The sequence below is a fragment of the Solirubrobacter ginsenosidimutans genome (assembly GCF_027587205.1).
The window spans coordinates 111,540-156,810 of sequence record NZ_JAPDOD010000021.1; the positions used below are offsets into that span (position 1 = coordinate 111,540).

Sequence of the window (45,271 nt, forward strand, 5' to 3'; positions counted from 1 at the left end):
GGACGCCCACGCGAAGACGGTCCGCTCGCTGCAGCTGTCGCCCACGGGCGAGGTGCTGGCGAGCGCCTCGCTGGACGGGCGCGTGCGCGCGTGGGACGCGGCGGCGCTGGCCCGCGCGACCGAGGCGGCGCCGGGGAACGGGCTGTTCTGCGCGATCGCGTCGGACGGGCGAACCGCGAGCGTGTGGAGCGGAACGCCGAACGGGTTCGACTACGCGTTCCGGCAGCGCGACTACGACCTCGTCACCGCGACGAAGGTGCGCGACGAGCCGCTGTACCTGGACGGCGAGGCGTCGCACATCGCGATGTTCCGGCTTGACCCGATGACGCTGCTGACCGGCGTGCGCATCTCGGCGGACGCCGCCGGGCCGCCGCACGCGACCGCGCCCGTGGCCGGTGCCGGCGACTATTGGCTGCTCGCATCGAGCGCGCGGATGTTCCCGTTCGACCTCTCGCTCGCCCCGGCGCTCCCGGAAGCGCTCCGCTCGCGCCAGAACGTCCGCTGGGCACGCGCGCGCGACGGGCGCTACGCGCTGCTCGAGCAGCCGGGCGCGCTGGTGGTCGGAGCGCACACCGTCTTGCTCCCGGGCGACGCGATGCCGCCGCATCTGCCGCAGGTCGCCTTCGACGGCGAGCGCGTGCTCTGCATCTCGGGCAACGCGCTCTGCGCGGTCTCCGGCGGCGTGTGCACGGTCCTGCACGAGGGCGCCGGGCCGCTCGCGGCGTTCTGCGCGAGCGGCGATCGCGTGGCGGTGGCGGGCGAGGACGGCGTGCACGTGCTCGGCGAGGGACGAATCCACGCCGCGCCGTCGCTCGACTGCGCCTTCGCCGATGACGTCGTCGTGTCACTCGGAACGGACGGGGTGCTGCGCGTCGGCGACGCGGTCTTCGTGGGGGCGACGGCGTTGACCGCGTTCGCGGTCGCAGGCCGCACGCTCGTCGCGACCGACACCGGCGGCACCGTCTACCTGCTGGCGCTCAGCACGCCGTAAGATCGCGCCATGCAGCTGGCCAGGGCGCAGGCGATCGTCGAGCACGTGGTCACGAACGCCTCCGGCCCCGTGTCGGTGTTCGTCGCCGACACCCACGGCGAGCTGGTCGCCGCGGCGACGATGGACGGCGCAGCGCCGGACACGCGGATCAACGCGCAGCGCAAGGCCTACACGGCCGCCCGCAGCGACGCGACCTCGACGCGCGAGCTTCGCGAGAAGGCGCTCGCCGACCCCGCCGAACGCGCGAGCTTCGACCCCTTCTTCAGCTTCTTCCTCGGTGGCATCGCCGTCTTCGAGGACGGCCGGCGGATCGGCGCGGTCGGCGTCAGCGGGTTGCCCGGCGAGGTCGACGAGCAGCTGGCGCTCGAGGCGATCGAGCGCACGGAGGGGTGAATACGGCAGTGCCGCCGTGGCAATACGGCAATCCTGCTGATGGCACGGCAACGCGGCATCCGTAGCGTCCTCGGGGTCCAACCTTCCTCCCCGAAAGGACTCCCGAAATGCCGACCTATCTGATCGAACGCGAGATCCCCGGCGCGTCGCAACTGACCGACGACGAGCTCCGCGGCATCACCGCCACGTCCAACGAGGTCGTGTCGTGCCTGGAGCGTCCGTACGAGTGGCGTCACAGCTACGTCGCGGGCGACAAGATCTACTGCGTGCACGACGCCGAGAACGCCGAGGACGTGCTCGAGCACGCCCGCCGCGGCGGCTTCCCGGCGAACCTGGTGGCCGAGGTCTCGGCCGTCTTCGACAGCACCGGGCCGCGCTCGCTCCCCGTCTGAGCAACCCGTAGACTCAGCTCGTGCTCATCGGCCGCGAGCGCGAGTTCGAGCGGCTCCGCGCGGTGCTCGCCGACGCGGCCGGCGGGCGTGGCGGCGTGCTGTTGCTCTCCGGCGAGGCCGGCGTCGGCAAGACGCGGCTGGCCGAGGAGGCACTCGGCGCCGGCGCGCCGCGTCTCGTACGCGGCGCGGCCACGCCCGCCGGGTCGCCGTACGGCCCGGTCGTGGGTGCGTTCCGCGAGTACCTGCGGGCCGTGCCGGGCGGGCTGGACGACTGCGGGCCCTTGCGCAGCCACCTCGCCGTGCTGCTCCCCGAGCTGGGCGAGGCGCGCGCGAGCGCCGATCGCGCCACGCTCGTAGAGGCGATCCGCTGCGGGCTCGCCCGGCTCGTCGCGGATCGCCCCGCGGCCGTCCTCCTCGATGACCTCCAGTGGTCCGACGAGGCGACGATCGAGCTGCTCGCGGCGCTCGCGACCGCGCTGCGCGAGCTGCCGCTGCTGGTCGTCGGGGCCTACCGGTCCGACGAGCTCACGCGGTCGCATCCGCTCCGCCGGCTGCGGCACGATCTGCGGCGCGACCGCGCGCTCGCGGAGGTCGAGCTGGAGCCGCTGAACGAAGCGCAGACCGGACAGCTGATCGCCCAGCTCGCGGGAACGCCGCCGAGCCCGCGCTTGACGCGGCTGCTGCACGACCGCACCGGCGGCACGCCGTTCTTCGTCGAAGAGCTCACCGCGGCGCTGCTGCACGCGGATCGCCTCACGGCGGGCGCCGGCGGGTTGGAGCTCTCGCTCGATGACGACGTCCCACTGCCCGCGACCGTGCGCGACGCCGTGCTCGTGCGCGTCGCGCCGCTCAGCGACGCCGCCCGCGCCGCCGCCGAGACCGCGGCGGTCGCGGGCGCCCGGCTCGATCTCGGGATCGTCGCCGGGCTCGCCGGCGAGGCGGGCGTGGGCGAGTTGCTGGCGTGCGGGTTGCTGGTCGAGCGCGACGGCGGCACCGCGGCGTTCCGTCACCCGCTCGTGCGCGACGCGATCTACGAGGACGTGCCGTGGCTGCGCCGCCGTGCGCTGCACCGCGCGATCGCGCAAGAGCTGCAGGCGACCGGCGGCGACTCCGGCGAGGTCGCCGGCCACTGGCTGGCCGCGCGCGATCCGGGGCGGGCGCTCGCCGCGCTGCGCCAGGCGATCGCCGACCGCGCGGCGGTCCACGCCTACCGCGATGCCACGCGGCTCGGTCGCCAGGCGTTCGAGATCTGGCCGGAGGGCGAGCAGGGGGCCGAGCGGCTCGCGGCCCTGGAGCAGCACGCCCACTGCGCCGAGCTGGCCGGCGATCTCACCGAGGCGGCGCGCGCCCAGCGCGAGGTCGTCGCCGCGCGCAGGGCGGCCGGCGCGGGCCGGGCGCTCGCCGACGCCGAGCGGCGGATGGCATCGATCTACGACCTGCAGGGCGACCGTGAGCGCGCGCTGGCCGCGCGCCGTGTCGCGGCGGAGGCGTTCGCGGCCAACGCGCTGCCCGGCGAGGCCGCGGCCGAGCGGCTCGTCGTCGCGGGCTACCTGCAATCGGCCGGACAGCACGACGAGGCGACCGCGACGGCGCGCGCCGCACGCGAGGAGGCGCTGCGCGCCGAGCGGCTGGACCTGCAGGCGCGGGCGATGGGCCTGGAGGGCGTCGCTCAAGCCAAGGGCGGCGCGTTCGCCGAGGGGATCGCGACGATCCAGGAGGGACTCTCGCTCGCGCTCGAGCGGCAGCTGACGCCGGTCGCCGCCGAGGTCTACCAGCGCCTGGGCACCGCGAAGGAGATCGCGGGCGACTACACCGGCGCCCGCGACGCGCTCGGCACCGCGCTCGGGCTGTGCGAGGTGTCCGGCGACGGCCTCCAGCACACCTGCCTGAGCTGCATGGCGTACGTCCTGCGCGAGCTCGGCGAGTGGGATCAGGCACAGGCGCTCTGCGAAGACCTGATCGCGCCAGGGGCGTTGCCCCAGCAGACGCTGGTCGCGGACGGCGTCCTCGGCGCGATCGAGGTGTGGCGCGGTCACAGCGCACGGGGCGCGGCGCTCCTCACCCGCTGTCTGGAGACGTCGGCGCGGCTGAACGTGGTCTCGATGCAATGCGACAGCGCGGCGGCGCTGGCCTGGCTGGCCGCCCGCGAGGGCGATCCGCGCCAGGCGGAGGAGCACTGCCGGACCGTGCTCGCGCGCTGGGAGCGCAGTCAGGATCACCACTACGCGGTCTGGGGCCTGCGCTGGTCGGCGGGCTGGCTCGCGGGCAACGGTCGCCTCGAGCTGGCCCGGGCCTGCACCGAGGCGCTGTCGTCGATCGTGGCGTCTTCCGCGTATCCGGACGCGATGGCGGCGCTCGCCTGCGCGATCGCCGAGACCGCGCTCGCCGAGGGCGACGCGGATGCCGCGGCCGGGCAGTTCGCCCGCGCCGCCGAGCTGCACGCGGGGCTGAACATCCCCTTCGAGCGCGCTCAGATCCTGGTCCGCTCGGCCGCGGCGCTCGCGGCGACCGGCGACCGCGACGCCGCGCTCGACCAGCTCGTCGAGGCCCACCGGACCGCGAGCGCGCTGGGCGCCCGGTCATTGGCGGCGGAGGCGGCCTCGGCGGTCGCCGCGCTCGGGGTGTCGGTGATCGACCACCTCGGCCGCCGCGCCGCCGCCGACCACGAGTCCGCGGGCCTGTCGCGGCGCGAGGTCGAGGTGGTGCGCCTGGTGGCCCAGGGTCTCACCAACCGCGAGATCGCCGCGCGACTCGTCCTGAGCACGCGCACCGTCGACATGCACGTCCGCAACATCCTCTCCAAGCTGCGCAGCCGCACCCGCACCGAGGCCGCCGCCCGAGCCGCCGACCTCGGCCTGCTCGACACTGTGTCATCATAAGCGGACGATTTCATCCGTTTATTCGCTGAGGAGGACCACTTGTCCCAACTCGCACCCGATGACGGACGCCGGGCGATGGCGTTCGCCGACCCCGACGATCCGTCACTCACGCACCTCGCGGTCGTCGGTGACACCTACACCATCCTGCTGTCCGGCGAGGACACGGACGGGCGCTACGCGCTGATCGACATGCTGATCCCCGCCGGCGGCGGCCCACCGCCGCACCGGCATGCGTTCGAGGAGATGTTCCACGTCCTCGAGGGCGCCGTCGAGGTCACCGTCCGCGATGTCACGAGCACCGCGCGGGCCGGGGAGACGGTGAACATCCCCGCCAATGCCCCGCACGCGTTCCGCAACCCGACCGAGCGGACGATCCGGATGCTGTGCATGGTCTCGCCCGCCGGCCTGGAGCGCTACTTCGCCGAGTTCGGGGACCGCGTGGCAACGCGGACTTCGGCGCCGCCTGAGCTGTCGGAGCGCGAACGCGCGGAGCGCATGCAGCGCGCGGTCGCGTCCGCGGAGCACTACGGCATGGAGATCCTGCTCTGAAGCGACGGCGCGACGCCGTGGCGAATCGCGAGCGCCTGCTCGACGTCGCGATGACCGCCGTGCTGCGCGACGGGGAGAAGATCCCGATGGCCACGATCGCCGCCGAGGCGGGTGTCGGCGTCGGCACGCTCTACCGGCACTTCCCGACGCGCGAGCTGCTGCTCGCCGCGCTCGTCGAGCGCTCCTTCGCGCTCGTGCTGGAGAACGCGCGCCACGCTGCCGCGCTCGACGGCACCGCCCTCGCCGCCGTCCGCGAGTTCATGCACCGCGCGCTCCGCGACCGCGACCGCTTCGTCCTGCCGCTGCACGGCGGCCCGCCCACGTTGAACGCCGAGATCGCGGCGTTGCGCGCCGAGGTCCGTGTCGTGCTGCAGACGATCCTCGATCGCGGCGTCGCCGCCGGCGAGGTGCGCGACGACGTCACCCCGATCGACATCATCGTCGCGGCCGCCTTGCTCTCACGGCCGCTGCCCAATGTCGAGCGATGGGATGACATCGCCGCGCGCCAGATCGAACTGTTCCTCGCGGGGATCAGCCGGCGGTGACGCGGACCGCGCGAGCCTTGACCGCCGCGATGGTCGCGGTTCCCGCGAACGCCGCCGTGATCGAGATCGAACCCTTCCGTGGTGCCGTCAGCGTCGTCTTGAACTGGCATGCCGAGTTGAGGCTCACGGTCTTGCGAGCGACGCGCTTGGCCTTGAGCTTGGCGTCGATCGTCACCTTGCCTCCGCAGCCTTCGGCCTTCGCGACCGTGCTCGGCAACTGCAGCGTGCCCGAGACCGTGAAGCGGTACGGCGCCTGCCTGTCGCGCTTGGGAGCGACCTTGATCGAGAGCGCGCGTGGCGCAGCCGGCCTCGTCGACGCCGGAGTGGTGGTGAGCGGGGTGACGGTCTCGTCGAGCGCCGCGTCGGAGGCGAGGAAGTCGTCGTCACCGGTGAAGTGCGCCGTGACGTGGTGAACACCCGCGGTCGCGAACGTCCGCGTGAAGCCGACCGTGCTCCCGTCGCCGTCCAGCGTGATCGCGCCTGGCACGGCTTGGCCGTCGACGGCGGAGGAGAGGACGCCGCTCGGCCACCAGTTGCTCGGGTCGAGCGAGTTCACGAACAGGCTGAACGCGACAGGCTGGCCGATCACGACGGGGTTGGGCGATGCCGTGAGCGCGATCACCGTACCCGCCTGGTTCACGGACACGCTCGCACTGCCGGAGCTGGTGGTGTAGTTGCCGTCGCCCGGGTACACGGCGACGAGCGTGAACGCGAACGCGGGGAGCTCGACGACGCGGCGCGAGACACCGTTGTCGAGGGCGGCGTCGCCGAGTCGCACGCCGTTGACGAAGTACGACACGGACCCTGTCGGGGGCCCGAGCGGATTCGCCGGCCCCACCGTGGTCTGGATCGCGATGTCCTGCCCTGCCACACCGGTCGTATCGGGCGTGACCCGCAGGAGTGTGGTCGTGGTGGCCTGGATGACCGTCAGCGACGTCGAGCCGTCGCTGCCGAGGAAGCCGGGCGCCGGGAGGTACTTGGCGAGGACGGGATGCGTCCCGGTGCGCAGCGCCCCGGTCTGGAGCTGCGCGGAGTGGCCGGACAGCGCGACCGGGCTGCCGATCGGCGCGCCGTCGAGCGAGAACTGGACCGAGCCGAGCGGCACGGCGGCCGGCGTCGTGGTGTCATCGACGGTGGCGGTCAGGGTGGCCGTCTGCCCGTGAGCCGGCTGCGTCGCCGGCGTGGTGACCGTCGTCGTGGTCTGGTCGTCGGCGGCCGCGACGGCGGGCGCGCCGAAGAGAGCGAGCGCGGCGACGATCCACGCGGCCGCGCCAACCTGCGAGAGGTGCATGGTTGACCTCACTACTCGTTGAGTTGACGCCCGCGACGCTATGCCCGGGCGCAGGACACGGCATCGGGCGAACACCCGAACTTCCCGCGCTCGGACGCCCTATATCACCGGGCTCATCCGGGAGGAGGAGCGGGGGCGCCGGAATCTCGGCCTTGCGGAGGAGGGCCGACGGTGCCCCGGTCCGACGACAGGCCCGGTGCGCGGCCGGAGACTCGTGGGCATGCCCCGAATTCGACTCACCGTGGCCGCGCTACTGCTCGGCGGCCTCGCGTTCAGCGCCGCCGCGCAGGCCGACACCGCGTGTCCGGATGGTGCCCGCTGCGCGCACCTCACCGTGCCGCTCGACCGCAGCGACCTCAGCCAGGGGACGATCGACGTCGCCTATGCGCTCCTGCCCCGCACCGATACGAGCCGCCCCGCGCTCGGGACGATCGTCCCGAATCCCGGCGGCCCGGGGCAATCCACGATCGCCAGTGCGGGGCTGTACACGGGGGCGCTGACGCCGCTGCGCAAGCGACGTGACCTGTTGCTGATCGATCCTCGCGGCACGGGGCAGTCGGGCGCGCTGCCGTGCCCGAGCCTCGCCGCGCGCGACCCGCTGTCACTCGACTACGCCGGGGTGCAGGCGGTGTGCGCGGCGGACACCGGTCCGCGTGCACGCTTCTATGGCTCGGCCGCCGTCGCCGATGACATCGACGCCGTGCGCGCGTCGCTCGGCGTCGACAAGCTCGACCTCTGGGGCGACTCCTACGGCACCTACCTGATGCCGGTCTACGCCGCACGCCATCCGCAGCACGTGCGCTCGATCGTCCTCGACGGGGCGTACCCGATCGCCTTCGACCCGTGGGGTCGCGACGTCCTGCGCGGCACGCGCCGGGTCATCGGGCTCGTGTGTGAGCGCACGCGGCGCTGCTCGGGGCCGCGCGTGCTCGAGCAGATCGAGCAGCTCGCGCGGCGCCTGCGCCGCCACCCGGTGCACTTCAGCGCCGAGAGCCCGATCGGGCGCGTGCCGCTGAGCATCGGCGAGCGCGAGCTCGCCAACGTCGTCTATGGCGGCGGCCACCCCGAGGTGTACGGCTTGCTGCCCGCCGCCGTCGCCGCCGCGCTCGACCACGACTACGCGCCGCTGCAGCGGATGGTGGCGGTCGACCGGATCGGCCAGGCCGGCTCGCTGCTGCTCGACCCCTCCGTGGTCAGCTTCGGCGGCCAGACGGCGACCACGTGCCATGACTACCCGCGTCCGTTCAGCCTCGCCGCCACCCCCGCCGAGCGGCGCGCCGCGTATGACACCGCTCTCGCCGCGCTCGACCCGGCGCAGTTCGCGCCGTTCTCACCGGACGCGTGGCTGAGCACCGGCATCGAGGGCGGCCCGAAGTGCCTGGACGCGATCGCCGACCCGACCGCCGGCTCGCCCGTGCAGGGCCTGGCGATGCCCGACGTGCCCGTGCTGGTCCAGTCCGGCGACCTCGACACCAACACGCCGATCGAGCAGGGACGGCTCGCGGCCGCCCAGTTCGCCCACCCGATCAGAGGCATCGTCGCCAACGCCGGGCACACGCCGGACCTGCAGCCCTGCGGCGTGGCCATGGCGATCGACTTCATCGAGCACCTGACGACCGACCCGGACCGCTGCCGGCACGCCGGCCGGCCGCCCGTGGTCGCCGGCCGCCCAGCGCGGCGGGCCGCGGAGCTCGCGTCCGGGCCGGTGCGGCGCGCGGTCGCCGTCGCGGTGGCGACGCTCGCCGACGCGCGGACGGCCGCCACGTACAGCGGCATGACGGGTTCGCTCGACGCCCTCCGCGGCGGGACCTACGTCGTGAGCGAGAAGCGGGTGCGCTTCGCCGGCGCCCGCGTGGTGAGCGACGCCAGGGCCGACGGCACGTTCGCGGTCGGCACCGGGATCGCGCGGCTGCGGTTGCGCGGTCCAGGCGTGCCACACGCCGTGCTCACGCTCACCGCCACGCGGGCCACCGGGACCGTGGCGGGCCGCCGCGTCGCGGTTCGCCTCCCGTAGTCGCGTCCGATTGGCGCGCCGGGCGGCTACGTTCGGCGCAACCCATGCAGCTGCGAACCTTCATCACCACCACATCCGCCGTCGCCGCGCTCGTCGCGCCGGCGGCGGCGCAGGCACAGGCCGGCGGCGACACGGGCGTCGGCGGCGACGTCCACAGCTTCATGGAGCTGTCGCTCACGCAGCCGGCCCAGGGGTTTGCCGCGTTCGCGCGGGCGAAGTCCTATGAGATGTCGATCGTCGCGCGGGCGACCGCGACCGACGCCCCGAGCTCGCTGTCGATCGCCGACGGTGACGTCGTCAGCGGGTCCAAGGCCGGGCACCTCACGATCGGCGCCAAGCGCCTCTCCGCGCCGCTCGAGGCCGCGGTCGGGAAGGGAGCCTTCATGCCGCTCGGCAGCTCCGTCGACCCGCTGCTGGTGCGGTGGTCGAGCATCACGGCCCGCGCCACGGCGACGGTCAAGCTGCGCCAGCGGGTCACGGCCAAGCGCACCGGCAGCTACCGCAAGCTCGTCCTGGTCACGCTGTCGAGCGAAACGCCCTAGACTCGGCCGCGTTGGGCGGCCCGAGCAGCGGGGGACGTGAAGCGTGACGACCGAGATCGCGCGGTTCATGCGCAGGCTCGAGACGCTGTGGGATGAGCACGTGGCGGCGCTCTTGGAACGCCGTGACGTCGACGCGGCGATGCGCGACATGACGGCGGCCCCATCCGTCCGGCACCTCCCCACGATGACCGGCGCCGACGGCCGATCGGCGGTCGATCGCTTCTACCGCGAAGCGCTGCTGCCGCATCTGCCCGGCGAGCTCGGGTTGACTCGGCGCTCACGGACCGTGGATCGCTTCCACCTCGTCGACGAGCTCACGGTCTCGTTCCTGCACGACTGCGAGCTGGCTTGGCTGCTCCCGGGAATCGGGCCCACCGGGCGCCGCGCGTCCGTGGCCGCGATCGTCATCGTCGACTTCGAACGCGGCGCCATCGCGTCCCAGCGGACGCTGTGGGACGGCGCCTCGCTGGCGACGCAACTGGGCGTGGGGATCAATGGCGATCCTGTTCGTGACCGGGGTTGAGGACCCCGCGACGTGGGTGCCGGCGTTGCGCGCCCGGCTGCCCGAGGCGCGCGTGTACACCGAGGCGGACGCGTTCGACCGGCGCGAGATCGAGATCGCCGTCGTGGCCGCGCCCCGGGCGGGCGCGCTGCGCGACCTGCCGGGCCTGCGCCTGGTGCAGTCGCTGTGGATGGGGGTCGACGGCCTGGTCGCGGATCCGACCGTGCCGCGCGGGGTGCCGATCGCGCGCATGGTGGACCCGGAGATGACGAGCCAGATGCCCGAGGCGGCGCTGGCGCACGTGCTGCACCTGCATCGCCTCCACGACGTCTACGCCCGCCAGCAGCGCGAGCGCGAGTGGCGGCAGTGGCCGCAGCCGCTCGCGGGCCGGCGCGGCGTCGGGGTGCTGGGCCTGGGGCAGCTCGGCGCGCGTACGGCCGCGGTGCTCGCCGCGGCCGGCTTCCGTGTGCACGGCTTCAGCCGCAGCCCCAAGCGCATCGACGGCGTCGAGACGCACACCGTGCTCGCCGCGAGCGAGATCCTCGTGAACCTGCTGCCGCTGACGGCCGGGACGCGCGGCCTCCTCGACGCGCCGCGCCTGGCTTGGCTCCCGCACGGCGCGTGCGTGGTGAACCTCGGCCGCGGCGAGCACATCGTCGACGCCGACCTGCTGGCGGCGCTCGACGCCGGCCGCCTCCGGCATGCCGTCCTCGACGTCTTCGACCAGGAGCCGCTCCCTCCGGACCATCCGTACTGGACGCATCCCGCGGTCACCGTGATGCCACACGTCGCGGCGCAGTCCACGCCGGAGAGCTGCCTTCCGGTCGTCGCGGAGAACGTCCGCCGCCTGGCCGCGGGCGAGGCGCTGCTGCACCTCGTCGACCGCGACTCGGGCTACTAGCGGTCGCCGTCCTGGCAAGATCGCGGCATGGAACGTGTGCTTGGAATCGGTGGGTACTTCATCCGGGCCGCCGACCCGGCGGCGCTGGGCGCGTGGTATCGCGACTGCCTCGGCCTGGACGCCGATGCGAACGGCCTCTGGCGTCAGGGCGAAGGCCCGACCGTGTTCGCGACCTTCGAGTCTGAGACCGACTACTTCGGGTCTCGCGGGCAGCAGACGATGCTCAATTTCCGGGTCGGGGACCTGGATGCGATGCTCGCGCAGTTGCGCGCCAAGGGAGCGGACGTGGCGGAGGCGACGCAGGACATGGAGGGCGTCGGCCGATTCGGTTGGGTCACCGACCCTGACGGCAATCGGGTCGAGCTGTGGGAGCCTGCCTGAGGGCGCGGTGGGTGGGAGTGACAGGGGCAGGCTGCGGGCCACGCCGGGGGATACCGTGACCGGCATGGACAGCGACAACCGCCTCGGTGAGTTCCTCCGCGCCCGGCGCGAGCGCGTCCTCCCGGACGCGGTGGGCCTGCCGGGCGATGACCGGCCGCGCCGGGTGCCCGGGTTGCGCCGCGAGGAGCTCGCGCAGCTCGCCGGCGTGAGCACGAACTACATCGTCCGGCTCGAGCAGGGACGCGATCGGCACCCGTCGCCGTCGGTGCTCGATGCGCTGGCCGGCGCGTTGCAGCTCGACGAGGCCGCGACCACCCACCTGCATCAGCTCGGCACGCCGACCGGCGAGCGTCCCCGCGCCTCCCGGCGTCGGGGAGCCGATGCCGTCTCGCCCGCGGTCGAGCGACTGCTCGAACGCCTCGACGGGCTCCCCGTCTCGGTGATGAACCGCTTCGGCGACGTGCTGGCCACCACGCCGCTCGCCGCCGCGCTGATGCCGGGCCTGTCCGCCGGCGTCAACGCCTACCGGGCGACGTTCCTCGATCCCGGCGTGCGCGAGTTGTTCGGCGACGGCTGGGACCGGATCGCGCGCAGCGTCGTGGCCGGGCTGCACGCGGTCAGCGCCGACGCCGCCGGCGATCCCCGCCTCGTCGATCTCGTCGGAGAGCTCTCGCTCGAGAGCGAGGTCTTCCGGCGGCTGTGGGCGCGCTACGACGTCCGGCCGCGCGTCGGCCGTGGCACCACCGTGCTGCATCACCCGCAGGTGGGGAGGGTGGAGCTGACCTGGGAGAAGCTGGAGATCAGCGGCTCTCCCGGCCAGACGCTCGTGATCCACCAGGCCGAGCCGGGCAGCGCGTCCGAGCAGGCCCTCGCGCTCCTCGCATCGCTGACGGTCGCGCCCGAAGCTCGCGCGCCCGCCCCCGCCTGACCCGCCTCATCCCTGAATCTCGCACTACCCGTCCCAAGGGAGAAACCCCCATGCCCGAAACCGTCCTGGTCACCGGAGGCTCCGGCTTCCTCGGCCTCCACACGATCGTCGCCCTGCTCGACCGCGGCTACCGCGTCCGCACCACCGTCCGCTCCCCCGCGCGCGAGGCGCAGGTGCGCGAGATCGCGGGCGACCGCGTCGAATTCTTCACCGCCGACCTCCTCGCCGACGAGGGCTGGGCGGCCGCCACCGCCGGCGCCGACTTCGTCCTGCACGTGGCGTCGCCCTTCCCCGGGGTTGCGCCCGACCACGAGGACGACCTGATCATCCCCGCCCGCGAGGGCACGCTGCGCGTCCTGCGCGCCGCTCGCGACGCCGGCGTCAGGCGCACCGTCGTGACGTCCTCGTTCGCCGCCGTCGGCTACGGCCGCGCCGAGTTCGGCGACCACGTCTTCACCGAGGCGGATTGGACCGACCCGACGGCTGACATCGGCGCCTACATCAAGTCCAAGGCGATCGCCGAGCGCGCCGCGTGGGACTTCGCGCGCGGCGACATGGAGCTCGCGGTCGTCAACCCGGTCGGCATCTTCGGCCCCGTGCTCGGCCCCGACCACTCCGCCTCGATCGGGCTGGTCTCCGCGCTGCTCGGCGGCGCGATGGCCGGCGGGATGCCGCGACTGGCGTTCTCGGTCGTCGACGTCCGCGACGCCGCTGACCTGCACCTGCGCGCGATGACCGACCCCGCCGCCGCGGGCGAGCGCTTCATCGCCGCGGCGGGCGACGGCGTCTGGCTCGCCGACATCGCCCGCATCCTGCGCGAGCACCTCGGCGAGGCCGCTGCCAACGTCCCGACGACCGAGTTGCCGGACGAGGTCGTCCGCGCCAACGCCCCCGCATCGGACCCGATGGCCCGCGAGGTCGGCAACTTCCGCCACCTCAGCGCCGAGAAGGCGCGACGGGTCCTCGGGTGGGAGCCGCGCTCGACCGAGGAGGCGATCCTCGCCACCGCCGAGAGCCTGCTCGGGCTCCCGGTCGCCTAAGCCGCGGCGACCAGGCCGACCGTCGACGCGACGAGCTCGACCGAGCGCAGCCGCGCGTCGATCGTGTCGGCCTGGTGGGCGACGATCAGCTCGTCGGCGTCCGCGTGGGCGCGGAAGTCCTCGAGGTAGGTCTTGACGGTGTCGGGGGTGCCGAGCGCGGTGTAGGTGAGCATCTGCTCCACGTGCTGGCCCTGCGGCGAGCGCAGGACGAACTCGAGCTCCTCGTCGGTCAGTCGCTGGCCCGGGCGGCTGAACAGGCTGCGCGCGAACATCCGCCGGCGCCGCTCCAGCTGTTCCAGCGCGACGGACTCGCTGTCGGCGGCGAGGACGTTGACGGCGGCGATCACGTGCGGGCGCTCGAGCTGCGCGGACGGCTGGAACTGCTCGCGGTACACGCGCACGGCGTCCTGCAGCGCGGCGGGGGAGAAGTGCGACGCGAAGGCGTACGGCAGGCCGAGCGCGGCGGCGAGCTGGGCGCCGAAGAGCGAGGAGCCGAGGATGTAGAGCGGGACGTTGGTGCCGCGGCCCGGGATCGCGTGCACGGTCGGGATCCGCGTCTCGCCCGACAGGTACCCCTGCAGCTCGAGGACGTCCTGGGGGAACGTGTCGGCCGCGCTCGCGTCGCGCCGCAGCGCCCGCATCGTCGCCTGGTTGGTGCCGGGCGCGCGGCCGAGGCCGAGGTCGATCCGGTCGGGGTGCAGCGAGGCCAGCGTCCCGAACTGCTCTGCGATCACCAGCGGCGCATGGTTCGGGAGCATGATCCCGCCGGCGCCGAGCCGGATCCGCTGCGTGTTGGCCGCGATGTGGGCGATCACGACCGACGTCGCCGAGGAGGCGATCGACTCGAAGTTGTGATGCTCGGCGTACCAGACCCGCGCGTAGCCGAGCTCCTCGGCGTGCTGTGCCAGCCGGACGCTGCCCTCCAGCGCCTCGCGCGCGGTCTGCCCCTCGGCGATCGGAGCGAGGTCGAGGATGGAGAGCGGCACGGGCGGCGTCATTCCTCGCAAGCTAGCAGATAGATAGTCGGCCCAAACTATCTACCTGCGGTACAGTCAGCGCCGCCGTGCCACGGACGACCACCGCACCCCCGGAGACGCTCGAGCGCCTCGAGCGCGCGCTCGTCTCGCTGCTCGCCTGGCTCAACGATCGCGAGACGCTCGGCGACCTGGCGCAGCGCTCCGGCCACGACCTCGCACCCGCCTCGTGGTCGCTGCTCGAGTACCTCGACGCCCGCGGGTCGATGCGGGTGTCGGACATCGCGGCCTGCCACGGCGTCCACACCTCCTCGATCACGCCGCGGCTCCAGCGCCTCGAGCAGGCGGGGCTGATTCAGCGCAGCACCGATCCGGCCGACGCGCGGGTGTCCATCATCGCGATCGCTCCCGCTGGGGTGGGCGCGCTGCAGAGCATCCACGCTGCCCGCCAGGAGGCGCTCGCGGCGGCGCTCACGGGTTGCGCGAGTGGGGAGTTGGACCGCGCCGCCGAGATATTGAGTGGTCTCGCCGAGGGCTTGCGCCTGCGGTGATCTAGGGACGAAAGTCAACTGCGCCGGGTGGGGGAGAGGGAGTGGCGAGCCACCCGTCCCGGTCTGCCGTGGGTCCGGCTCGCGGCGCGGCTCTGTTGGCCCGAGATGCCGTGCTGGGATACCGACAGTTACGGGCGTGGGCTGGTCAGTGTGTCCCGCACTCGCGGTATTCCTGGTCGCCGTGGTCGACCGTGCGCGTTTGCGGGGGCCGGCCCCGCGGGTTTCGATCAGGTTCGCACTCGTCGAGCTGGCGCGTTGGAGGGGGTGTTTCGACTTGGTTCACAGGGGGTGAACCAAAACGAACTACCCCCTCGCGCATGACCTCGTTGGTCGCCGAAACCGATCACCGGCAGGCCCGGCGCGGACGGGGGTGTCAATGCCACGCCCGTACCGGTCGGTGTCGCAGCACGGCAATTCAACCCAACAGAGCCGCGCGCCGAGCGGGTCCACGACAGTCAGACCCGAAGGGCGCGCCACTCCCTCCCCCCTCACCGGAGCAGTTGACTTTCAAGCCGACAGTGCGAAACGTGCCGACCGCGGCGGGCGCGGCCGGCACGGATCGCGTTGGGTACCCCTCTAGGGCGTCGTCGTCGACAACGTGAACGTCAGCGTCTTGCTGTACGCCCCCGTGCGCAGCGCGTCATTCGCGCCGATCGACTGCTTGAACTCGAGCGCGACCGCGTCGTTGGAGATCGGCGCGCTCCACGTCAGCAGGTTCAGCGGCGAGGCCGAAGAGCCGACGTTGTTGTAGGCGGTGCCGGTGTTGGCCGCATTGCGGGCGCGGGCCTGCAGCGGCTGCGGGAGCGAGAACGTCCCGTTGACCAGATGGCCGGTGGCGAAGCTGGACGGGTCGGCGACCGAGAGGAGCGCGTCACCCGCCGTCGATGTCACCGTGGCGGTGGTGGCCGCGAAGTAGTCCTTCGCGACACCCGGCGTGAACGCGCCGAACGCGGCCGGCACGCCCAGCGAGAGCGAGAGCGTCGCCGGCACCGTGCCGCCGACCGTCCCGCCCGGGCCGGACACCGAGGAGATCGGCGCGTCGAACGCCTGCACCTCGTCCTGGGTCGTCTGGAAGGCCACGAGCGCGGACCCGCCGCTCGCGATCTTCAGCGCGCCCGCCTCGGTCACCGGCAGCGTGATCACCTGATGACCCGCGGTGATCGTGCGCTTGGTGTCGGCCACGACGCGACCGCTCATGTCCGGTGACCAGGCCGGAATCGAGCCGTCCGTCAAAGCGCACGCCGAGAGCCCGTAGTCCGGCGCCGGGTTCGTGGCGGGCGCGCAACTGGTGTTGAACACCGGCGTGTAGCCCTTCTCGCCGTCGTAGAGGAACGCGTGCAGCGTGCCCGGGCCGGCGGCGTCGATGTCGATCGTCACCGAGCCGGTGCCGAGCACCGCGCTATTGACGGTGATCCCGCGCGAAGCGGGCGCCGGCACGCGGCCGGAGATCGGCACGCCGTTGCGCGCGGACTGGGCGATCGTCTGCGGCGAGTCGATCCCGTTCAGGTTCGGGTTCGACACGTTCGGGGCGGGCGGGGTCGTCGGGCGGCCCGCCGGCGGCGTGTAGCCGGGGAGGGTCGCGTGGCCCCAGTGGTACGGGTCGGACTGGACCGAGCCGAACGTCGACCACGCCATCCGCGTGCTCTGATCGATGTGACGGAGCGTCGTCGTGCCCGCGGCCGAGGTGTCGTCCTCGTCGTAGGGCGTGATGTTCAGGCCCATGTTGTTCGGGTCGACGGCGGCCGGAAGGTCCGCCATCGGGATCTTGACCTCGAGGTTGTAGCCGCCCTCCGCGCCGTAGGAGTGAGGGACGGTCGTCGAGTTCGAGCCCACCCACGTCGCCGTCGACTTGACGATCACGCCGGGGGCGTTCGGGGCGTCGGACACCGTCGCCGCGAGCGGCCCGGTCGAGAAGCCCTGATGGTTGTCGGCGTCACGCGACCAGCACGGGCCGTTGACGCCGTTGCCGTTCGTGTTGCCGGGGTCGTTGGTGAACGGGAAGATGCCGAGCTTGAACGTGTTCGCGGTGTCCTTCAACACCTGCGAAGCGTTGCCGCGCGGGTCGATGATGATCTCCACCGAGTCCGTCAGCCAGTGCGCGACGCACTCCTCGGGCTTGGCGGCGTAGGACTGGAAGTCGTCCTTGATGTGCATGAAGAAGTACAGGTCGTCGCCGTTGCGCGTGACCTTGGCGTACGTGCTGTTGGCGGTGCCGGTCGCGCTCGAGGAGCCGCAGTCGACGCCGACGGGGGCGCAGTCGCGGGTCGCTCCGCCGGGCTCCCACTTGCGGCCGATCTCCAGGGCCTCGCCGGTGTACTCGCCGGCGCTCTCGGTGCCGTCCATCGTCGGTGCGGTCGTGGCCGCGGGAATCGACGTCTTCGGGACGATGCCGAGCGTCAGGTCCTCGAACCCGGTCCCGGTGGCGCCGTAGGTCGTCGTGATGCGCACGTTGACGTTGCCCGTCTGCGAGTCCGCGGGCGTGGCCGTCGTCGGCAGCGTCGCGTTCGTGAACGAGTTCGAGACGGTGAAGTTGACCGTCGTGTCCGCGCCCGGCGCGAGGTTGGTGTACGGCTTCGACGTCGCGTCGGCCGTGACGTTGGTGGGCAGCGTCAGGCTGACCGTGCCGCTCTGGGCCGTGGCGCCCCAGTTGTGGACGACGACCGGAAGGGTGAAGGTCTCACCGACGCCGGTCGACTGGATCGCGGCCGAGCGGCCGAGGCGGCGCGCCGAGGGCGCGGTGTTCTCGAGCCAGCTGTCGAACTCGGCCCAGTTGCCCCAGCGCTGGAAGCGGCCCTCGACGGGCGAGACCACGCGCACCACCTGGTCCGTGTAGCCGCCGACCGCGCCGACGGTCCACGTGGCCGAGACCTTGAAGTTGGTGTTGACCGCGGCGGTGGCCGAGGGTGTGACATTGAAGGTCACGGTGGTGCCACTGGAGGTGACCGCCCCGACCGCCTTGGCGGCATCGACGGTCCAGCCGGCCGGGACGTTGAGCGTCGCGGTGCCGGCCGGGATCGTGGTGCCCGCGGGCGCCTTGACGTTCAGCGTCGCCGTGAACGGGACGCCGGGTGCGTTGTAGAACCGGTCGAACGTCAGGTACTCCTGCGTGCCCAGCGGCAGTCCGCCCGGATCGGCCTTGACCGCGCCGTAGAGGATCGCGTCGTCTTTGCCGGCGTTGGCGTTGGCCGTGCCGTCCGGGTTGACGTTGGGCTGGAACGGCACGAAGTTGTTGGTCATGCCGAAGCGCGAGCAGGCCGCGGCGATCGTGCCCATCTGCATCACGCGGCTCTGCGTCGGGTACGCCGACTGGCCCTCGGACGCGACCTGCGCCCAGATCTTCGGCGTGCCCGCCGGGCGGCCCTGGATGTTGCCGGGCGGCCACAGGTACGGCGAGTCATAGCCCGTCCACACGCCTGCGACGTTGTCGACGCCGGTCGGGGTGAAGCCGGTGGTGCAGTCGGCGGCGGTCGTCGTGCCGCCGGTGCCGGCGGTCGCGCCGCCGCTGAAGGCCTTCTTGACCTGCCAGGTCGACAGCGCGTTCGGGCCCGTCAGCTGCTCCGGGAACATCGTCGGGTCGGCCGCGGCCTTGATCCCTTCCCAGATGTAGCGGCCGGCCTGCTGGTGGTTGCCGTGCCCGACCGCGAGCGTCGGCGAGAAGCCGATGTAGATGTCCGGCTGCGTCATGCGGATGATCCGCGTGACCCGGCGCAGCGTCTCGTCCTCGCCCCAGAACGTCTGCGTCAGCGGCGCGCTCTGGTTGTAGAAGAAGTCGACGCGGTCGAGGTTGAAGATGTCGACGGTGCCGGAGCGGAAGTGCGCGACCCGGTCCTCGTTCTCGCGCCGCAGGCCGAGCGACGGGCCGATCTCCGAGGCCACGGCGTTGCCGCCGCCCTCGCCGCGGGTGACCATGATGATCCCGCACTTGACGCCGTAGCGCTGGTGCCAGACCCCGCACGGACCGATGATGCTGGTGTCGTCGTCCGGATGGGCCCACTCGCCCATCACGTTGATCTTCACGGCCTTGTCGGCCGTGTATGGGGCCGCGCTCGCGCCGCGGGCCGCTCCCAGCAGCACCGCCAAGGCCGCCATCAGAACCACGCCGAATCGCTTCACGTCGCTCGCTCCCTCCACGCTCGCACCATTTCGCACGACTTCGAACACGCAACCTATTCCTGCTTTTCGGCGCCTGTCAAGTCGCTTGCTGGCTACAGTCGGAAACGTGCGTTACGCCGTGCTCATCTCCGCTGCCCTCTTCTTCCTCCTGCCGGCAGGGGCGCAGGCCGCTCCCAAGCTGAGCGTCTCACTCTCTCAGAACACGGTGCGCTACGGGGCGTCGCACACGGTCAACGGGACCTTGGTCGATGGAACCACTCCGCTTGCCGCCCAGGAAGTCGTGCTCGAAGGTCGCCGCTACCCGTACGAAGGTTCGTACCGGGTGATCGCGCGGGGGACGACCGACGCCGACGGCAAGTTCGCGATCAAGGCCGAGCTGGACCGCAACCACAAGCTGCGCGTCACCGCACCCGCTCAGGGCCTGACCTCCGGCGTCGTGCAGGCCTACACGCTGCCGTCGTTCGACCTCTCGTTCCGCGCGCTGCGGCCCGGCGTCGTCCGGCTCTACCAGCGCTACACGGTGCCCAAGACGGTCAAGCTCACCTCGCCGACGCTGTTCTATCTCGGCAAGCGCGGAGCCAAGAAGGCGTCGCTGCGCGAGAGCGGCGCGGTGTCGCGTTCGAAGGCCGGCCGCTACACGTCGCACGTCGACGTGACGCTGCCCACGGGCTGGCACGGCGCCTTCCGCTACGCCAGCTGCTTCCGGCCCTCCCCGAGCACCGGCATGGGCGATCCGGGCGCGAAATGCCCGAAGCTCAAGCTCACCTTTTAGGGGGAAGTTCGAACACAACGACGTTCGAAGCTGATAGAAGTCGGCTCGAATGTGTTCACTAATGTTGCGTCAGTGACCCTCCTACCCGCCCAGCGACGCCAGGAGATCCTGCGCGCGGTCCGCGGTGGGACGGCGCACGTGTCCGATCTGGCCGAGAGCTTCGGCGTGTCCGAGATGACGGTGCGGCGCGACCTCGGCGCGCTGGCGCGCGACGGCAAGCTCGAGCGGGTGCACGGCGGCGCGGTCGACTCCGCCGAGCCGGGCTTCTCGCAGATCGAGGTCGAGCGCTTCGACATCAAGGACCGCCTCGGCGCGGCCGCCGCCGCGATGGTGCAGGACGGCATGACGGTGATGGTCGACATCGGCACGTCGACGCTGCAGCTCGCCCGCCATCTGCACGGGCACAAGATCACCGTCGTCACGACGAACCTCGCGGTGGTCGAAGAGCTGCTGCCCGACCCGGACATCGAGCTCGTGCTCCCGGGCGGCGTGGTGCGCCGCAACTACCGCTCGATGGTCGGCGTGCTCGCCGAGGACTCGCTGCGCCAGATCAAGTCCGACATCCTGTTCCTGGGCACGAGCGGCGTCGACCTGGAGATGGGGGTGTGGGACACCACGATGATCGAGGTCCCGATCAAGCGGCTGATGATCGCCGGCGCCGGCGAGGTCGTCCTGATCGCCGACGCCGCCAAGTTCTCGATGACCGGCATGGTCCGCGTGTGCGGACCTGAGTCGATCACGCACATCGTGACCGACGCGCCGCTGCCGGCCGCGTGCCGCTCGGCCGTCGACGCCGCCGGAATCGAGGTCACGGTCGCATGAAACTGACGATTGTCGGCGGCGGGGGATTCAGGGTCCCGCTGGTCTACGGGGCGCTGCTGGAGAAGAAGGACCGGCTGGGGTTGGAAGAGGTCGTCCTGCACGACATCGACGCCTCCCGGCTGGAGCGCATCGGCGCCGTCCTGGACGGCCTGGCGGAGGAGCACGGCGAGCGCCTGCCGTTCCGGTTCACGACCGATCTCGTGGACGCCGTCCAGGACGCGGACTTCGTGTTCTGCGCGATCCGCGTCGGCCAGCTCGAAGGCCGCGTGGTCGACGAGGACGTGCCGCTCGGCCTCGGCGTGCTCGGGCAGGAGACGACCGGTCCGGGCGGCATCTGCTTCGCGCTGCGCACGATCCCGGTGATGGTGCGCCTGGCCGAGACGATGGCCAAGCACGCGCCCAACGCGTGGCTGATCAACTTCACGAACCCGGCCGGGATGGTCACCGAGGCGATCCAGCAGGTCCTCGGCGACCGGGCCGTGGGGATCTGCGACTCACCTTCTGGTCTGTGCCGGCGGGTGGCGGCGGCGGTCGGCCGCGACCCGGGCGACCTGTGGTTCGACTACTTCGGCCTCAACCACCTGGGGTGGCTGCGCGGCGTGCGCGACGGCTCGGGCAAGCAGCTGCTCGACGGCCTGCTCGAGGACGACGCCCGCCTGGAGACCTTCGAGGAGGGCCGGCTGTTCGGCGGCGAGTGGCTGCGCTCGCTCGCGATGATCCCGAACGAGTACCTCTACTACTTCTATTACGCGGCGGACACGGTCTCGGCGATCCGCTCGAGCTCCGCGCCGCGCGGGGCGTTCCTGCTCGAGCAGCAGCGGGCGTTCTACGCGCAGGACGGGCAGCCCGGGGGTGAGGCGCTGGCCTCCTGGCGGGCGACGCGCCACGATCGCGAGCGCACGTACATGGCCGAGGCGCGCAACGCCGCGGGCGACGAGTCCGAGCACGAGGGTGACGCCAACGGCGGCTACGAGCACGAGGCGATGGCGGTGCTGGAGGCGATCGCGCTCAACAGCCGCGCGGTGCTGATCCTCAACACCGCCAACCGGTCCGCGCTGCCGTTCCTCGACGAGCGCGCCGTCGTCGAGGTGCCGTGCGTCGTCGGCCGCGCCGGCCCCGTACCGATGGCGATGGGCCAAGTTCCTTCGCATGCGCGTGCGCTGGTCGAGATGATGAAGGACGTGGAGCGCACGACGATCGACGCGGCGCTGCTGGGCTCGCGCGAGCTGGCGGTCAAGGCGCTGTCGCTGCACCCGCTGGTGCCATCGGTCAACACCGCGCGGGCGATCTTCGACGGCTACCGCCGGCGCCTCCCCGCGCTGCAGGAGGCCTTCGCTTGAGCCCCGTCGACTTGGCCTGCGCCGAGCCCGCCTTCCTCGATCTCACCATGACCGGCCTGGACGCGATCCCCGGGCCCGGGGAGGAGCGGCTGGCGACCGATTTCCTGCGCTCGCCCGGCGGCGGCGCGATCACGGCCGTGGGTGCCGCGCGGCTGGGCCTCTCGAGCGCGCTCGTCTCCCCGCTCGGCGACGACGCGGTGGGCATCCTGCTGCGCTCGCTGCTCGCCGACGACGGCGTGCGCTGGACAGGACGGCTCGTGGACCGTTCGCCCGTGACGGTGATCATGCCCTCGCACGGGGACCGCGCGATGGCGACCTTTGACCCGGGGGAAGGAGTGACCGCGCAGGAGCTCGCCTCCGTGGAGCCGCGCGCGGTCGTCCTGTCGATCCCCCGACTGCCCCTCGCGCCGGCGGGCGCCCGCGTCTATGTGTCGATCGGCGACGTCGACGCGCGGGCGCTCGCCGGTGGTGAGCTTCCCCCCGAGCTGGGCACCGCCCGGGCGCTGCTGGTCAATGAGCGCGAGGCGCGGCTGCTGACCGGGTTGACCGACACCGAGGCCGCGGCCACCGCATTGGCGGCGATCTCGCCACTCGCGATCGTGACCCTGGGCGCCGACGGAGCGCTCGCGGCAGGTCCGGACGGGGTCGTCCGTGTCCCCGGGGTCGCCGTCGAGGCCGTGGACACCACCGGCGCCGGCGATCTCTTCGCCGCCGCCTACGTCTGGGCCGACCACTGGGGCGCCGGGTTGACCGAGCGCCTGCGGTGGGCGGTGCTGTACGCATCCCTCTCGGTGAGGGTCGCCACCGCGGTTGCGGGGGCGGTGACGTTGAGGGCGCTCTTGGAGGAGGGCGCTGAACACGGGCTGGCGTCGCCGGTGCGACAGCCGTCGGCAGCGATTAAGGAGGACCAGTGATGGCTCGGAGAGTGCTCGCCGCTTTGGCACTGACGATATTGGTGGCCGGCTGCGGCTCTGCTCCCGGCGCCAAGGACGACGCGGCCAAGAAGTCGGCCGCGACGCCCACGGCCACGGTGGCGGCCAAGCCGGACATCTCGAAGGTCGGCAACGTCACGTTGACCGTCTGGGATCAGAACGTCCGCGGCGGCCAGAACAAGGAGATCGAGGAGCTCAACAAGCAGTTCATGGCCAAGTACCCGAACGTCAAGATCGAGCGGACGGCGAAGTCGTTCGAGGACCTGCTCAAGACGGTCAAGCTGGCGGTCTCGGGGCCTGACGCGCCGGACGTCGTGCAGGCCAACCAGGGCCGCGGGATCATGGGCGAGATGGTCAAGGCGCAGCTGATCCGCCCGGTCACCGACTACGCGAAGGTCTACGGCTGGAACGACCGCTACTCGCCGACGCTGCTGGCGCTGAACTCGTTCTCCAGCGACGCCAAGGACTTCGGCTCCGGCGACCTGTACGGCCTCTCGCAGGCCGGCGAGATCGTGGGCGTCTTCTACAACAAGGACAAGGTCCCCACGCCGCCGACGACGCTCGACGAGTTCGAGGCCTCGCTGCAGAAGGCCAAGGACGCGGGCGAGACGCCGATCATGTTCGGCAACCTCGAGAAGTGGCCGGGGATCCACAACTTCGAGTCCGTGCTCGGGCAGACCGCCGACAAGCAGGCGATCCGCGACTTCGTGTTCGCGAAGGACGGCGCGTCGTTCGACAACCCGGAGTTCACCGCCGGCGCCACGAAGATCAAGGAGTGGGTCGACAAGGGCTACTTCAACAAGAACTTCAACGGCACCGACTATGACCCGGCGTGGAAGGAGTTCGCGAAGGGCAAGAGCCCGTACCTGATCGCGGGCACGTGGGTGACGGCCGACCTGGCCGAGCAGATGGGCGACAAGGTCGGCTTCATGCTGATGCCGGGCAAGGATCCGAACGCCCCGGTGTCGCTCGGCGGCGAGGACCTGCCGTGGTCGATCACCTCGTCGGCCAAGAACCCCGACGTCGCGGCGGCCTACATCGACTTCCTCACCGACGCCAACGCGGCCAAGGTGCTCGTCGACACCGACAACCTGCCCGCCATGAAGGGCGCGCCCGCGCCGGCGAGCGGCCTGTCGGTCGACGTGTCCAATGCCTGGCAGAAGCTCAACGAGGCCGACGGCGTGATCCCGTATCTGGACTACACGACGCCGACGTTCTACGACGACATCAGCTCCGCGATCCAGGAGTTGCTGGCCGGCAAGCAGGACCCGGCGGCGTTCACCAAGGGCGTGCAGGCCGACTTCGACAAGTGGGCGGGGTCTCGCTGAGGCTCTTGCGCGGTTCGCCGGACGATCGTCCGCCCGGCGAGCCGCGACTCGTCGGCTATCTGTACCTGCTGCCCGCGTTCGCGGTCTTCGCGACGTTCGTCCTGTACCCGCTCTACCGCGCGGTGTACATCTCGTTCTACGACTGGGACGGGGTGACGGTCGGCACCTGGACGGGCCTGAGCAACTACAAGGACGTCTTCACGGACCCCGACCTGCGCGGCGCGTTCGTGCACGCGCTCGTCCTGCTGATCTTCTACGCGGTGCTGCCGGTGATCATCGGCCTCGCGCTCGCAGGGCTGATGGCGCGGGCGCGCATCCGCGGCCTGGCGTTCTTCCGGACGATCCTCTTCCTGCCGCAGGTGATCGCGATGGTCGTCGTCGCGGTCATGTGGAAGATGATCTACGACCCCGACAACGGCGCGTTGAATCGCTTCCTCGGCGTGTTCGGCATCGAGGGCAAGTCGTGGCTGGGGGACTTCTCGCTCGCCCTGCCGTCGATCGGCCTCGTCGGCACGTGGGTGTATTACGGGCTGGCGATGGTGTTGCTGACTGCGGGCGTGCAGAAGATCCCGACGTCGCTCTATGACGCGGCGCGCGTCGACGGCGCCGGGGCGTTCCGGGAGTTCCTCGCCGTGACGCTGCCCGCGCTGCGGGGGGAGATCGCGGTCGCGCTGACGCTGACGACGATCTACGCCCTGCGCAACTTCGACCTCGTCTACATCACCACCCACGGCGGTCCAGGCAACGCGACCTCGGTGCCGGCCTTTCAGGTGTTCTCGCGCGCGTTCGAGTCGGGGCAGGTGGGCTCGGCCGCGGCGGTCGGCATCACGCTGACGGCGATCATCTTCGTGATCTCGCTCGGCATCAATCGGTTCAGCGAGCGGGCAGCATGACCTCGCGCACCGAACAGACGATGGCCTACGTCGTCCTGGGCGTGTTCTCGCTGATCGCGCTGCTGCCGATCGCCGGGATCGTCTTCACCGCGTTGCAGGACCCCAACGGCGGCGCGTCGTTCGGCTCCTTCGACGGGCTGCACTTCGGCAACTTCAAGGACGCGTGGGAGCAGGGGCACTTCGGCTCCTACCTGAAGTCCTCGGTGATCGTCGCCGTGGCCGTCGTGGCCGTCGCCGGCGTGTTCTCGATCATGTCGGGCTACGCGTTCGGGCTGATGCGCTTCCGCGGCCAGAACGCGCTCTTCTACGTCTTCCTGCTCGGGCTGATGGTGCCGATGGAGGCGATCATCGTGCCGCTCTACTACGACTTCCGCGACATCGGGCTGACCAACACCTACTGGGGGCTGATCCTGCCGCAGATCGCGACGTCGGTCGCGTTCGGGACGTTCTGGATGCGGGCGTTCTTCCGCGGCGTGCCGCGCTCGCTGGTCGAGGCCGCGCGGATCGACGGCGCCTCCTCGTGGTTCACGCTCTGGCGCGTGCTGCTGCCACTCGCGCGCCCGGCGGTGCTGACCATGACGGTGCTGCTGTTCATGTGGACCTGGAACGAGTTCCTGCTGGCATTGGTGATGGTGTCGGACGAGGGCCTGCGCACGGCGCCGCTGGGCCTCTCGTTCTTCCAGGGGCGCAACACGTCGGATCTGACGCTGCTGGCGGCCGGATCCGTGATCGTCGCGCTGCCCGTCGTGATCCTGTACGTGTTCCTCCAGCGCCACTTCATCCGGGGCATGCTCACGGGGGCGGTGAAGGGCTGATGGCGGGAGTCTGTTTCGAGGCGGTCGGCAAGACGTTCGGCGGGTCGGTGCATGCCGTGCGCGACCTGTCGCTGGACATCCCGGACGGCGAGTTCATGGTGCTGGTCGGGCCATCGGGCTCGGGCAAGACGACCGCACTGCGGATGCTCGCGGGGCTGGAGTCGGTCACGACCGGCTCGATCGCGATCGGCGAGCGCGTGGTCAACACGATGGCGCCGCGCGAGCGCGACATCGCGATGGTCTTCCAGGACTACGCGCTCTACCCGCAGTGGTCGGTCTTCGACAACCTCGCGTTCGGGCTGCGGCGGCGCAAGGTGCCGCGCGACGAGATCTCGCGGCGGGTGAACGAGGCGGCGCGGGTGCTGGACCTGGAGCCGTACCTGCAGCGGCGGCCGGGGCAGCTTTCCGGGGGTCAGGCGCAGCGGGTGGCCTTGGGGCGGGCGCTGGTGCGCGAGCCGCAGGTGTTCCTGATGGACGAGCCTTTGAGCAACCTGGACGCCAAGTTGCGCACGCAGACGCGCGGGGAGATCCGCCGGCTGCAGCAGGAGGTCCGCACGACCACGGTCTACGTCACCCACGACCAGGTCGAGGCGATGACGATGGGCGACCGGATCGCGGTCATGAACCACGGCCTGTTGGAGCAGGTGGGGACGCCCGAGCAGCTCTACGAGCAGCCGGCCAACCGCTTCGTCGCGGGCTTCATCGGCTCGCCCGCCATGTCGTTCATCGAGGCGCGCTCGGTGGCATCCGTGCTGGGTTCCGCCGACGTGCCCGAAGGCGCCGTCGTGGGCGTGCGGCCCGAGCACGCCCGCCCGTGGCGCGAGGGCCTGATCGGCCCGCTGCGCGGCACGGTCGCGTTCGTCGAGGCGCTCGGACGCGAGACGTTCGTGGGCGTCGACGTCGGCGACACGCGCCTCGTCGTCTTCGAAGAGGGCCGCGCGACCCGCGACGTGGGCGAGGAGATCGAATTCGGCCTCGTGCACTCGGGTCTGCGCTACTTCGACGCCGAGACGGGCGCCGCGCGCTAGCCCTGGTAGATCCCGACGGACTTCATGACGCCCTTGCTCGTGAACGTGACGCTGAGGATCTAGTCCAGTTCGTTGCGGCCCGCGTGCTCGTTCGGCTTGCCGAGCAGCGCATGCGCGCGTTCTGGAGAGCCGAACCAATCACGAGGCGGGTCAGGGTAGATCATTGCGCCATGGACGAGACCGATCTGCGACATCTGCGGCGCTGCGTCGAACTGGCGGCCGAGGCCGTCGAGGCGGGGGACGAGCCGTTCGGCTCCGTGCTGGTGGACGGCGGCGGGACCGTGCTCGCCGAGGATCGCAACCGCGAGCGCTCGACCGGGGACGCCACCCGCCACCCCGAGATCGAGCTCGCCCGCTGGGCGGCGGCCAACCTGGCGGCGGACGAGCGCGCGGCCGCGACGGTCTACACGTCCGGTGAGCACTGCGCGATGTGCGCCGCGGCGCACGGGTGGGTCGGTCTCGGACGAATCGTGTACGCGACGTCGGGCGCGCAGCTGCGGGCGTGGAGCGCCGAGCTCGGCGCGGGCGAGTCTCCGGTCGCCCCGCTCGCCATCAACGACGTCGTGCCGGGGGTGGCGGTCGAGGGACCTGTGCCCGAGCTCGCCGAGCAGGTCCACGCGCTGCTGCGCCTCGATCGCGGCGAATAGGGCGCGAGCCGCAACGAAGATCGGGCGATCGCCCGATGGCGGCGCGCGGGTGCGGGCTTAGCGTCGGCAGGTATGACGGGTCGAGGAGTTGCCATCGTGATCGCCGCCGCGCTGGCGGCGCCCAGCACCGCCGCCGCGTATCCGGACTGGCGCGATCCCACGAGCGTCGGCGCCCCGCAGGAGGGCGTGCTCCGGTTCCCGCAAGCGCTCGCCTACGACGCCTCGGGCACGCCGGACCCGGACCCGAACGCGCCGGCGGGGCCGTACGTGTACGTCGCCGACCAGCACACGTTCTTCGTGCAGAAGTTCACCGTCGGTGGCGCGTTCGTCCGCCGCTTCGGCGGCTACGGCTCCGAGCCGGGGCGCTTCGGCACGACGTCCTCCAGCGCGAGCCCGACGACCGGGACAGTGGGTGGCATCGGCGGCGTCGCCGTCGACGCCCGCGGGCGGGTGTACGTGCTCGACTCGTTCAATTCGCGGGTGGAGCGCTTCAGCCCGGGCGGCGAGTTCCAGAGCCAGTTCGGCACGTTCGGCGCCGCGCCGGGCCAGATCAACGCCGGCATCAACGGCGGGCTGGCGCTGCTCGGCGACGACCTCTACCTCGGTGACCAGGACAACGACCGGGTGCAGCGCTTCCATCTCGGCCCGGACGGGCGCCCTGACGCGCCGCCGGTCGTCTTCGGCTCCCAGGGGCGTGGGCCGGGACAGTTCGACATCGTCGCCGGGCTCGCGGTCGACCCGGCGCGCGACCACGCCGTGTTCGTCGCCGACGACCGCAACAACCGCATCCAGCGCTTCTCGGCCGGCGGCGCGTTCGAGGCGCTGACCGGCACGCTCGGCAGCGGACCGGGGCAGTTCTCCAACCCCTACGACGCGGGCGTCGACCTGGCCGGGCATCTGTTCGTGGCCGACAACCAGAACCATCGGGTCGTGCGGCTCGACGCCGGGAGCCTGGCCTTCGCGACGAGCTTCGGCGGCGCGGGGCTCGGGCCGGGCAAGCTCAACAACGTGCGCGGGATCGCGGTCGCGCCCGGTGCCGACGCCTCCGGCGGCGTGTTCGCCACCAACACGTCGCTGAACCAGATCTCGGAGTTCGGCGTCGACGGCGCCTATGTGCGCAGCTGGGGCGGCGACGGCCGCGGCCCGGGAGCGTTCATGCAACCGCGCGACGTCGCGGTGGAGGCCAACGGTGACATCGTCGTCGCCGACACCCGCGCCGATCGCGTGCAGGTCCTGCGCGCGAGCGGGGCGATGGAGACGTGGGCGCGGATCAGCACCGCGCTGGGCACGCCGACCAGCGGTGGCGGCAAGCGCGAGTTCCGTGATCCGACGGCGGTCGCCGTCGACCCGCGCAACGGCGACGTGTGGGTCGCCGAGGGCGGCGGCCATCGCGTGCAGAAGATCCCGCAGAGCGGCGACGTGGCCGGTGTGGTGACGTACGGCGGCCCGAACGCGTCGTCGGCGCTCGGCGGGTTCATGGAGCCGCTCGGGATCGCGGTCGCGGCGGACGGGACGGTGTGGGTGGCCGACACGCGCAACGACCGGCTGCAGCGGCGCGATCCGGTGACCGGCGCGTGGACGGCATTCGGGGGCTTCGTGCACCCGACGGCGGTCGCCGCGCTCGGCGACGGCAGCATCGCGGCCGTTGAGCTCGGGGCGGAGCCCGACGACGCCACCGGGAAGGGACGGCTGACGCTGCTCGCGCCCGACGGCACCCGCCGTGCGTCGTTCGACGGTCTCGACCGGCCCGAAGGCGTGGCGTCAGACGGGCGCGGCGGAGTCCTCGTCTCAGAGACGCAGCGTGACCGCGTCGTCACGTTCTCGCTGCTCGACGGGCAGCTGGTGCGCACCGGCGAGCTCGCCGCGCATTTCACGCGACCGATGGGCCTGGACGTTGACCCGGGCGGACGGCTGCTCGTCACCGACACGTACGCCAACCGCCTCGTGCGCTTCCAGGCGCCGGCGGTCTCCGAGCCCGGCGGCACCGGCGGGTCGGTGGCCCCGGCGCTGACGCTGACGCTCGGCGCCGGCGGGCAGTTCCCCGCGTTCACGCCCGGCGTCGCGCGGACGTACACGACGACGCTCGCCGCGGACGTGCTCTCGACCGCGGGCGACGCCGCGCTCACCGTCACCGATCCGAGCCCGGTCGCTCCCGACCGGCTCGTCAACGGCGCCTACGCGCTGGCGCAGCCGCTGTTGGCGGCCGGCGCGCCGCTGCCGGCGACGGTGAAGACGTGGGCCGCGCCGGTCGCCCACGACCCCGTCGCGATCGGGCTGTCGCAGTCGATCGGCGCGACCGAGCCGCTGCGCACCGGGACCTACGCCAAGACGCTGACGTTCACGCTCGCGACGACGCAGCCATGAGCACGGCCGGTCAGGCTCCCGACGTCGCGGGCTTTGACGGCCGGGCGAGCATGGATGATCCGCCGGATGGTTCGGTTGACAGTGTCGCTCGCGGTCCTGATCGTGCTCGCGTTCGCCGCTCCGGCGCACGCCGAGACGCGGACGCTGACCCTCCGCTACGGCCCGGTCCACATGGGCGGCTACAACGTCGAGTTCCCCAAGGCGGCGGTCGACGCGCCGAAGCTCAACGGCTACGTGACCTACATGACGGCGAGCCTCGTCGACCGGCGCGGGCGGCCGATCACGATCCGCGACGTGATGCTCCACCACCTCGTGTTCCATCACAGCGGTCCGCGGCCGGAGCTCGGGCCATGCACGAGCCGCAGCGGCGAGGCGATCTACGGCACGGGCGAGGAGAACCAGGACCTGCGCTTCCCGGGCGGTTACGGCTACCGGGTCCGCAAGGCCGACAAGTGGCGCATCACCGCGATGCTGATGAGCCACAGCGAGCGCTCGATCGACGCCTACATCCAGTACAAGGTCACGGTCGTGACGGGGCGGGCGATGAAGAACGTCGAGCCGTTCTGGGTACGCGCCAACGGGTGCGGCCCCCAGGTGTCCTACGCGGTGCTCGGCGGCGGCGCGCCCGGGTCCACCTACGAGCGCTCCTACGACTGGAAGGTGCCGTTCGACGGCCGGATCGTCGCCTCCGGCGGCCACCTCCACGGCGGGGCGAAGGACATGTGGATGTCCCAGCCTGCATGCGGCAACCGCCGCATCCTCGACAACACCCCGCACTTCGGCACTCCCGACCACATCTACTACAAGGCCCGCCCGATTCTGCATGAGCCAGGCCCGTTCGACACGCGCTACTTCATGTCACGCACCGGCATCCCGGTGCACAAGGGCGAGATCATCCGGCTGAACGCCGACTACGACAACAGCACGCCGCACCCGCGCGTGATGGCGATCTCGCACGTCTACCTCACGCCGGACAGCTCGATCCCGAAGGGCTGCGCGCCGCTGCCGGCCGACGCGGTCGAGGTGACCAAGCCCGGGCCCTTCCGCGCCGACCCGCCGGCGGTCACGGTCCCGCTCAATCGCGTCACCCCGGACGGCCGCACCGCGACGTTCTCGCCCGACCCGGCCAGCGCGAAGCCGGTGAAGTCGGGCTCGACCGTCGACCTGCGCGACCTCAAGTTCACCCCCGGGCACATCTCACTGCCGGTGGGCGGATCGGTGACCTGGCGCTTCGCGGACGCGATCCCGCACAACGTCCTCTTCGCCTCAGGCCCGCGACTCGTCGGCAGCCCGACGCTGAGCGACGGCAAGACCTACACCACGACCTTCACCACGCCGGGCCACTACGAGCTCTTCTGCTACCTGCACCCGATGACGATGCACGAGGTCGTCGAGGTCACCGGCTGAACTCAGCGCCGCCCTGATCGCTGTCCGGTGGCTTCCCGCAGCGCGGCGGCGGTCGCGCGAGTCTCGGCCACCAACGCCGCGAGGTCACTGTCTGCGGCCAGCGTCGCGTGCGCGGCGGCGGCCGACGCGGATTCGCGTTCCGCCGCCCGCGTCTGGGCCGCCACGAGCTGTTCCGCCGCTTGGGCGGTGTCCAGCGGGTCGAACGTCGTCTCCCCGACCGGCGACGCCGCGTAGCGAGGTCGTCCTGGAATCTCGGTCTCGTCCTCAGCGGGATGCTCGGAGATCGACAGCGGGCGAAAGCGCCACGTCACGAGATGGCCGTCGTCTTCCACGGTCACGGCGAATTCGTCATGGGCGAGTTCCAGATCCTCGGATCCGGCCTGCGGACGACAGGCCCGGACCTCGCCGAGCTCGCTCGACCGGTCCCAGGAGCGCGTCATCCGCCAGCTTGTGCGCGCGATCGCCGCCAGCCACAGCAGGATGGCGATCGAGCCGAGGAACGCGCCGAGGCCGGCACCGATGCCGAGTTCCTCTACGCCGAGCGCTACGCCGGTCGCACCGGCGAGCCACAGGAGACCCGCGAGCGTCGTCGCGAGGCGGAGGTCTCGCTGATGGCGCCAGGTCGTCCCGAGCACGTGGCGATAGGGCTGCTCATAGGGGACCATCAGCTCGCGACGTCTGTGTGGGCGCTCGCCGGTCATCGCGCGATCACAGTACTCAAGCATTCCCGAGACTCAACGCGATGCGCTCGCCCGAGCGAGAGCGCCGCCGTACGGACTATCTCGCCGACGCCGACGACTGGGAGGCCGTCGGCCGCGTTCACGGCGAGGTGTTCGCGACCGTGCGCCCGGCGGCGACGATGCTCGTCGTCGGCCTGCTCGATCCCCGGAAGCGGGTGGAGATCGAGGCGGTCGCGCACGTCGCATGATCGTGCGAGAGTGGGCCGCGTGCGGGGACTCTCACGCGGGCTGCGGCGCTACGGCACGGTGTTGAGCCTTCCTGGTGCGCGCGGGCCCGTCGCCGCGTCGGTGCTGGGGTCGCTGCCGATCGGCATGTTCGGCCTCGCGATCCTGCTGCTCGGCCGCGAGGCGACCGGCTCCTTCGCGCAGGCGGGGCGGATCGCGGGCGCGTTCGGGCTCGCCAACGCGTTCGGCGCGGTCATCCAGGGCCGGCTGATGGACCGGGTGGGGCAGACGCGCGTGCTGCGGCCCGCCGCCGCGGTGCATCTCGTGGCGGTCGCCGCGCTCGTCGCGGTGGCCGAGAACCGTTCCTCGACCCCGCTGATGGCACTCGCCGCGGCCGCCGGCGGCTTCTCGCTGCCGCAGGTACCGGCGGCGATGCGCTCGCTGTGGGGAGACCTGACGCAGACCGCGCCGCAGCGCCAGACCGCCTACGCGCTCGTGTCGATCGTCTTCGAGGTGTCGGTGATGACCGCGCCGGTGCTCGTCGCCGCGCTCACCGCGCTGGCGGGTCCGGGCGTCGCGGTGCTCGTCGCCGCGGCGCTGTGCAGCGCGGGCGGGTTCGCCTTCGCGGCGACCGCCGGCTCCAAACGCTGGCGCGGCGAGCGCCATGACGTGAGCTGGCTCGGGCCGCTCGCCGCCGTCGGCATGCGGGCGCTGGTGGCGGTCCTGCTCGTCTTCGGCCTGGCGGTCGGCGTGGTGCAGGTCGCCGTGCCGGCGTTCGCCGACGAGCACGGGTCGGCGGCGACCGGCGGCCTGCTGCTCGCCGCGCTCTCGGTCGGCAACCTCACCGGCGGCCTGATCTACGGCGCCCGCACCTGGCCGGGCACGCCGGCGCGCCGGCTCGCGCTCCTGCTCGCCCTGCTCGGCGCCGGCTTCGCCCTGCTGGCGACCGCCGACGCGTCGCTCGTGCTCGCGGCGCAGCTCGCGCTCGCGGGCCTCGTCCTCGCGCCCGCGACCGTCGTCGGCTCCACGCTGCTCGACACCGTCGCCCCACCCGGCACCGCGACGGAGTCCTTCGCGGTGCTGGTGATGGGCATCGTCGCCGGGTCGGCCGCCGGCAACGCGCTGGGCGGCGCCCTCGTCGACGAGACGTCCTACGAGCTGGCGACGCTGACCGCGGGCGCCCTTGCCGCCGCCGGCGCGGTCGTCGCCTACGCGCGGCGGCGGAGCCTCACGGTATCCGGAACCGGTCTGTAGTGCTCCGCGAGAGCCGAGTTGTGACGAACCCGGCCGGCACGTGCCGGAGCGCGTGCCGGCCGCCGGTCACCGAACGGTCAGTCGGCGGAGAGCAGGTTGACGCCGAGCGTCGCCCCGCAGTTGGCGTCCGCGCCGCCGTGGCCGGCGATCATCCGCAGCGTCGTGCCCGCGGCGAGATGGACGGTGTTCGAGCCCGCCATCGACGGGTTGCCCTCGAAGCCGATCGCGAGGTCGACCCGCCCGGCGGCCAGGTTGAACCCCTCGCGCACGAGCAGATGGGTGTTCGTCGCGCCGCCGTTGCAGTTGCCCGCGAGCGTGATCAGGTAGTTGCCGGTGGTCGGAACCCGCACGGAGGTGGAGCTCGTGACGGTCATCCCGTGGTTGGAGAGATCCGAGGAGTTCGCGCCGGAGATCGGCAGCGCGACGCCGCTGATCGCTGAGGTCGGCACGAACGCGACGCCGTGCGAGGTGAACGATGGCGGGCCTTGTGTCGCGGCGTAGGAGACGCCGGCGGTGGCGGCGAAGAGGGCCACGATCGCGACGAGCATGGCGGGGGTGGGGCGGCGTGCGAGACGCTTGAACATGGGGAAGTCCTGCTCCTGGTGGGTGGATGTTCGCCACCAGAGACGCCGCTCTCGCACCGGAATTCCGTACCGTTTAGGACTATGAGCGTGGCTCTCATAGAGCCGGGCTAAAGGATCTCCGCGACGTCGAAGCCCGCGGGGCGCTCGAGCTGCGCGAAGCCGCACGAGGCGGCGTCGCGGTCCGGGCGCCAGCGCAGGAACGTCGCGGGGTGGCGGAAGAAGCCGCCGTCCATGTGGTCGTAGCGGACCTCGATCACCCGCTCCGGCGACAGCGGGACGAACTGCTGCTCGCGCGCCGGGTTCCAGCGGTTGCCGTCGCGCTCGTTGCCCAGCCCGCGCCGCCAGGGATGGTCGGCGGGGTCGATCTCCAGAGGGCGCAGCTCGGTCAGCAGCTCGCGGCGCCGGGCCATCCGGAAGGAGGCGGTCGCGCCGATCGGGAGCAGACCACCGAACGACGCCGCCCATTTCGGGCCTTCGCCGTCGTCGTAGAGGCCGAGCAGGAGCGAGCCGATGGCGTCCGGCTCAGTCTTGTGGAGGCGGTAGCCGCAGACGATGCAGTCGACCGTGCGCTGGTGCTTGACCTTGAACATCGTGCGCACGTTCTGGCGGTAGGGGTGCTCGCCGTCCTTGGCGATGATGCCGTCCAGGCCGGCGCCCTCGAAGCGCTCGAACCACTCGCGCGCGAGCGTCTCGTCGCGGGTGATCGGGGTGAGGTGCAGCGGGTCGCGCGCACCGGCGAACGTCGTCTCCAGCGCCGCGCGACGCTCGCGAAACGGGGCGGGCAGCAGGTCCTCGTCGCCTCGCCGCAGCAGGTCGAAGGCGATGAAGCTCGCGGGCGTCTCGAGCGCGAGCCGGTCGACGCGGCTGGCCGCGGGATGCACCCGCTGCTGGAGGGCGAAGAAGTCCAGTCGCCGCGTCGCCGGGTCGATCACGACGATCTCGCCGTCGACGACGCAGCGCGGCGGGAGGAACGCCTTCAACGCCGCGGTCAGGTCCGGGAAGTAGCGCGCCATCGGCTTGCCGTTGCGGCTGTGGATCTCCAGCGCGTCGCCGTCGCGCTCGACGATCGCGCGAAAGCCGTCCCACTTGGGCTCGTAGAACAGCCCGGGCGGGATGTCGGCGACGAGCTTGGCGAGCATCGGGCGCATCGCCGCTGACCGTAGCGAGGCCGCCGCTCAACCCGCGCTCACCGTCGGTTCACCGTCAACCGGACCTTTACGAGAACGGCCGGCACGAGGGAGATAACTGCCGTTCCCCTACAAGGAGGCTCTCCTTGCGTCGCACGCTGTCCATGGCGCTGTTGTCAACGGCGCTGCTCGCCGTTCCGGCTTCGGCCGGCGCGGCATCGAACGCGAAACTCGAAGGCCGTGCGGTGCTGCCCGCCGCGACCTTCGCCGATGGGCCGATCTCGGGCACGTTGCTCGGCTCCGCCCCCGTCAATGGCGTCCCCGTGCCCTTCAATGGCCAGCCCGTCCAGGGCTTCTCCGGCGCCATCCCCGCCGGCGACGGCAGTTACTGGGTGATGGAGGACAACGGCTACGGCTCGATCGAGAACTCGGCCGATTTCAACCTCCGCGTCTACCTGCTCAAGCCGAACTTCGAGACCTCGCTGGGCGGGCCGGGAACGGTCAAGGTCCAGCGCTTCATCCAGCTGCACGACCCGGGCCACAAGGTCCCGTTCGCGATCGTCCACAACTGGACGAGCGACCGTGTCCTGACCGGCGCGGACTTCGACATCGAGTCGATCCAGCGCGCGCCCGACGGCACGCTCTGGTTCGGCGACGAGTTCGGCCCGTTCCTGATCCACACCGACGAGACGGGCAAGGTCCTGCATGCGCCGTACCCGCTGCCGGACGCCGAACACCCCGGCCAGGAGCTGCGCGCCGCGCAGAACCCGCTCAGCGAGGAGTCGAGCACGCTGCGGGTGATGAACGCGCTGCGCGGTGACGCGCAGGACCACGGCGACACGAAGGCGCCGATCGTCTCGCCCGACGCCAACCTGCTGGCCGACAACGACCCCGCGACCGTGGAGCCGACCCGCGCCACGCCGCCGCCCGGTCTGAACAAGGCCTCGAGCGAGATCATGAGCGTGAGCTCGCTGCACGCCGCCGGCTACAAGGTCGTCCCGTACACCGTCGACGACCCGGTCCAGATGGACAAGCTGATCAAGCTCGGCGTCGACGGCCTGATCTCCGACCGCCCAGACCTCGCGCGCCAGGTCGCCCTCCAGGACAACGTCGACCTGACGAAGTTCGATCTGGAAGGCCACCGCGGCGGGCGCAACCTGCGCCCGGAGAACACGCTGCCGGCAATGGAGGTCGGCCTCGACAACGGCGTCACGACGCTCGAGACCGACAACCACCTGACCAAGGACGGCGTGCCGGTCCTCTCGCACGATCCGTACGTCGACACCGGCAAGTGCCGGCTCGCCAATGGCAAGCCGTACGGCTTCGACGACGAGGTGCTGATCAAGACGCTGACGCTCAAGCAGCTGCAGTCGAAGTACATCTGCGACGGCGTCATCCGCACGGGCACGCCGCAGACCAACGATCGCTCTTTGTCCCCGGTCGCCGTGGCGTTCGCCGCGCAGCAGGGCCTCAGCGATCCCTACGTCGACCCGACCACGCAGCAGCTGTACGACTTCGTGAAGTTCTACGCGGCGTACTACTCGACCGGCGCCGGCAAGAACACCCCGGGCGCGGCGGCGAAGGCCGCGACGGCGCAGAACGTGCACTTCAACATCGAGACCAAGCTCAACCCCCGCTCGGATCGCGATTACCACAACAACGTCTACACCGATCGCACGCCGGACCCGGAGACGATCGAGAAGGCCGTCACGGGCGTGATCGAGGCCAACGGCATGGGGCCGCGGTCCGACATCCAGTCGTTCGACTTCCGGACGATCCGCGACGTCTACGCCGACCATCCGGACCTCGCCACCGTCGCGCTGTGGGGCGACGATCCGGTCTTCGCGGGCAACGCGTCGACCGGCGAGAGCGGCGACGGCACGAACCTCCAGCCCGAGGGCAACGAGGCCAACACGCGCTGGCTCGCCGGCCTGTTCTGGCCCTACCGCGTGACGGCCGACGCCAACCCGTTCCGCGTGCAGACCAGCGGCGGTTTCGAGGGCATGGCGATCACCGCCGACGGCAAGGACCTGCGCCCGATGCTCGAGAAGCCCGAGATCGGCGCGACGAAGAACCAGTCGCCCGTCTTCGACTTCAACTTGAAGACCGGCGGCTACACGAGCGACCGCTGGTGGTACCCGTACGACCCGACCGGCGTCTCGGTCGGCGACTACCAGCTCTTCGACGACAAGTTCGGCATCGCCATCGAGCGCGACAACTCGCAGGGCGACCTGAACGGCTTCAAGGCGCTCGAGCAGGTCAAGTTCGGAAAGCCCGGCAGCGTGCTGAAGAAGAGCGAGGCCGCCGACCTCATGCACATCCAGGACAAGGCGGGGATCTCGCTGCCCTCGTTCCCGGGTGACATCGGCCTCGGCAATCCGTTCTCCTTCCCGTTCCAGACGATCGAGGACGTCGTGTTCCTCGACAAGAAGACCGTCCTGGTCATCAACGACAACAACTTCCCGTTCTCGATCGGCCGGCACCCCGGCAGCGGGAAGCCCGACGACGACGAGTTCATCGTGTTGAAGCTGCCGCAGGCGATCGACAAGTGATGAGACACTTGCGCCATGGCCCGCAAGCCGCGGCGCAAGGGCGGGACGCTCAAAGACGGTGAGCGGCGGCAACTGGCGCGCGCTTCGCGACACGGCCCGGCCGCGGTGCCGGAGCCCGCGGAGTGCGCGCTGGTGCTGTGCGACGGCGGCTCGCGCGGCAACCCCGGGCCTGCCGCGATCGCGGCGCTGCTCGTCGCTCCCGGCGGTGACGTGATCGAGCAGCGGGCGGTGGGCATCGGGCACGCGACCGCCGCCGAGGCCGAGTACCGCGCGATCCTCCTCGGCCTCTCGCTCGCCGCGCTGCACGGGATCGAGGAGCTCGAGGTGCGCAGTGACTCGCAGCTCGCGATCGGCGCGCTGCGCAGCGACACGGGCGCGACGGAGCACGCGCGGCTCGTCCAGCAGGTGCGCGAGGCCGCCGCCGAGGTGGGGACCGTGCGCTGGCGCTGGCATCCGCGCACGGCCAACGAAGCCGCCGACGAGCTGGTCCGCGCGCTGCTCTGGCCTTAGGTGAGGCCGGTCTCCCGGAGGGTCAGGTTCAGCCGGCCGGTGGTGAGGCCGCTCGCCGGGTTCGCGGTGCCGGCGAGGACCTTCGGGACGCCGTGGTAGGCGAACCGCGAGGGGCCGCCGAAGACGAACAGGTCGCCGGAGCGCAGCTCGACGTCGGTGTACGGCTTCCCGCGCGTCTCGGTGTTGCCGAAGCGGAAGACGCAGGTGTCGCCGATGCTCAGCGAGACCACCGGTGCGGGCGAGCGTTCCTCCTTGTCCTGGTGCATGCCCATCTTGGCCGCGTCGTCGTAGAAGTTGATCAGGGCCGCGTCGGGGGCGTAGGGCGTGGGCGTCGCGTAGGCGGTTGCGAGCGCGTCGCGCCCGAGTTGCCCGAGCCAGTCGGGGAACGGCTCGACCGGCGCGCCGTCGATGTCGTCGACCGTGCGCGAGTAGCGGTACGGGAGCCAATGCCAGCCGAGGCAGACGGTCTGCACCGACATCACGCCGCCGCTGGGGAGCTTCGTGTGGCGCATCCGGGAGGCCCATCCGCGGCAGGCGTCCACGAGCTCACGCTGCTGCTCGAGGGTGAGGTAGCCGGGCACGTGGACCGCCCCCGGGGCGATCTCGGTGCGCTCGCGGCCGAACAGCGACTCGGTCATCGCAGGAGCACGGTACGCATCGGGTCCCAGTTCGGCGTCTCGCGCAGGCGGCGCTCGACGTTCGCCCAACCCTCGGGTGTATCGGCGATCACCCACGCGTCGGCGTGGTTCGCGGTGAGTTTGCGCGCCGGCCGCAGCCACGACGCGGCGGTCGAAGGCCAGTCGACGACCACCGCGACCTCGTGCGGCCAGGCGGCGGCGAACTCGCGCGCCGCGGCGACGGATCGCTCGTCCCGGCCGTGGCCGACCGCGACCAGCCGCGCGTCCATCGCGGACAGGAGCTGCAGCGCGCGGGCGAGATCGGGCACGATGTCTACAACGTGCCGGAGGGGACAAAGGTGAGGACCGCGCTGATCACCGGCGTGAGCCGGCGGGCGGGGATCGGGTTCGCGATCGCGCGGCGCCTGATCGCGGACGGCGTGACCGTGTTCGTCCACCACTACGTGCCCCACGATCGCGACCGGCCCTGGGGCGCCGACCACATGCCGGCGGTCCTCGCGCTGCTCGGCTCGCCCCCGGACGCGGCCTTCGACCTGGCCGTGCCGGGCGCGCCGGCGGGGCTCATGGAGGTCGCGGTCGAGGCGCTCGGCCACGTCGACATCCTGATCTGCAACCACGCGTCGAGCGGTCCGGACGGCGACCTGAGCGCGGTGACCGACGAGATGCTCGACCACCACTACGCCGTCAACACCCGCGCCTCGCTCATGCTCGTCCAGGCCTTCGCGGCGCAGCACGACGGCCGCCCCGGCGGGCGGGTGGTGCTGATGACCTCGGGCCAGAACCTCGGCCCGATGCGGGGCCAGATCGCGTACGCCACGTCCAAGGGCGCGCTGGCCGCGATCACCGCGACCCTCTCCGACACGCTGATCGACCGCGGCATCACCGTCAACTGCGTCAACCCGGGTCCGGTCGACACGGGCTGGCCGGCGCCGGACGTCCGCGCCGCCGTCGGCGAGCGCATGCCGCTCGGCTGGGCGGAACCGGACGACCCCGCCCGCCTGATCGCCTGGCTCGTCTCCGAGGAGGGCCGGTGGGTGACCGGCCAGGTGCTAAACAGCGAGGGTGGGTTCCGCCGCTGACGGCGCCATCGTCGGCGCCTCCATCCGCACGCTCGACGCGGCGCGGCCGCACGCGACGGCGCTGGCGTGGCGCGACGGGGTGCTGATCGCGGTCGAGGACGACGTTCGCGAGCACATCGGCCCGGCGACGCGGGTGATCGACGGGCGCGGGCTCTGCGTCGTGCCCGGGCTCACCGACAGTCACATCCATCCCTTCTGGGGGACGCGGCGCACGCGCGGGGCGGACCTGCGGTCGGCGGAGACGCTCGACGAGGTGCGCGCGCGGCTGGCAGCGGAGCGGGAGCGGTGCGGGCCGGGGGAGTGGGTGCTCGCCCACAGCGCCCACTACGAGCCGTTCCACGGCGCCGGCCTGCGGGCGGAGGCGATCGCCGACGCGGTGCAGGACTCGCCCGCGATCGTCTACTTCTTCGACGCGCACACCGCGCTGGCGTCGTTCGCGGCGCTCGAGCGCGCCGGGATCACGGGCGCGCGGGGGTTCGAGGAGGCCGCGGAGATCGTCGTCGACCCCGACGGGACGCCGACGGGCGCGCTGCTCGAGAACGCGGCGATCGACCTCGTGGACGCGGTGATCCCCGACTGGGGCGAGGCCGAGCGCCTCGACGCCTACGCGCAGACGCTGCGCCGGCTCAACGCGGTCGGCCTCACCGGCGCGCACGTGATGATCGGGGACCGGGAGTTGCTCGACGACGTCCGCGCCCTCGAGGCGCGCGACGAGCTGACGCTGCGGATGGTCGTCCCGATGCACCAGGAGCCGGCGATCGACGATGCCGAGGTCGAGCGGCGGCTCGCGCTGGCGGGCGAGGGCGGGCGGCTGTGGCGCACCGGGACGGCGAAGTTCTTCCTCGACGGCGTGCTCGAGTCCGGTACCGCGTGGCTCGTCGAACCCGGGCCGTGTGGCGTCAACGCCCACCCGTTCTGGCCGAGCGTGGAGCGCTACGGGGAGCTGGTCACGCGGTTCAAAAGCGCCGGCTTCAGCGCGATCACCCACGCGGTCGGCGACGGTGCGGTGCGCGGTGCGCTGGACGCCTATGCGAAGGCGGGGCCGCCGCGCCGGGGGATGCACCGCGTCGAGCACATCGAGACGCTGTGCGACGAGGATCTCCCGCGGTTCGCGCAACTCGGCGTCGCCGCGTCGATGCAGCCGCTGCACATGGAAGGCCTCGACGACCCCGCCGCCCCCAGCGCGTGGCTGGACGGCTTGTCGGACGGCCGCGCGGAGCGGGCCTTCCGCGCCCGCGACCTCGCCGACAGCGGCGCGACGCTCGCACTCGGCTCGGACTGGATGGTCGCCGACTACGACCCGCGCTACGGGATGGCGTGGGCGCGGTTGCGGCGCACGCCGGGCGAGCGCGCGCGGGTGCCGTATCTCCCGGCGCAGGCGCTGACCGCCGAGCAGACGCTGCTCGGCTACACGGTCCACGCCGCGCGGGTCAACGGCGACGAAGACGTCTGCGGACGCCTGAAGGTGGGGCTGCGGGCGGACATCACCGCGTTCGCCGCCGATCCCGTCGAGACCCGTGCCGACGAGTTGCCCGAGTTGCCGGTGCGGCTGACGGTGGTCGACGGCCGTGTCGTGTGGCTAGATTCCCAGGGTGCCTCGTGACCCTCACCGCGTGCTCGGCGTGCCGTTCGGCGCGTCGAACGCCGTCGTCCTGGAGGCCTACCGGCGGCTGAGCATGCTGCATCACCCGGACCGCGAGGGCGGCTCCGCCGAGCGGTTCGTCGAGATCAAAGAGGCCTACGAGGCGCTGCGGGCGCGGCCGGCGCCGGACGCGACGCTCGAGGAGCGGATGGCAGCGCTCGAGCAGGAGCTGCGTGAGCGCGCGAAGCGCGGGCCGTCGCGCGACGGGCGAGCGGATGCGGTCGTGCGCGACGTCAACGATCTCGTCGACGGGCTCGACGGGCTCTCCTCGCAGCTGGACTGATGTCCCTCCTGCGCGAGTGCGTGCCGCAGAACGCGATGGATGAGCCGGAGGAGGTGGCGCGGTTCTACGACCGCTGCAGCGACCTCATGCGGGAGTTGCTCGACCACCTGGCGGCGGGGCCGCATCGGCCCCGGCCGTTTCCGGAGATCGAGGACACGATGGGATGGCCGCGCCGCCGGATCTCGTCCGTGCTCGGCGGCGTGGGCCGGGTGCGCAAGCTCGAGTTCTCCGGGCGGCGCCCATACCACTTCCAGGATGAACGCCAGTCGGCGTCCGGTCGCTGGGAGATCTGGATGGACGCCGACCAGGCGGAGTACGTTCGTGCCGCGCGGAGCGACTAGCGGCGCTTCGGCGGAACCGCCGATTCGACGAAGTCGGTCACACCGGGAATGTGGGCCACGTCCAGATGCGACGTGTCCTCAACCACCGGCGTCTCGTCTACCGGCGCGCCGTCTTCCTGCTTGCGCGCTTCCTTCTTCTGCATCTTGGCGATGCGGCGGTCACGGACCGCAGCTTCACGATTCAGCTTGGCGAATGTCGTCCGCTTCTTAGAGCTCGACGCCATAGGCGTTTAGACGGTCTGGACGTTGACGGCGTTCGGGCCCTTGGGGCCGTTCTCGGCGTCGTAGCTGACCTTCGCGCCCTCGGGGAGGGACTTGAAGCCGCTACCGGCGATGCCGGTGTGATGCACGAACAGGTCCTTGCCCTGATCGTCCGGCGTGATGAAGCCGAAGCCCTTTTCGTCGCTGAACCACTTCACGGTTCCAGTTGCCATTTTTACTGCCCTCCAGAGGAGATATGTGCGAGCGAAACGCGGAGGGTGCTTCGGCAACCACTGAGAAACGCGGGCACTACTTGATTGGGCTGAATGCCCGGTACGCCGTGGAGTTTAGAAGATGTGCGCGAGAAATGTCGACTCATCGTGATTGACGTAGCCTCGGGCCCATGACACGCGTCCTCGCGCAGCTCTCGGTTCGCCGCGGACCCGAGGCGATCGAGTTCTACAAAACGGCCTTCGGGGCCGTGGTCGACTACGTCGTCGGCGACGAGTCGATCGTCGCGCAGCTGTCGATCGGAGCCGACGCGACGTTCTGGGTCGCCGACGAATCTCCAGAGCACTTCAACTTCAGCCCGGAGACCGTCGGCGGCGGAACCGTGCGGATGCTGCTGCTGGTCGACGACCCGGACGCGGCGATCGCCCGCGCCGCCGTGGCGGGCGCGACGGTCGTCTCTCCCGCGCAGGACGAGCACGGCTGGCGGCTCGGTCGCGTGGCCGATCCGTTCGGCCACCACTGGGAGATCGGCAAGCCGCTCGGCTCCTGGCCGCCTTCTTAGTGGATCAGCCGCGCGAGTTCGCGGACGCCCGCGGCGATCGCCGACTCGGGGAGCGCGCCATAGCCGAGCAGGAGCGTGGGTGGGCCGGCGGCGTCGTAGTCGCCGAGCACGTTGAAGCGGATGCGCTCGGCGAGCGCGGCCTCCTTGATCGCCCGCTCGTCGTGGCCGTCCGGGAGCTCGACGGTGACGTGCAGGCCCGCCGCGATGCCCTTGATCCGCGCTTGGGGTAGTTCGTTCGCCAGCGCTTCTACGAGCGTGTCCCGGCGTGTGCGGTAGCGGGCGCGCATGCGCCGCAGGTGGCGATCGAGCTCCCCGCGGGCGATGAAGTCCGCGAACGCGTGTTGCTCGATCCGCGAGGTGCCCTGGTCGGCGAGGTACTTCTCGCGCCGGATCGGCTCCACGAGTGCTTGCGGGACCACGAGCCAGCCGAGGCGCAGCGCGGGAGCGAGGGTCTTGCTGGCCGAGCCGGCGTAGACGACCCGCTCGGGCTCGAGGCCCTGGAGCGCGCCGACGGCCGCCCGGTCGTAGCGGTACTCGGCGTCGTAGTCGTCCTCGATCGCGATCGCTTCGTGGTCGCGGAGCCAGGCGAGCAGGTGGGTGCGGCGCTCGGGGGCGAGGACGACCCCGGTCGGGTGCTGGTGGGCGGGGGTGACGATGACGGCGGCGACGTCCTCCGGGAGCTCGGACACCTGCAGACCGAGCTCGTCGACCGGGACCCGCACGGGTTCGAGCCCGGCGCGTAGCGCGACTTCGAGTTGCTCGGTGTTGCTGGGGTCCTCGACGGCGATGCGCGTGGCTCCGCGCGCGCGGAGCGCCTGGCAGACGAGTCCCTGCGCCTGGCCGTAGCCGTTGGTGATGATTACGCGCTCGGCATCGGCGACGACGCCGCGCACGCGGCCGAGGTAGTCGGCGAGCTGGATGCGCAGGATCTCGTCGCCGTTGGGGTTGCCGTAGCCGAGCTCGGCGTCGGTCAGGGTGTTCATCGCCGTCTTGACCGACTTCAGCCAGGCCGCGCGCGGGAAGGCGGAGACGTCGGGGAAGCTGGGGCGGAAGTCGAACCGCGGTGGGCGGGGTGGGGCGGGCGCGTCGGGGGTCGCGGGCGCGTTGGCGGCCGTCTCCGACACGCGCGGGCGCGCGCCCTGGCGCATCGCGAGGTAGCCCTCGGCGGCGAGTTGCGCGTAGGCCTCGACCGCCACCCGCCGCGAGATGCCGAGCTGGCGGGCGAGGTCGCGGGTCGACGGGATCTCCGCCCCGGGCTTCAGGGCGCCGGTGCGGATCGCGGCGCGCAACTGCCCCTCGATCTGCGCCCCGAGCGTGTGCGGCCCGTCGCGATCGATCGCGACCAGGAGCTCTACCGGCTGACTGGTACCGTCCACGGCCTCAAAAGTGGGACTGGTATCTGCACCAGTGGACCGTAGCATCGCCACCATGCTCACGCTCTCGATCGCTGCCCGCCTCCCGCTCGCGATGTTCAGCATCGCCCTGCTCGTCCACGCCCAGCGCCTCACGGGCTCCTACGCGTCCGCCGGCCTCGTCACCGCGTTCTATGCGATCGCCGTCGGCGTCGGTGGTCCACTCCTCGGCCGGATCGTCGACCGTCGCGGGCAGACCGCCGTCCTGTTGTCCTCGGCGATCGCCTCGGCCCTGTTGCTGAGCGCCATGGCGGTGCTCCCGGCCGGAGTGGGGCTGCCGGTGCTGATCGCGCTCGCCGCCGGAATCGGCCTCGCCACACCGCCGGTCGGCGCCTGCGTGCGCAGCCTGCTGTCCGACCCGCGCGCCTTCGCCGTCGAAGCGTCCGCGGTCGAACTCGCCTGGGTCTTCGGCCCGCCGCTCGCGCTCGGCGCGGGCGCGCTCTTCTCCACCGGCGCGGCGCTGGCGGGCGGCGGCGCCGTGCTGTTGGCCGGCACCGTCGCGTTCGCGCTGCACCCCGCATCGCGCGCGTGGCGCCCGCGGGGGAACGAGGCGCGCGGCGGCGACGAGGCGCGCGGCGGCGACGAGGGGCGGCGCGGTGACGTGGCGCGCGGCGGC

The 45,271-nt window shown here is 71.9% G+C and carries 46 protein-coding genes (1 of these 46 running past the window's edge); 35 read left to right on the forward strand and 11 right to left on the reverse strand.

Going from position 1 to position 45,271, the window contains the following annotated elements; translation table 11 throughout:
- The 6 genes from OM076_RS21685 to OM076_RS21710 form a co-directional block, all read left to right on the forward strand.
- Positions 1–991, forward strand: partial view of a DUF4062 domain-containing protein gene (locus tag OM076_RS21685; RefSeq protein WP_270042156.1) — the 3' end only. It extends 2,840 nt beyond the left edge of the window; the window shows 991 of its 3,831 coding nt (coding positions 2,841–3,831); its start codon lies beyond the left edge, outside the window; the stop codon is at positions 989–991.
- Between the two features lie 9 nt (positions 992–1,000).
- Positions 1,001–1,384 carry a GlcG/HbpS family heme-binding protein gene (locus OM076_RS21690; RefSeq protein WP_270042157.1) on the forward strand — a complete coding sequence of 128 codons (384 nt, stop codon included), beginning with the start codon at positions 1,001–1,003 and terminating at the stop codon, positions 1,382–1,384.
- A gap of 107 nt (positions 1,385–1,491) precedes the next feature.
- Positions 1,492–1,776: a DUF4242 domain-containing protein gene (locus OM076_RS21695; RefSeq protein WP_270042158.1), complete on the forward strand. Its 285-nt coding sequence runs from the start codon at positions 1,492–1,494 to the stop codon at positions 1,774–1,776.
- 20 nt (positions 1,777–1,796) lie between these two features.
- The gene (locus OM076_RS46235) at positions 1,797–4,655 is read left to right on the forward strand and encodes an AAA family ATPase (RefSeq protein ID WP_270042159.1); all 2,859 of its coding nucleotides are present in this window, start codon (positions 1,797–1,799) and stop codon (positions 4,653–4,655) included.
- A gap of 75 nt (positions 4,656–4,730) precedes the next feature.
- Positions 4,731–5,204 (forward strand): cupin domain-containing protein, encoded by a 474-nt coding sequence (locus OM076_RS21705; protein ID WP_372518070.1) that lies wholly within the window; start codon positions 4,731–4,733, stop codon positions 5,202–5,204.
- A gap of 17 nt (positions 5,205–5,221) precedes the next feature.
- Entirely contained in the window at positions 5,222–5,749 is a 528-nt protein-coding gene (locus OM076_RS21710; RefSeq protein ID WP_270042161.1) for a TetR/AcrR family transcriptional regulator, read from the forward strand.
- Here the strand turns inward: OM076_RS21710 and OM076_RS21715 are convergent.
- Positions 5,736–7,040, reverse strand: a complete 1,305-nt coding sequence (locus OM076_RS21715) for an Ig-like domain-containing protein (RefSeq protein ID WP_270042162.1) — start codon at positions 7,038–7,040, stop codon at positions 5,736–5,738. The two genes, OM076_RS21710 and OM076_RS21715, sit on opposite strands and share 14 nt — an antisense overlap.
- 220 nt (positions 7,041–7,260) lie before the next feature.
- Between OM076_RS21715 and OM076_RS21720 the strand changes: the two genes are divergently transcribed.
- From OM076_RS21720 to OM076_RS21750, 7 genes are all read left to right on the forward strand, one after another.
- Positions 7,261–9,054, forward strand: a complete 1,794-nt coding sequence (locus OM076_RS21720; protein WP_270042163.1) for an alpha/beta fold hydrolase — start codon at positions 7,261–7,263, stop codon at positions 9,052–9,054.
- A 44-nt stretch (positions 9,055–9,098) separates the two neighbouring features.
- Complete coding sequence (locus OM076_RS21725; protein ID WP_270042164.1) at positions 9,099–9,596, forward strand: hypothetical protein; 498 nt, start codon at positions 9,099–9,101, stop codon at positions 9,594–9,596.
- 43 nt (positions 9,597–9,639) lie between these two features.
- Positions 9,640–10,119, forward strand: a complete 480-nt coding sequence (locus OM076_RS21730; protein WP_270042165.1) for a hypothetical protein — start codon at positions 9,640–9,642, stop codon at positions 10,117–10,119.
- Entirely contained in the window at positions 10,091–10,999 is a 909-nt protein-coding gene (locus tag OM076_RS21735; RefSeq protein WP_270042166.1) for a 2-hydroxyacid dehydrogenase, read from the forward strand. Before OM076_RS21730 ends, OM076_RS21735 begins: the two co-directional genes overlap by 29 nt.
- Before the next feature lie 27 nt (positions 11,000–11,026).
- Entirely contained in the window at positions 11,027–11,380 is a 354-nt protein-coding gene (locus OM076_RS21740; RefSeq protein ID WP_270042167.1) for a VOC family protein, read from the forward strand.
- 64 nt (positions 11,381–11,444) lie between these two features.
- Positions 11,445–12,308, forward strand: a complete 864-nt coding sequence (locus OM076_RS21745; protein ID WP_270042168.1) for a helix-turn-helix domain-containing protein — start codon at positions 11,445–11,447, stop codon at positions 12,306–12,308.
- A gap of 50 nt (positions 12,309–12,358) precedes the next feature.
- Positions 12,359–13,348: an SDR family oxidoreductase gene (locus OM076_RS21750; protein WP_270042169.1), complete on the forward strand. Its 990-nt coding sequence runs from the start codon at positions 12,359–12,361 to the stop codon at positions 13,346–13,348.
- On the opposite strand, the gene OM076_RS21755 is transcribed toward OM076_RS21750, so the two are convergent.
- A complete protein-coding gene (locus OM076_RS21755) occupies positions 13,345–14,346 on the reverse strand; it encodes an LLM class flavin-dependent oxidoreductase (protein WP_270042170.1) in 1,002 nt (333 codons plus the stop codon). The genes OM076_RS21750 and OM076_RS21755 overlap by 4 nt on opposite strands.
- Before the next feature lie 65 nt (positions 14,347–14,411).
- On the opposite strand from OM076_RS21755, the gene OM076_RS21760 reads away from it, so the two are divergent.
- Positions 14,412–14,873 (forward strand): MarR family winged helix-turn-helix transcriptional regulator, encoded by a 462-nt coding sequence (locus OM076_RS21760; protein ID WP_270042171.1) that lies wholly within the window; start codon positions 14,412–14,414, stop codon positions 14,871–14,873.
- A 576-nt stretch (positions 14,874–15,449) separates the two neighbouring features.
- On the opposite strand, the gene OM076_RS21765 is transcribed toward OM076_RS21760, so the two are convergent.
- A complete protein-coding gene (locus tag OM076_RS21765; RefSeq protein WP_270042172.1) occupies positions 15,450–18,986 on the reverse strand; it encodes a PIG-L family deacetylase in 3,537 nt (1,178 codons plus the stop codon).
- 106 nt (positions 18,987–19,092) lie between these two features.
- On the opposite strand from OM076_RS21765, the gene OM076_RS21770 reads away from it, so the two are divergent.
- From OM076_RS21770 to OM076_RS21820, 11 genes are all read left to right on the forward strand, one after another.
- Positions 19,093–19,758 (forward strand): hypothetical protein, encoded by a 666-nt coding sequence (locus OM076_RS21770; RefSeq protein WP_270042173.1) that lies wholly within the window; start codon positions 19,093–19,095, stop codon positions 19,756–19,758.
- Between the two features lie 72 nt (positions 19,759–19,830).
- Positions 19,831–20,580 (forward strand): DeoR/GlpR family DNA-binding transcription regulator, encoded by a 750-nt coding sequence (locus tag OM076_RS21775; RefSeq protein ID WP_270042174.1) that lies wholly within the window; start codon positions 19,831–19,833, stop codon positions 20,578–20,580.
- Positions 20,577–21,920: a 6-phospho-beta-glucosidase gene (locus OM076_RS21780; protein ID WP_270042175.1), complete on the forward strand. Its 1,344-nt coding sequence runs from the start codon at positions 20,577–20,579 to the stop codon at positions 21,918–21,920. The genes OM076_RS21775 and OM076_RS21780 overlap by 4 nt, the downstream gene beginning before the upstream one ends.
- A complete protein-coding gene (locus OM076_RS21785) occupies positions 21,917–22,834 on the forward strand; it encodes a carbohydrate kinase family protein (protein ID WP_270042176.1) in 918 nt (305 codons plus the stop codon). Before OM076_RS21780 ends, OM076_RS21785 begins: the two co-directional genes overlap by 4 nt.
- The gene (locus OM076_RS21790; RefSeq protein WP_270042177.1) at positions 22,834–24,180 is read left to right on the forward strand and encodes an extracellular solute-binding protein; all 1,347 of its coding nucleotides are present in this window, start codon (positions 22,834–22,836) and stop codon (positions 24,178–24,180) included. The genes OM076_RS21785 and OM076_RS21790 overlap by 1 nt, the downstream gene beginning before the upstream one ends.
- A 5-nt stretch (positions 24,181–24,185) precedes the next feature.
- Positions 24,186–25,073, forward strand: a complete 888-nt coding sequence (locus OM076_RS21795) for a carbohydrate ABC transporter permease (protein WP_270042178.1) — start codon at positions 24,186–24,188, stop codon at positions 25,071–25,073.
- On the forward strand, positions 25,070–25,888 hold the full coding sequence (locus OM076_RS21800; RefSeq protein WP_270042179.1) for a carbohydrate ABC transporter permease: 819 nt from the start codon (positions 25,070–25,072) through the stop codon (positions 25,886–25,888). The genes OM076_RS21795 and OM076_RS21800 overlap by 4 nt, the downstream gene beginning before the upstream one ends.
- Positions 25,888–26,916 (forward strand): ABC transporter ATP-binding protein, encoded by a 1,029-nt coding sequence (locus OM076_RS21805; RefSeq protein ID WP_270042180.1) that lies wholly within the window; start codon positions 25,888–25,890, stop codon positions 26,914–26,916. Before OM076_RS21800 ends, OM076_RS21805 begins: the two co-directional genes overlap by 1 nt.
- 170 nt (positions 26,917–27,086) lie before the next feature.
- Positions 27,087–27,563 carry a nucleoside deaminase gene (locus OM076_RS21810; RefSeq protein ID WP_270042181.1) on the forward strand — a complete coding sequence of 159 codons (477 nt, stop codon included), beginning with the start codon at positions 27,087–27,089 and terminating at the stop codon, positions 27,561–27,563.
- Between the two features lie 72 nt (positions 27,564–27,635).
- On the forward strand, positions 27,636–29,927 hold the full coding sequence (locus OM076_RS21815; RefSeq protein WP_270042182.1) for an NHL repeat-containing protein: 2,292 nt from the start codon (positions 27,636–27,638) through the stop codon (positions 29,925–29,927).
- A gap of 66 nt (positions 29,928–29,993) precedes the next feature.
- Entirely contained in the window at positions 29,994–31,334 is a 1,341-nt protein-coding gene (locus tag OM076_RS21820; RefSeq protein ID WP_270042183.1) for a plastocyanin/azurin family copper-binding protein, read from the forward strand.
- Positions 31,335–31,336: 2 nt separating this feature from the next.
- Here the strand turns inward: OM076_RS21820 and OM076_RS21825 are convergent, their stop codons facing one another.
- A complete protein-coding gene (locus OM076_RS21825; RefSeq protein ID WP_270042184.1) occupies positions 31,337–32,059 on the reverse strand; it encodes a hypothetical protein in 723 nt (240 codons plus the stop codon).
- Positions 32,060–32,076: 17 nt separating this feature from the next.
- Here OM076_RS21825 and OM076_RS21830 point away from each other — a divergent pair, with 17 nt between their 5' ends.
- On the forward strand, positions 32,077–32,262 hold the full coding sequence (locus OM076_RS21830) for a Rid family hydrolase (protein ID WP_270042185.1): 186 nt from the start codon (positions 32,077–32,079) through the stop codon (positions 32,260–32,262).
- Between the two features lie 19 nt (positions 32,263–32,281).
- On the forward strand, positions 32,282–33,493 hold the full coding sequence (locus OM076_RS21835; RefSeq protein WP_270042186.1) for an MFS transporter: 1,212 nt from the start codon (positions 32,282–32,284) through the stop codon (positions 33,491–33,493).
- A 77-nt stretch (positions 33,494–33,570) separates the two neighbouring features.
- Here the strand turns inward: OM076_RS21835 and OM076_RS21840 are convergent, their stop codons facing one another.
- Positions 33,571–34,077, reverse strand: coding sequence for a hypothetical protein (locus OM076_RS21840; protein ID WP_270042187.1), 507 nt, complete (start codon positions 34,075–34,077; stop codon positions 33,571–33,573).
- A gap of 107 nt (positions 34,078–34,184) precedes the next feature.
- Positions 34,185–35,225 (reverse strand): ATP-dependent DNA ligase, encoded by a 1,041-nt coding sequence (locus OM076_RS21845; RefSeq protein ID WP_270042188.1) that lies wholly within the window; start codon positions 35,223–35,225, stop codon positions 34,185–34,187.
- Between the two features lie 125 nt (positions 35,226–35,350).
- On the opposite strand from OM076_RS21845, the gene OM076_RS21850 reads away from it, so the two are divergent.
- Positions 35,351–37,756: an esterase-like activity of phytase family protein gene (locus OM076_RS21850; protein ID WP_270042189.1), complete on the forward strand. Its 2,406-nt coding sequence runs from the start codon at positions 35,351–35,353 to the stop codon at positions 37,754–37,756.
- Between the two features lie 15 nt (positions 37,757–37,771).
- Positions 37,772–38,266: a ribonuclease HI family protein gene (locus OM076_RS21855; RefSeq protein ID WP_270042190.1), complete on the forward strand. Its 495-nt coding sequence runs from the start codon at positions 37,772–37,774 to the stop codon at positions 38,264–38,266.
- Here OM076_RS21855 and OM076_RS21860 read toward each other — a convergent pair.
- Entirely contained in the window at positions 38,263–38,904 is a 642-nt protein-coding gene (locus OM076_RS21860; RefSeq protein WP_270042191.1) for an alpha-ketoglutarate-dependent dioxygenase AlkB family protein, read from the reverse strand. The genes OM076_RS21855 and OM076_RS21860 overlap by 4 nt on opposite strands.
- The gene (locus tag OM076_RS21865) at positions 38,901–39,212 is read right to left on the reverse strand and encodes a hypothetical protein (protein ID WP_270042192.1); all 312 of its coding nucleotides are present in this window, start codon (positions 39,210–39,212) and stop codon (positions 38,901–38,903) included. The genes OM076_RS21860 and OM076_RS21865 overlap by 4 nt, the downstream gene beginning before the upstream one ends.
- A 30-nt stretch (positions 39,213–39,242) precedes the next feature.
- On the opposite strand from OM076_RS21865, the gene OM076_RS21870 reads away from it, so the two are divergent.
- The 4 genes from OM076_RS21870 to OM076_RS21885 are packed head-to-tail and all read left to right on the forward strand — an operon-like array spanning position 39,243 to position 42,249.
- On the forward strand, positions 39,243–39,983 hold the full coding sequence (locus OM076_RS21870) for an SDR family oxidoreductase (protein ID WP_270042193.1): 741 nt from the start codon (positions 39,243–39,245) through the stop codon (positions 39,981–39,983).
- The gene (locus OM076_RS21875; RefSeq protein ID WP_270042194.1) at positions 39,967–41,586 is read left to right on the forward strand and encodes an amidohydrolase; all 1,620 of its coding nucleotides are present in this window, start codon (positions 39,967–39,969) and stop codon (positions 41,584–41,586) included. Before OM076_RS21870 ends, OM076_RS21875 begins: the two co-directional genes overlap by 17 nt.
- Positions 41,576–41,908, forward strand: coding sequence for a J domain-containing protein (locus tag OM076_RS21880; RefSeq protein ID WP_270042195.1), 333 nt, complete (start codon positions 41,576–41,578; stop codon positions 41,906–41,908). The genes OM076_RS21875 and OM076_RS21880 overlap by 11 nt, the downstream gene beginning before the upstream one ends.
- The gene (locus OM076_RS21885) at positions 41,908–42,249 is read left to right on the forward strand and encodes a hypothetical protein (RefSeq protein WP_270042196.1); all 342 of its coding nucleotides are present in this window, start codon (positions 41,908–41,910) and stop codon (positions 42,247–42,249) included. Before OM076_RS21880 ends, OM076_RS21885 begins: the two co-directional genes overlap by 1 nt.
- Here the strand turns inward: OM076_RS21885 and OM076_RS21890 are convergent.
- Both OM076_RS21890 and OM076_RS21895 read right to left on the reverse strand, forming a co-directional pair.
- On the reverse strand, positions 42,246–42,473 hold the full coding sequence (locus OM076_RS21890; protein WP_270042197.1) for a hypothetical protein: 228 nt from the start codon (positions 42,471–42,473) through the stop codon (positions 42,246–42,248). The two genes, OM076_RS21885 and OM076_RS21890, sit on opposite strands and share 4 nt — an antisense overlap.
- A 6-nt stretch (positions 42,474–42,479) precedes the next feature.
- A complete protein-coding gene (locus OM076_RS21895) occupies positions 42,480–42,683 on the reverse strand; it encodes a cold-shock protein (protein ID WP_270042198.1) in 204 nt (67 codons plus the stop codon).
- A 170-nt stretch (positions 42,684–42,853) separates the two neighbouring features.
- On the opposite strand from OM076_RS21895, the gene OM076_RS21900 reads away from it, so the two are divergent.
- Positions 42,854–43,243 carry a VOC family protein gene (locus OM076_RS21900; protein ID WP_270042199.1) on the forward strand — a complete coding sequence of 130 codons (390 nt, stop codon included), beginning with the start codon at positions 42,854–42,856 and terminating at the stop codon, positions 43,241–43,243.
- On the opposite strand, the gene pdxR is transcribed toward OM076_RS21900, so the two are convergent.
- Entirely contained in the window at positions 43,240–44,619 is a 1,380-nt protein-coding gene (gene pdxR, locus OM076_RS21905) for a MocR-like pyridoxine biosynthesis transcription factor PdxR (protein WP_270042200.1), read from the reverse strand. The two genes, OM076_RS21900 and pdxR, sit on opposite strands and share 4 nt — an antisense overlap.
- A 52-nt stretch (positions 44,620–44,671) precedes the next feature.
- Between pdxR and OM076_RS21910 the strand changes: the two genes are divergently transcribed.
- On the forward strand, positions 44,672–45,271 hold a 600-nt coding region (locus tag OM076_RS21910; RefSeq protein ID WP_270042201.1), incomplete at its 3' end, for an MFS transporter.

Coding starts and splice junctions, on each gene's coding strand:
- OM076_RS21845 (WP_270042188.1), bottom strand. CDS start 35,225: ATGCGCCCGATGCTCGCCAAGCTCGTCGCCGACATCCCGCCCGGGCTG.
- OM076_RS21810 (WP_270042181.1), top strand. CDS start 27,087: ATGGACGAGACCGATCTGCGACATCTGCGGCGCTGCGTCGAACTGGCG.
- OM076_RS21690 (WP_270042157.1), top strand. CDS start 1,001: ATGCAGCTGGCCAGGGCGCAGGCGATCGTCGAGCACGTGGTCACGAAC.
- OM076_RS21890 (WP_270042197.1), bottom strand. CDS start 42,473: ATGGCGTCGAGCTCTAAGAAGCGGACGACATTCGCCAAGCTGAATCGT.
- OM076_RS21840 (WP_270042187.1), bottom strand. CDS start 34,077: ATGTTCAAGCGTCTCGCACGCCGCCCCACCCCCGCCATGCTCGTCGCG.
- OM076_RS21825 (WP_270042184.1), bottom strand. CDS start 32,059: ATGCTTGAGTACTGTGATCGCGCGATGACCGGCGAGCGCCCACACAGA.
- OM076_RS21695 (WP_270042158.1), top strand. CDS start 1,492: ATGCCGACCTATCTGATCGAACGCGAGATCCCCGGCGCGTCGCAACTG.
- OM076_RS21720 (WP_270042163.1), top strand. CDS start 7,261: ATGCCCCGAATTCGACTCACCGTGGCCGCGCTACTGCTCGGCGGCCTC.
- OM076_RS21740 (WP_270042167.1), top strand. CDS start 11,027: ATGGAACGTGTGCTTGGAATCGGTGGGTACTTCATCCGGGCCGCCGAC.
- OM076_RS21830 (WP_270042185.1), top strand. CDS start 32,077: ATGCGCTCGCCCGAGCGAGAGCGCCGCCGTACGGACTATCTCGCCGAC.
- OM076_RS21860 (WP_270042191.1), bottom strand. CDS start 38,904: ATGACCGAGTCGCTGTTCGGCCGCGAGCGCACCGAGATCGCCCCGGGG.
- OM076_RS21800 (WP_270042179.1), top strand. CDS start 25,070: ATGACCTCGCGCACCGAACAGACGATGGCCTACGTCGTCCTGGGCGTG.
- OM076_RS21735 (WP_270042166.1), top strand. CDS start 10,091: ATGGCGATCCTGTTCGTGACCGGGGTTGAGGACCCCGCGACGTGGGTG.
- OM076_RS21805 (WP_270042180.1), top strand. CDS start 25,888: ATGGCGGGAGTCTGTTTCGAGGCGGTCGGCAAGACGTTCGGCGGGTCG.
- OM076_RS21745 (WP_270042168.1), top strand. CDS start 11,445: ATGGACAGCGACAACCGCCTCGGTGAGTTCCTCCGCGCCCGGCGCGAG.
- OM076_RS21725 (WP_270042164.1), top strand. CDS start 9,099: ATGCAGCTGCGAACCTTCATCACCACCACATCCGCCGTCGCCGCGCTC.
- OM076_RS21815 (WP_270042182.1), top strand. CDS start 27,636: ATGACGGGTCGAGGAGTTGCCATCGTGATCGCCGCCGCGCTGGCGGCG.
- OM076_RS21820 (WP_270042183.1), top strand. CDS start 29,994: ATGGTTCGGTTGACAGTGTCGCTCGCGGTCCTGATCGTGCTCGCGTTC.
- OM076_RS21895 (WP_270042198.1), bottom strand. CDS start 42,683: ATGGCAACTGGAACCGTGAAGTGGTTCAGCGACGAAAAGGGCTTCGGC.
- OM076_RS21900 (WP_270042199.1), top strand. CDS start 42,854: ATGACACGCGTCCTCGCGCAGCTCTCGGTTCGCCGCGGACCCGAGGCG.
- OM076_RS21885 (WP_270042196.1), top strand. CDS start 41,908: ATGTCCCTCCTGCGCGAGTGCGTGCCGCAGAACGCGATGGATGAGCCG.
- OM076_RS21705 (WP_372518070.1), top strand. CDS start 4,731: ATGGCGTTCGCCGACCCCGACGATCCGTCACTCACGCACCTCGCGGTC.
- OM076_RS21855 (WP_270042190.1), top strand. CDS start 37,772: ATGGCCCGCAAGCCGCGGCGCAAGGGCGGGACGCTCAAAGACGGTGAG.
- OM076_RS21755 (WP_270042170.1), bottom strand. CDS start 14,346: ATGACGCCGCCCGTGCCGCTCTCCATCCTCGACCTCGCTCCGATCGCC.
- OM076_RS21780 (WP_270042175.1), top strand. CDS start 20,577: ATGAAACTGACGATTGTCGGCGGCGGGGGATTCAGGGTCCCGCTGGTC.
- OM076_RS21790 (WP_270042177.1), top strand. CDS start 22,834: ATGGCTCGGAGAGTGCTCGCCGCTTTGGCACTGACGATATTGGTGGCC.
- OM076_RS21715 (WP_270042162.1), bottom strand. CDS start 7,040: ATGCACCTCTCGCAGGTTGGCGCGGCCGCGTGGATCGTCGCCGCGCTC.
- OM076_RS21750 (WP_270042169.1), top strand. CDS start 12,359: ATGCCCGAAACCGTCCTGGTCACCGGAGGCTCCGGCTTCCTCGGCCTC.